The following is a 57,671-nucleotide window of genomic DNA, read 5'->3' as shown; positions in this document are numbered from 1 at the left end:
GACCGCTTTGATCTGCATCGCTATTTCACAGACAAGGTTTATGAGGACAAGCGTTATGTCGTCTATAAGAATCCAAATTCCTTCCCACTTGCATACGGGACTAACAGCCTGGTAAGAAATATTCAATTTGGTGCCAATAATGCCTTTGCTAACCAGAATATCATTTTGAACTCCATGGAGGGGCATCAAAAGGCCAATAATGATACCGTTGAGTACTTTAAACCCTTGGCGTTCAGCTCGATCGAGACAGAAAATGTGATCGAAGAAAAGGTTAATAAGGAAACGGGAGAAGCCATCTATAAGAGAGCGGATTCGTCAAAAGATGCCATTATTCGTTATAAGGTCACTCCACGTACCAATTACACCTATTATTTCTTTACTCCTGTATCTTTGATCCAAAACCAAGATTACTCGGTTTTACTCAATAATAAATGGTTGCTCAATGCTAAAATTTTCACGCAAAGACAAATTTGGCAGTTGACAGATCAAACTGAAAACCAAGAAACCGTTATTGAATTTAGATTTAGAACAGATCACATCGATATGAGCAATGCAGGTGTTTATCGCGCCGACGTTGATCAGATTCAACAGGTATTAGAAAACCGGAAGAAACAAGGTTTACAAGTAACCAAGTTTTCAAATACCCATATTGTTGGCGATGTGTCTATCACAGATGATAGTAACTATATGATGACTTCCATTCCATACAGCGATGGCTGGAAAGTGAAAGTGGATGGGAAGTTTGTCAAAACCGAAAAAGCATGGAATGCATTCTTATCCTTCCCAATCTCAAAGGGAAATCATAAGGTTGAATTCGTCTTTAGACAAAAAGGCGTGATCCTGGGTGCCTTGCTATCTATTGTTTCTGTTGCTTACCTCGTCATTCAAATGAGACGAAGCAGAAGTAATGAAGGACAATAAGGTGTGAGAGTATCAAAAACTGTGATCAACACAAAAAAGGATCGCATCCAATGGGATGCGATCCTTTTTTATATGATCCGCAATGCAAACGATTAGTTATTAGAAATCTTGCGTTTCAAGATGACGGCTCCTGATAGGATAGCAACACCGATCAAGATGACACCAGTAGCGACTGCTTCACCTGTTTTTGGCAGGAATGTCTTGCGACCTCCGTTTGAAGTTGTGGTGCCAGAATCATCTGGGTTACCAGGTTTGGTCGTATTCGTTGTTGGCCCTTCTGGAGTTGTTGTCGTAGTGGTCGTTGGAGTCGGCACTGGTTTTTCAGACGTGGTTGTAGTCGTCGTTGTAGTTGTTGTCGTAGTCGGCGTAGGTTTTGGACCTTCTGTCGTCGTTGTTGTAGTTGTTGGCTCTTGAGTCGTCGTAGTCGTTGTTGTAGGTTCTTCAGTTGTTGTTGAAGTTGTTGTTGACTCTGGAGTTGTTGTAGTGGTAGTAGGTGTAGGTTCCTCAGTTGTTGTCGTAGTCGTTGTTGGCTCTTGAGTCGTCGTAGTAGTTGTTGTCGGCTCTTGAGTCGTTGTAGAGGTTGTTGTCGTAGTAGTAGTTGTAGTGGTTGTCGTAGTCGTTGTCTGTTCTTTTGGATTGACGATCGTCTTCGTAACCTTATGATCCTTACCAAAATCTTCAGCATTTACGACGGTGTCAGCCTCCTTGATCGTATAACCCGCAGGGGCCTCGGTTTCTGTTAAGATGTATTTATCTTTTAAGAGCGCATTAACCGTAATATCTCCGTTCTCATCTGTAACGTATTCCCCAATCACTTGGTTGTTGGCTTGACGAACGATTTTAAACTTAGCTCCAGCAAGTGGCTGACTTTCATCGTTTACCTTGTGGACATGAATTGTAAAGACATAACCGACACCAGATCCTCCTGCGACTTGGACAGCGGCTGTGTTTGTCACATCTTTTGTTTCAAACTGCTTTCCTTTAAGGGTAGCATCGTTTTTAAGAAGTTCCCCGTCTACAGGCTCGTAATTTAAGCGAACATCATAATCAATCCGATATTGATCGTTTTCGCTAATGTCCCCCAGATTGACAACAAAAGATTGACCATCTTCACTGATGGTAACAGGGTGTTGATCCGTTACATCAACACGATTTGAAAAGACCCATTCACCTGCTTCAAATGAGAACTTCCCTTTGATGACTTTGATGCTGTCTTTTACATAGGAAGCATTTGTAAATCTCAAATGATCTTCAATAGTGACTTCTTTGATATTTTGTTTACTTTTATTAACAGAAATAGTATAGGTGACTGTTTTATGGTCGTTGTCATTCACCCAACTAGTTTTTGATAATGGAGTTGGGTTACCGTCTCCGACTCCTTTAAAGGTAACCTTCCCGCCGATCTTGGTTTCTCCATTGACGGTAATTTCAACAGGGACTTCCCCTTGTTGAGGGTGTTTCTTAAAGTCGATCCGCGCATAGAAGAAGAAGGATCCCTGGGTATCTGAGTGTTTTTCGACATAGTCAGTGTAAGTCAATGACAATTTCTTATTGTCTTTGTCAACCGTTGCGTGGGCAATGACCTCATTCGTATTGACATCACGAATTTCAAAACTTTGCGACGTAATGATCAAAGCATCTGGAACGGTGAGATCAGTCGTATCACCTTTTTTGACATTCTTACCAGCTAAGTCGAAATCAGCATTGATACGAAATGTTGCCCATTGTCCTAATTCCCAATCAAGGTTGCCACCTTCATTATTGGTAACTTTGATATTTTTGATTGTATCGACCAATTTTCCGCTTACTGTCACTCCAGGAGTTTCTGCTGAAGTGCGATTCAGACCTAAAGCGAAAAGCATGGCCACTAAACAAAGGACAAATGAGAAAATTTTGATATTCCTATTCTTCATCTTATCTTCCCTTTTCATAAAAAAATTAGTGCCTAATCATCAATACCTGATTACTTTTAACGATATGGACCTTTCAAATCCTATCTGTTGGTAATTAGAATTGAGTGCTGAGACACGACCTCCATTAAATAATTTTATAGGGTAAAATATTTTACTTTTAAAATTATTCCCTACACAGGGAATTATAGCAAAAATAATAATTGGCTTCAAGCTAAAATCGGTGAAATTAGGTGTTTTTAAGCTGTTTCATTAACTTTCACTTTCTTTTAGAAAACAACCATGAAAGTATCATATAATTTACAAATAATGAAGGTGAAAAAGGAGGTTTTTACTCAAAAAATACGAATAGTAGTATAGGGGAGACGCTAGGGCAAAGTGATGGTATAATAGAAGAGATGGAAACTATTTAGATAAAAGAGGAATTATGATGACAAAAATTCGCGGATTTGAGCTTGTATCAAGCTATACCAATCAGGACTTACTGCCAAAACGGGAAACGGCCCACGCGGCTGGTTACGACTTAAAGGTGGCAGAGCGCACGGTGATTGCTCCAGGGGAAATCGTCCTCGTGCCAACTGGGGTCAAGGCCTATATGCAAGCGGGTGAAGTGCTTTATCTTTACGATCGCTCGTCCAACCCTCGCAAAAAAGGCCTGGTCTTGATCAACTCTGTGGGGGTCATTGATGGAGACTACTATGGCAATCCAGGAAATGAAGGCCATATCTTTGCTCAGATGAAAAATATTACCGACCAGGAAGTTGTTCTTGAAGTTGGAGAACGTGTGGTTCAGGCTGTCTTTGCACCATTCTTGATTGCCGATGGAGATGAAGCAGCCGGCGTGCGTACTGGTGGATTTGGGTCAACAGGGCACTAAGATGAAGATTATCTTTGTCCGTCACGGGGAGCCAGATTATAGTATGCTTGATAAACTTGAAAATCCGCAACTCTATAGTGGTTTTGGTCGTGATTTAGCACCATTGACAGGAAAAGGTCGCAGTCTGGCAAAAGAAGTTGCTAAAACTGCATGTTTTGGAAAGGCAGAGATTATTATTTCATCGTCTGTGACGAGGGCTTTAGAAACAGCACATTATATAGCAGTTGAAACAGGATTGGACTTGTTTGTGGAGCCGTTTTTTCATGAGTGGCGTCCAGACATAGATGGCACTAACTCTGATTTAACTAGTGTATTAGTAGCTCATGAATATTATCTAAAACATCAAGGAGCTTTATCTGAAGATTCTCCTTATCGCTATGAAACTGATCTAGAGATGCGTCATCGTTTTTTAACAGCTTTGGAAAAATATAAAAATTATAAAACTATTATCATTGTAACTCACGGAATGCTCATGCGCCAGTTTGTGCCAAATGAGAAGATTGATTTTTGCCAAGTGATTGAATGTGAGATAGAGATATAGAAAGAGGTTTATTATCGCAAAGAAAAAGGCGACATTTGTGTGTCAAAATTGTGCCTATAATTCCCCCAAGTATTTAGGACGCTGTCCAAACTGTGGGTCTTGGTCTTCTTTTGTTGAGGAGGTTGAGGTTGTAGAGGTCAAGAATGCGCGTGTGTCCTTGACGGGGGAGAAAAGACAGAAAGAAGAAATTTGCGACCGGCTTGCTGCTTGTATCTTCTCGTATCTTTGAGAAGCGTCGGGCTTCTTGTTTTACTAATCCAGATTTAAAAGATTTTTTAGAGGAAAACGGTGCTAAAAGTATAGAGTTTATAGGGGTAGATGGCAATGGCTGTGTTAAGGCTTCCGTTTTGGCAGCTACCAAGGAGAATTATCAGGTTTCTGTCGATTTGTCTGCTGTCGGAGTTGCCAACCAGAAGAAATTCTCTAAAACACTGAAGCAGTGGCAAGATTGCGGAATCAAGATTGGATAGTTTTATGGGGATCTTAATATGAAAATTATTTTTATCCGTCACGGGGAGCCAAATTACCGTGAGTTAGAGGAGCGTTCCTATACTGGATTCGGGATAGATTTGGCACCCTTATCTGAGAAAGGAAGACAACAAGCTCAGGAACTTTGCAAAAATCCTTTATTTGGCTCAGCTGATATCCTGGTGTCTTCTGCAGTGACGCGAGCTTTAGAAACGGCTTTTTATGTATCCTGTGCTACTGGCCTTCCTTTGAGGGTAGAGCCATTATTGCATGAATGGCAGGTTTATGAAACAGGTATAGAGAACTTTGAAACAGCTAGATGTCTGTTTTTAGAAAACAAGGGGGAGTTGCTCCCAAATTCTCCTGTTCAATATGAGACAGCTGTAGAGATGAAGTCTCGTTTTCTAGAATGCATGGCTAAGTATCGGGGACATCAAACTGTGGTAGTTGTAGCCCATCGCATGCTTATGCGCCAGTTTGTGCCAAATGAGAAGATTGATTTTTGCCAAGTGATTGAGTGTGAGATAGAGATTTAGAAAGAGGTTTATCATCGCTAAGAAAAAAACGACTTTTATTTGTCAAAATTGTGCCTATAATTCACCCAAATACCTAGGGCGCTGTCCTAACTGTGGTTCTTGGTCTTCTTTTGTCGAGGAAGTTGAGGTCACCGAGGTTAAGAATGCGCGTGTGTCCTTGACGGGTGAAAAGACCAAACCTATGAAATTAGCGGACGTGACCTCTATCAATGTTCACCGGACCAAGACGGAGATGGAGGAGTTTAACCGCGTCCTTGGAGGCGGAGTGGTACCAGGAAGTCTCGTCCTCATCGGTGGGGATCCTGGGATTGGGAAATCGACCCTTCTCCTTCAAGTGTCGACCCAGCTATCTCAAGTGGGAACGGTTCTCTATGTTAGTGGAGAGGAATCAGCCCAGCAGATCAAACTTCGAGCAGAGCGCTTGGGGGATATCGACAGTGAGTTTTATCTCTATGCCGAGACCAATATGCAGAGTGTGCGAGCAGAAGTAGAGCGCATCCAACCTGACTTTCTGATCATTGACTCCATTCAGACGATTATGTCTCCTGAAATTTCAGGGGTGCAGGGATCAGTTTCTCAGGTACGAGAGGTGACAGCTGAGCTTATGCAGCTGGCCAAGACCAATAACATCGCCATCTTTATCGTCGGCCATGTAACTAAGGAAGGAACCTTGGCAGGACCTCGGATGCTGGAACACATGGTGGATACGGTGCTCTACTTTGAGGGGGAACGCCATCATACCTTCCGGATCCTGAGAGCGGTCAAAAACCGTTTTGGCTCGACCAATGAGATCGGGATCTTCGAGATGCAATCAGGTGGACTGGTTGAGGTCCTCAATCCGAGTCAGGTCTTTCTGGAAGAACGCTTGGATGGGGCAACTGGATCGTCCATCGTGGTCACCATGGAAGGGACGCGTCCGATTTTGGCGGAGGTGCAGGCCTTGGTGACACCGACCATGTTTGGTAACGCCAAGCGGACGACAACGGGACTTGATTTCAATCGGGCTAGTCTTATCATGGCGGTGTTAGAAAAACGAGCGGGTTTGCTCCTTCAAAATCAGGATGCCTACCTCAAGTCAGCTGGTGGCGTCAAATTGGATGAGCCAGCTATCGACCTAGCCGTAGCCGTAGCCATTGCCTCCAGCTACAAGGACAAGCCAACCAACCCGCAAGAGTGTTTCGTTGGAGAGTTGGGCTTGACCGGAGAAGTCCGCCGAGTCAATCGGATCGAACAACGGATCAATGAAGCTGCTAAGCTCGGTTTTACCAAGATTTATGTACCTAAAAATTCTCTGATAGGGATCACGACACCATCAGGTATCCAAGTGGTCGGTGTGAGTACACTAGCTGAAGTCTTGAAGAAAGTATTTTAATAGAAGAAAAGAGGCTGGGACGAAAGTCCTAGCCTCTCAATTGTTTTTGGATTGTCGAACAAGACGCAGTGGTTGAGTGGGCTCTACTACGCTGATTTCATCAGCTTTTACAGCCCTGCTCAACTGTGCGGAGGTGGGACGACGAAATCGAATTCTAACGAATTACCGATTTCTGTCCCACTCTCTTTTTTCAGATGTGACAGATGACGGGAGATCCTCTCTGACAGAAATAGTGAGATGTGGTAAAATAATAGATGATTTGAATTTCAAAGGAACAAAGGAGAGACCATGTCTTATTTTGATAATTTTTTAACAGCTAACCAAGCTTATGTGGCGCTACATGGAGACCTCCGTCTTCCGATTAAGCCCAAAACACAAGTAGCCATTGTGACCTGTATGGATTCCCGCCTTCACGTGGCACCAGCACTGGGTCTGGCTCTTGGAGATGCCCATATTTTGCGGAATGCTGGAGGGCGCGTGACTGATGATATGATTCGCTCCTTGGTCATCTCCCAGCAGCAGATGGGTACCCGTGAAATTGTGGTTTTGCACCATACAGACTGTGGTGCTCAGACCTTTGAAAACGAGGGCTTCCGTCAGCATCTCAAGAAAGAACTGGGTGTGGATGTAGGAGATCGCGATTTCCTTCCTTTTCAAGATATTGAGGAGAGTGTCCGTGAAGATATGGAGCTTTTAAAGGCTTCTCCTTTGATTCCAGAGGATGTCGTTATTTCGGGGGCTGTGTATGATGTGGACACCGGATTGATCTCAGAAGTGAAATAATTACATAGAAGAGTATAGGAAGACAGAACGATCTTTGTTTTCCTGTATTCTTTTTTGGTGTAAAAAAAGTGAACCGAATAGGAAAAAATGTGACAATTTAGCACAAATTATTAAAAAATATGTGGTATAATATGACATTTTAACAAGAATATTACAATTAAATTTCAACAGATTGACTGCAGATGTCAATGATGTTACAATTTTATTTGTATCATGGAATCATGAAATATGAAAAAGGAGATCCTATAAATGAAGGATGTATTTAATAAGCGTCAACGCTTTTCATTGCGAAAATATAGCGTTGGGGTTTGTTCAGTTCTTTTAGGAACGGCACTCTTTGCTGCAGGAGCTCAATCTGCGTCAGCGGATGAAGCAACAGCACCTTCTGAATCTGCGGGAACAGCAACTTCAGAAGCAGCACAACCTGCTCCAACAGAGTCAAGTCAAGCAGAAGCACCAACTGCTTCCCCAGTCTATGCTGAGGGAGCACAAGCACCGAAAGTAGACCTTTCTAATTCTGCTGTAACTTCGGAAGCATCAGCTTCAGCAACTGAAAAATCTGAAGTAGCTGATAAAGCAGCTGCTACAGAAAGCAAGGAAGCAAAAGCTGAGACTAAAAAAGAAGAAAAAGCTGAAACTAAAAAATCTGAAGAAGCTTCAAAACCACTAAACGTTGGTTCATTGCCAGAAATCGCTCTACCAACAGCGAAAAAGGCAGAAACCAGCTCTAAACCAGCTTCTACAACAGCGGCTACCACTGCTCAACCTACTGCAACTCGTGCTGCAGCAGGTGAAAGCTCAGAGAGAGCAGCTGCAAGAGAAGAAGCAACTACACCAGCAGAAACAACTACTTTTTCAGCTACTGTAAGTTCAGCAGCTCCAATCACTGGTACAGAAGCAACTGCGCAAGCAGAAAGTGCAACAAGTACAAATGCTGCTGCGGCTGTAGCAACTGCTAATGAAGAACGTACAAATGCAGGAGCTTTAGCAGTAAGTAGCCGTCGTCGCGGTAAACGTGCTTTGATAGACCACAATGTGACACCGGTTGATGTTACAACGAAAATAGCTGATAATGTTGAAGCTAACCCTGACATGACAGACCCTAACGGTGCCTCTGTACATTCTCAAACAATTCCAGCTGGTTACCAAGCTAAAGAAGGTGACGTCTATACTTATGGTATCTGGAATCTTACAAAATACAATGAGCGTTACAACACAAACTACTATGCACGTGCGTATAAAAGCTTTGATGCTTCAACAGATACCACAGTTGAATTGATTGATAAGAATACTGGTAATATTGTTGAAACACACACAATTACTGCAACTAGTGGTATTCAAAAATTCACTACAACAGGTCAGAAATCTAATAAAGAGTTGACATTACAAGTGGATTACCAAGCAGGTGCTGGTCAAGGACCTGGTAAGACAGACCAACCATTCATTCAAATGGGATTTGAAGTTGGATCAGAGATTCAAGCTTTAGTAGCTGCTGGTCATAACCTGACTCCAGCTGAACAAGCTCGTTTTGATGCTGTTTATGCAGCACGTAACTCAAACGATATTATCAATGTGGTTGAACCTGCCTACAATGGTCGTCAAGTTACGGATACAAACTTTAAGATTCCTACCAATGTTGAAAAGACTACTTACTATAAACTTGTTGACAAGGCAAACTCTACCTATAAAGCAACTGGTAAATCTGTTACAACTCAGGACTATAAAGAAAATGGAAGTGAAACTGAGTTAGCCAAATATACTCTGAAAGCGATGGAAGGTCAAAACTTCACAGCTTCTGGAGAACGTCAATTTACAAAGACTGAAAAAATCACGGATAAAATTACTAGAGAAACAGCTTATACCCTATATCAAACAGCTGATCCAGATACAACTTCTGGTTATGTAAGCCGTCCTTACACCGTTGGTACCAAATTCATGGATGCTGAGCGTGCAGGAATTAAGCGTATCAAAGAAATTGTAGGTGAAGATGGATCTGTAGTGGTTCGTGTTTATCTTCTAGATCCAAAACAACAAAGCAAACGTTCAGATGGCACCTTGAGTACAGACGGCTATATGTTGCTAGCAGAAACAGCACCAATTAAGCCGGGCGAAGCAAATACTAAAGAACTAGTTGTTAAAAAATCTCCCCTCACAACGATTGCTCATACAGTAACTGATCCAAAAACAGGAGCACAAACGAACTATCCAAATGGTAAAGAAGTTCCATTCGACTTCCAAAAAGCTGCTGGATATACACCGTATAAGACAGTCTTTGTTCCTTTCTTGGGAGACAATATCGGTCACCTTTCACCAAATTCACAATTGGAACGTGGAGTAGGAGGTATCGGTACCAACGTTGACTTGCTCAACTCCTTGACACCATACAGTCAACCAATCTACTACTATGACAAGACAGAAACTATCAAGGTAAAACCTGAGGTTGAAAAACAACTGGAAGGTCGTGTGCTAGTTGATGGTGAATTTAACTTCAAGATTAAAGAAGTGAGCAAAAATAAATCACTTCCTTCATATGAACAAGAAGTCACAAATAAAGATGGTAAAGCATCCTTCCCAGAATTATCATTCAAAGAAGAAGGTACTTATACCTACACTATCACTGAATTAAAAGGTTCTGACAAGGATGTCGACTACGATGCCATGGAAGTAACCATGACTGTAAAGGTTACGAAAAATGCTGCGGGTGATTTAGAAGCTTCAGTTAAATACAGTGGTACTGGTGGATTTGCTTCAAGCGCTGATGATAAAGTCTTCAACAACTATGTTGTAGCTCCAGTTAAAACTAAATTTGACTTCAGCAAGGCTCTTGCAGGTCGTGAGTTGAAAGCTGGTGAATTCAACTTTGTATTGAAAGATTCAACTGGTAAGACTCTTCAAACAAAGACAAACACTAAAGAAGGTGTTGTAGCCTTTGATGACTTGACCTTTGACAATACTCAAGTTGGTACGCACAAATACACTGTAGAAGAAGTTATTCCAGAAAATAAAGAAGCTGGTATGACTTACGATACAATGAAGGCTGAAGTGACCATCACTGTTACTAAGGAAGGTCACGTTCTTAAAGCAACGAACACTCTTCCATCAGATACAGAGTTCAACAATACCTTCACTCCAGGTGCGGTGAAAGTTAACCTTGACTTTGATAAATCACTTTCAAATGGTACTTTGAATGCTGGTGATTTCAGCTTTACCTTGACTGGTGATAACAATGTTAATGAAACTGTAACCAACAAAGCTAACGGTAAGATTAACTTTAGCGAATTGTCATTTGATAAAGAAGGTGTCTACAACTACACTGTTAAAGAAGTGAAAGGCAACAATGCCGATGTAGACTACGATGAAATGACAATCGGCGTGAAAGTAACTGTTACAAAAGATGCTGCAACAGGTCTTTTGAGTGCCAAGACTGAAATGACTTCAACAGGTGGTGAAGCAACTGGTAAGGATGACAAGATATTCAACAACCACGTTGTGGCTCCTGTGACTGCTCAATTCGACTTCAGCAAAGCTCTTGCAGGTCGTGACTTGAAAGCTGGTGAATTTAGCTTTGTATTGAAAGACAAAGATGGTAAAGTCATTCAAACAAAACAAAATGATGTCAACGGTAAAGTTAAATTTGACGCATTGACATTCACAAATGCTCAAGTGGGTGACCACAAGTACACTGTAGAAGAAGTTCAAGGTTCTGAAGCAGGTATGACTTATGACCCAATGAAAGCAAACGTAACAGTAACGGTTACGAAGTCTGGTCATGCGCTTACTGCTGTTGCAACTCTTCCAACAGATACAGAGTTCAACAATACCTTCACACCTGCTGCTACACAAGCTCAATTCAAGTTCACTAAACGTCTTGAAGGTAAAGCACTTGAAGCAGGTGCCTTCGAGTTTGAATTGCTTGAAAACAACAACGTTATTCAAACTAAGAAAAATGCAGCAGATGGTTCAATCACATTTGATGCTATTGAATACAGCGCTGAAGGTGAACACACTTACACTGTGCGTGAAAAAGCTGGTAACGATACAAATATCGATTACGATACAATGAACGCAGAAGTGAAAGTTAAAGTTACTAAAGATGCTGCTACAGGTCTCTTGAGCACTGCTGTTACAATGCCTGAAGACACAGAGTTCAACAACTATGTGGTTTCTCCAGTTGTAACGAAATTTGACTTCACTAAGAAGTTGGCTGGCCGTGAGCTTAAAGATGGAGAATTCAAATTCATCCTTAAAGATGCTAACGGACGAGAAGTTGAAACAGTAACCAATAAAGCTGATGGTACGGTAACCTTCTCAGAATTGTCATTCGACAATACAAAAGTTGGTACCCACACATATACTGTAGAAGAAGTGATTCCGGCAAACAAAGAATTTGGAATGACTTACGACCAAATGAAGGCTACAGTGACTGTTGAAGTTGCCAAGAACGGTCATTCATTGACAACTGTTACAAACGTGACATCAACTGGTGGTAAAGATGCCAATGGTAAGGCTACTGATGGTACTGCAGATAAAGAATTCAACAACAAAGTTACTCCTCCAGAAACTCCAGAATTCCAACCAGAAAAATTTGTCGTTTCTAAAGAGAAATATGACATCACTGGTAACAAGTTGATGGATGACGACGATGAGTTGACAAATGAATACACTGAAACAAATGCAGATCCATATGTAGACAAGACAAACAACAATGAACCAGAAAACTTGAATACGAAGACAGTTAAACGTGGTTCTAAATTGGTTTACCAAGTATGGCTTGATACGACTAAATTCACTGAAGCAAACAACATCCAATACGTTGGTGTATCTGATACATACGACGCTGATAAATTGGACGTCAATGCAGCGGACATCAAAGCATATGATTCAGTAACTGGTGCAGAAGTAACCAATAAATTCGACATCAAAGTTGAAAATGGTACAATCACTGCAACTTCTAAAGATGAATTTATCAAAGATAAAGTCAATGCTCCTGTTATCGACACAACTAAGTTCGAATTTGGACGTTACTATAAATTTGATATTCCAGCAACTGTGAAAGAATCTGTTAAAGCTGGTGCTGATATTGAAAATACAGCCAACCAAACAGTTCACGTTTACAACCCAGTAAGCAAGACAGTTGAAAAACCTGAAAAACCAACACAAAAACGTGTCAACAGCGTTCCAGTTCCAGTGGAAATGAACTTCACGAAACGTTTGGAAGGTCGTGAACTTCAAGCCAAGGAATTCGAATTCGTATTGAAGAAAGACGGCGTTGAAGTTGAACGCGTGAAGAATGACGCTGCTGGTAAGATTGTCTTCAAGACTCTTGAATTTGGTCGTGATGATCTTGGTAAGACTTACAACTACACAGTAGAAGAAACTCCTGGTACAGATGCAACTGTCAAATACGACACAATGGTTGCTACTGTTAAAGTGGTTGTTTCACACGACGGTACAGCTAAGGCAATCGTTGCCAACGTAACAGATGCAGCTGATAAAGAATTTAACAACCGTGTAACACCTCCAGAAGAGCCTAAGTTCCAACCAGAGAAATACGTTGTTTCTAAAGAGAAATACGATATCACTGGTGACAAGCTTGTTGACGATGATAGAGAGTTGGCAGACAAGTACGCAGATACAAATGCGAACCCATATGCGGACGATGCATCAAACAACGAAGCAGAAAACTTGAATACTAAGACTGTTGAACGTGGTTCTAAATTGGTTTACCAAGTATGGTTGGATACAACTAAATTTGATGCAGCTAACAAGGACAACATCCAAACAGTTGGTATCTCAGATAACTATGATGAAGCTAAATTAAATCTTAATGCGGCTGACATCAAAGCTTATGACTCTGTAACAGGTGCAGAAGTAACAGATAAATTCGATATCGCTGTCAACAACGGTGTGATCACTGCTAACTTGAAGGCTGGCTTCACGAAGTCACTTGGCGATGCAGAAAACACACAAGTCATCGACACAACTAAATTCGAATTCGGACGTTACTACAAGTTTGATATCCCAACAACAGTGAAAGACGATGTAGTAGCTGGTGCAGATATCGAAAATACTGCGGCTCAAGTAGTTAACTATTACAACCCAACTACTAAGAAAGTTGAAAAACCTGAAAAACCAACTGAAAAACGTGTAAACAATGTTCCAATCTCAGTAGAATTTAACTTCACTAAGAAATTGGAAGGTCGTGCTCTTAAAGCTAACGAATTCACATTCGAGTTGAAAGACAGCGACAATGTTGTGATTGCGACTGCAACCAACGACGCAGACGGTAACTTCAAGTTCACTCCAGTTGATTACACAAACAAAGCTGGTAAAACTGTCACTGCCCTTAAATACCAGAAGGGTCAAGAAGGTACTTACAAGTACACTGTAACAGAGGTTAAGGGTACAGACGCAACTGTTGAGTACGACACAATGGCTGCAGTGGTAACTGTTACTGTTTCTCATGATGGTACAGCGAAGGCCTTGATCACAAACGTGACAGAACCTGCTGATAAAGAGTTCAACAACCGTGTCACTCCACCAACAGAACCTAAGTTCCAACCAGAGAAATACGTTGTTTCTAAAGCGAAATTCGATATTACAGGTACGAAGCTCGTTGATGACGATTCTGAATTGACAGATAAATATGGTGAAACAAATACAAACCCATATGTCGATACAACTGCCAACAACGAAGATGAAAACTTGAATACGAAACCAGTTGAACGTGGTCAAAAACTTTACTACCAAGTATGGTTGGATACAACTAAATTTGACGCAAACAACAAAGACAATATCCAAACAGTAGGAATCACAGATAACTACGACAAGGATAAATTGACTGTTAATGCTTCAGATATCAAGGTTTACGATTCAGTTACTGGTGCGGATGTTACGACTAAATTTGATATCTCTGATAACAATGGTGTTCTGACAGCTAACCTTAAGGATGGCTTCACTAAGTCACTTGGCGACGCTGAAAATACTCAAATCATTGATACGACTAAGTTCGAATTTGGACGCTACTATAAATTTGATATCCCAGCAACAGTGAAAGACGATGTCGTAGCTGGTGCAGATATCGAAAACAAGGCAGCACAAGTTGTTAACTACTACAACCCAGTAAGCAAGACTGTTGAAAAACCAAACAAACCAACTGAAAAACGTGTCAACAGTGTTCCAATCTCAGTAGAATTCAACTTCACTAAGAAATTGGAAGGCCGTGATCTGAAAGCTGGCGAATTCACATTCGAGTTGAAAGACAGCGACAATGTTGTGATTGCAACTGCAACCAACGATGCAGCTGGTAAGATCAAGTTTGCTCCAGTAGATTACACCAATAAAGCTGGTGAAACTGTTACTGCCCTTAAATACAAGAAGGGTCAAGAGGGTACTTACAAGTACACAGTAGAAGAGGTTAAAGGAACAGACGCAACCGTAACTTATGACACAATGAAAGCTGTTGTAACAGTTGAAGTTCGTCATGATGGTACAGCGAAAGCCTTGATCACAAACGTGACAGAACCAGCTGATAAAGAATTCAATAACACAGTTCGTCCTCCAGAAGAACCTAAGTTCCAACCAGAGAAATATGTTGTTTCTAAAGAGAAATTCGATATCACAGGTGACAAACTCGTTGATGATGACAAAGAGTTGGCAGACAAGTACGCAGATACCAATGCGAACCCATATGCGGACGATGCATCAAACAACGAAAAAGAAAACTTGAACACCAAGACTGTGAACCGTGGCGACAAGTTGGTTTACCAAGTATGGTTGGATACAACTAAATTTGATACAAACAACAAGGACAACATCCAATCAGTAGGAATCTCAGATGACTACGATGAAGCTAAATTGGAACTTGATTCTACTAAGATCAAAGCTTACGATTCAGTAACAGGCGCAGAAGTAACAGATAAATTCGATATTACTGTGAACAACGGTGTGATCACTGCAACCCTTAAAGATGGCTTCACTAAGTCACTTGGCGACGCAGAAAACACACAAGTCATCGACACAACTAAATTCGCATTTGGACGTTACTACAAGTTCGACATCCCAACAACAGTGAAAGCTGATGTACCTGGTGGTGTGGATATTGAAAACACTGCGGCTCAAGTAGTCAACTACTACAACCCAACAACTAAGAAAGTTGAAAAACCAAGCAAACCAACTGAAAAACGTGTAAACAACGTACCAGTTGAAGTGGAATTCAACTTCACTAAACGCTTGGAAGGCCGTGAGCTTAAAGCTAACGAATTCAGCTTCGTTCTTAAAGATTCAACAGGTAAGACTCTTGAAACTGTAAGCAATGATGCGACTGGTAATGTTAAGTTCTCTAAACTTGAGTTCAAGAAAGGTCAAGAAGGCGTACACAACTACACAGTAGAAGAAGTTAAAGGATCTGACGCAACCGTTACATACGACACCATGAAAGCGAATGTAACAGTTACAGTGAAACACGATGGAACAGCTAAAGTTCTGATCGCGACTGTAGGCGACATTGCGGATAAAGAATTTAACAACCGTGTCACTCCTCCAGAAGAACCTAAGTTCCAACCAGAGAAATACGTATTGAATACAGCGAAATTCTCTATCACTGATAACAAGCTTCTTGATGATGATGCCGAGTTGACTGATAAATATGGTGAAACAAATACTGATCCATATGTTGATAAAACAAACAACAACGAAGCAGAAAACATCAATACGAAGTCTGTTAAACGCGGCGAAAAGATCTACTACCAAGTATGGTTGGATACAACTAAATTCGACGCAGCTAACAAAGACAACGTTCAAACTGTAGGAATTACAGATGACTTTGACGAAACTAAGGTTGATGTAGATGGTTCAGCAATCAAAGCTTACGATTCAGTAACTGGAGCTGATGTTACAAATAAATTCGATATCACTGTGAACAACGGTGTGATGACTGCAACTCTTAAAGATGGCTTCACTAAGTCACTTGGCGATGCGGAAAACACTCAAATCATTGACACAACTAAATTCGAATTCGGACGTTACTACAAGTTTGATATTCCAGCAACAGTGAAAGCTGATGTACCTGGTGGTGCAGACATCGAAAATACTGCGGCTCAAGTAGTTAACTACTACAACCCAGTAAGCAAGACTGTTGAAAAACCAAACAAACCAACTGAAAAACGTGTTAACAGTGTTCCAGTTGAAGTAGAATTCAACTTCACGAAACGTTTGGAAGGCCGTGAACTGAAAGCTAACGAATTCAGCTTCGTCCTTAAAGATTCAACAGGTAAGACTCTTGAAACTGTAAGCAATGATGCTTCTGGTAACGTTAAGTTCTCTAAACTTGAGTTCAAGAAAGATCAAGAAGGTGTTCACAACTACACAGTAGAAGAAGTTAAAGGAACAGACGCAACCGTTACATACGATACCATGAAAGCGAATGTAACAGTCACAGTGAAACACGATGGTACAGCTAAAGTACTTATCGCTACTGTAGGCGACATTGCGGATAAAGAATTTAACAACCGTGTCACTCCTCCAGAAGAACCTAAGTTCAATCCTGAAAAATATGTTGTTTCTGAAGCGAAATTTGATGTAACAGGTACGAAACTCGTTGATGATGACAAAGAATTGGCTAACAAGGTTGCGGATACAAACGCAAACCCATATGCGGACGATGCATCAAACAACGAAGAAGAAAACTTGAACACCAAGACTGTGAAACGTGGCCAAAAACTTTATTACCAAGTATGGCTTGACACGACTCAATTTGATTCAGCTAACAAGGATAACATCCAAACAGTTGGTATCACAGATGACTTCGATGAAACTAAGTTGACTGTGAATGCTTCAGACATCAAGGCATACGATTCAGTATCAGGTGCGGATGTTACATCTAAGTTTGACATCTCAATCGCTAACGGTGTCATCACAGCTAACCTCAAAGATGGCTTCACTAAGTCACTTGGCGACGCTGAAAACACTCAAATCATTGACACTACTAAGTTCGAGTTTGGACGCTACTATAAATTTGATATTCCAGCAACTGTGAACGCAGACGTTCCTGGCGGTGCGGATATTGAAAATACTGCTGCTCAAGTAGTCAACTACTACAACCCAACAACTAAGAAAGTTGAAAAACCAAGCAAACCAACTGAAAAACGTGTCAACAACGTACCAGTTGAAGTGGAATTCAACTTCACGAAACGTTTGGAAGGCCGTGAGCTGAAAGCTAACGAATTCAGCTTCGTTCTTAAAGATTCAGAAGGTAAGACTCTTGAAACTGTAAGCAATGATGCGACTGGTAATGTTAAGTTCTCTAAACTTGAGTTCAAGAAAGGCCAAGAAGGCGTTCACAACTACACAGTAGAAGAAGTTAAAGGAAGCGACGCAACCGTTACATACGATACCATGAAAGCGAATGTAACAGTTACAGTGAAACACGATGGTACAGCTAAAGTACTTATCGCGACTGTTGGCGACATTGCGGATAAAGAATTTAACAACCGTGTCACTCCACCAACAGAACCTAAGTTCCAACCAGAGAAATATGTTGTTTCAGAAGAGAAATTCGATATCACAGGCGACAAGCTCGTTGATGATGATAAAGAGTTGGCAGACAAGTACGCAGATACCAATGCGAACCCATATGCGGACGATGCATCTAACAACGAAGCTCAAAACTTGAATACGAAGACTGTTAAACGTGGCGATAAGTTGGTTTACCAAGTATGGTTGGATACAACTAAATTTGACGCAGCTAACAAGGACAACATCCAATCAGTAGGAATCTCAGATGACTACGATGAAGCTAAATTGGAACTTGATTCTACTAAGATCAAAGCTTACGACTCAGTAACAGGCGCAGAAGTAACAGATAAATTCGATATCACTGTGAACAATGGTGTGATCACTGCAACCCTTAAAGATGGCTTCACTAAGTCACTTGGCGATGCGGAAAACACACAAGTCATCGACACAACTAAATTCGCATTTGGACGTTACTACAAGTTCGACATCCCAACAACAGTGAAAGCTGATGTACCTGGTGGTGTGGATATTGAAAACACTGCGGCTCAAGTAGTTAACTACTACAACCCAACTACTAAGAAAGTTGAAAAACCAAGCAAACCAACTGAAAAACGTGTAAACAACGTTCCAGTTGAAGTAGAATTCAACTTCACTAAACGCTTGGAAGGCCGTGAGCTTAAAGCCAATGAATTCAGCTTCGTTCTTAAAGATTCAGAAGGTAATACTCTTGAAACTGTGAAGAACGATGCATCTGGTAACGTTAAGTTCTCAGCTCTTGAATTCAAGAAAGGTCAAGAAGGCGTACACAACTACACAGTAGAAGAAGTTAAAGGATCTGACGCAACCGTTACATACGACACTATGAAAGCGAATGTAACAGTTACAGTGAAACACGACGGAACAGCTAAGATTCTCGTAGCGACTGTAGGCAAAATTGCGGATAAAGAATTTAACAACCGTGTAACACCTCCTGAAACTCCAGAATTCAATCCAGAAAAATATGTTCTAAACGAAAAAGAATTTGATTTGACTGGAACTTCATTATTAGATGATGACAAAGAGTTGGCAGACAAGTACGCAGATACCAATGCAAACCCATATGCGGACGATGCATCTAATAACGAAAAAGCGAATATCAATACTAAATCAGTTAAACCAGGTCAAAAACTTGTTTACCAAGTATGGTTGGATACAACTAAATTTGATGCAAACAACAAAGACCATATCCAATCAGTAGGAATCTCAGATGACTACGATGAAGCTAAAGTTGATGTTGATGGTTCAGCAATCAAAGCTTATGATGGTAAGACTGGTGCGGATGTAACAGCTAAATTCGATATCACTGTGAACAATGGTGTGATTACTGCAACCCTTAAAGATGGCTTCACTAAGTCACTTGGCGATGCAGAAAACACACAAGTGATCGACACAACGAAATTCGAATTTGGACGTTACTACAAGTTTGATATCCCAGCTACAGTGAAAGCTGACGTTGCAGGTGGAGTTGACATCGAAAACACTGCTGCTCAAGTTGTTAACTACTATAACCCAACTACTAAGAAAGTTGAAAAACCTGAAAAACCAACTGAAAAACGTGTAAACAGCGTGCCAGTTGAAGTAGAATTCAACTTTACTAAACGTATGGAAGGCCGTGAGCTTAAAGCTAACGAATTCAGCTTCGTTCTTAAAGATTCAAAAGGTAATACTCTTGAAACTGTGAAGAACGATAAAGATGGTAACGTTAAGTTCTCTAAACTTGAGTTCAAGAAAGGTCAAGAAGGCGTTCACAACTACACAGTAGAAGAAGTTAAAGGATCAGACGCAACCGTTACATACGACACTATGAAAGCGAATGTAACAGTCACAGTTTCACACGACGGAAAAGCTAAAGTTCTGATCGCGAAAGTTGGCGACATTGCGGACAAAGAATTTAACAACAAGGTGACTCCTCCAGAAACTCCAGAGTTCAACCCAGAGAAATACATCTTGAACGCTGAGAAATTCGACCTTACTGGTAAATCACTTCTTGATGATGATAAAGAATTGGCAGACAAGGTTGCGGAAACAAACGCAAATCCTTACGCTGATAAGGCTGACAATAATGAAGCAGCAAACATCAATACTAAGACTGTGAAACGTGGCGATAAGGTTGTTTACCAAGTATGGTTGGATACAACTAAGTTCACTGAAGCGCACAACATCCAATCTGTTGGTGTTACTGATGACTACGAAGAAGACAAGCTTGACATCAATGTTGCAAACATCAAAGCTTACGACTCTGTAACAGGCGAAGATGTGACTGCTAAATTTGATATCAAGGTTGAAAACGGTGTGATCTCTGCAACTTCTAAAGCGGACTTGACTAAGTCACTTGGAGACGCAGAAAATACTCCAGTGATCGACACAACTAAGTTTGCGTTTGGACGTTACTACAAGTTCGACATCCCAGCAACAGTGAAAGATACTGTTAAGGGTGGTGCGGATATTGAAAACACTGCAGCTCAAATCGTTCACCAATACGATCCAACAAGCAAGACAGTGAAGAAACCAAACAAACCAACTGAAAAACGTGTTGTGAACATCCCTGTTTCAGTAAAATTCAACTTCACGAAACGTTTGGAAGGCCGTGATCTTAAAGCTAACGAATTCAGCTTCGTTCTTAAGGATAAAGATGGTAAGACTCTTGAAACTGTGAAGAACGATGCATCTGGTAACGTTAAGTTCTCAGCTCTTGAATTCAAGAAAGGTCAAGAAGGAACTTACAACTACACTGTAGAAGAAGTCAAAGGAACTGATACAACCGTTACTTATGACACTATGAAAGCAGTTGTAACAGTTGAAGTTTCTCATGATGGAACAGCGAAAGCTCTCCTTACTAAGGTAACGGATCCAGCGGATAAAGAATTCAACAACACTGTTCGTCCACCTGAAACTCCAGAATTCAACCCAGAGAAATACATCTTGAACGAATCTAAATTCGATCTTACAGGTGTGAAACTTCTCGACGATGATAAAGAGTTGAAGGATAAGGTTGCGGAAACAAATGCGAACCCTTACGTTGATAAGACTGATAACAACGAAGCTCAAAATATCAATACCAAGACACTCAAGAAAGGTGATAAAGTATACTACCAAGTATGGTTGGATACAACTAAATTCACTGAAGCACACAATATTCAATCTGTTGGTGTGACAGATAAATATGACAGTGCAAACTTGACTGTCAACGGAGCTGATATTAAGGCATACGACTCTGTAACAGGAGAAGATGTAACAGCTAAGTTTAATATCAAGGTTGAAAACGGTGTGATTACTGCAACATCTAAAGCAGACTTGACTAAGTCACTTGGAGACGCAGAAAATACACAAGTTATCGACACAACTAAGTTGGCCTTTGGACGTTACTACAAGTTTGAAATTCCTGCAGAAATTAAACAATCTGCTCAAGATGGTGTGGACATTGAAAATACAGCTTCACAAATCGTACACCAATACGATCCAACTAAGAAGACTGTAGAAAAACCAGAAAAACCAACTGAAAAACGTGTAGTCAACATTCCAGTTAAGGTTCAATTCCAATTCACTAAGAAATTGGAAGGTCGTGCATTGAAGGCTGGTGAATTCAGCTTCGTTCTTAAGGACGAAAAAGGAAATGTGATCGAAACCGTAACCAATGATGCGGCTGGTAAGATCACCTTCTCAAATCTTGAATTCAAACGTGGTGAAGAAGGAACTCATCTCTACCATGTAGAAGAAATCCGTGGCACAGATTCTAGCGTTGAATACGATAAGATGGTTGCCACTGTGGGTATTATGATTAACAAAGACGGTAAAGTATTGACGGCTATTACTCAGTTGCCAGAAGATACAGAGTTTAACAACACTGTTATTCCGCCAACAACACCGCCAACAACACCGCCAAATACACCACCAACAACACCACCGAATACACCACCAACAACACCGCCGACAACACCACCAACACCACCAACACCACCAACAACACCGCCAACACCACCAACGCCACCAACACCTACAACTCCTCCAGCTCCAGCACTTCCTGAAACTGGTGAAGAACAATCAGCATCTGCTGCATTGTTAGGTGCTGCACTTGGTATGGTTGGCCTTGCGGGACTTGCAAAACGCAAAAAACGCGAAGACTAAAATTGAGGTGACATCGACAAACTTGTTGATGAGGTGACAATTTTAGATCCAACAGGAAGAGGCTTTGCTCGAAAGAGCAAGGCCTCTTTGTTTGGTATTGGAAACTTAGAAAAACATGCATAAATGTGATGAAAAAGTTTCAGTAAAATTCTATATATTCATTTCATTCGGTTACTAGTTTCAGTAAAATTCCATTGACTTGAAGTAGAGAAAACAGTATACTAGTAAAGCAATTTGATCTTTCAAACTGCCGGCAACAAGGGGAATGAATCCACTTTGAATTGGGATACAGTAGGGTTTGGAGTGGTAGTACTTCACACCCTTATTGTCGTCAGTTACCCTAGTAAGACCAGACTTGTGAAACAAACACAGGTTTCTTTTTTGCATAATTATAAAAGCTTATAGAACCCTCCTGCTCCATATAATCAGGAGGGTTCCGTTTTATTTTTAAAAAGCTGGTGATCCAAGAAATATTGTGAATTTCCTATAGGTTCTCTTCCATATTTATGATACAATTAAACTACTATTATCGAAGGGAGAAACTATGATTAATTCAATTGTTTCACAAGGTTTGATTTGGGCCATTTTAGGGTTAGGAATCTTTATGACGTTCCGAATTCTAGATTTTCCAGATATGACGACAGAAGGGTCCTTCCCGCTTGGAGGAGCGGTGGCGGTAACCTTGATTACCAAAGGGGTCAATCCACTCCTTGCGACGCTGGCTGCTATTGGAGCAGGGTGCTTGGCGGGACTTGTGACGGGTCTTCTCTACACAAAAGGAAGAATCCCCACACTCTTGTCAGGGATCCTCGTGATGACATCTTGTAACTCGGTCATTCTCTTTGTCATGCAGCGGGCTAATTTGGGACTTCTGGGCTATAAAAAAATTCAGGAATTTCTTCCTTTTGCCAGTGGGTTCAATGAGATCCTGATTGGTTTAATTTTCGTAACGCTTGTGATCCTTGGTTTGATCTTCTTCTTAGATACACGCTTGGGTCAAGCCTATATTGCGACAGGAGACAATCCAGATATGGCCAAGAGCTTTGGGATCAACACCGACAGGATGGAATTGATGGGCTTGGTCATTTCAAATGGGATTATTGCTCTTTCTGGTGCACTGATGGCCCAGCAAGAAGGCTATGCGGATGCTTCACGTGGGATTGGTGTCATTGTTATCGGGCTTGCCAGCCTCATTATTGGAGAGGTTCTCTTTTCAAATGTCACCTTGACAGAGCGCTTGCTCAGTATTGCAATCGGTTCAATCGCCTACCAATTTTTGATTTGGGCCGTGATTGCACTTGGCATCAATACCAGCTATATCCGAATCTTCAGTGCCTTGATCTTGGCTATCTGCCTGATGATTCCAACCTTTAAGGGAAAAATCATGAAAGGAGCGAAACTCAGTAAATGACAGCAATTGTAGAATTAAAAAATGTAACCAAAGCTGTAAGCAATGGGATGAATGAAGAAAAAGTCATTCTGGATGATGTCTCCTTGGAAATTCGAGAGCATGATTTTATCACGATTTTAGGGGGCAATGGAGCTGGAAAATCAACCCTCTTTAATACCATTGCTGGGACACTTCCAGTTAGTAGCGGGAAGATCTATATTCTAGGGGAAGATGTGACCAACTACTCTCCTGAGAAGAGAGCCAAGTACCTATCTCGTGTCTTTCAAGATCCTAAAATGGGAACAGCGCCTCGCATGACAGTGGCAGAAAATCTCTTGGTAGCGAAGTTTCGTGGAGAAAAACGTGGTTTGATTCCGCGTCACTTGGCAAGCTATAAAGAAGAGTTTCAAACAGTTCTTGCTAAGATCGGCAATGGCTTGGAAAATCATATCGATACAGCAGTTGAGTTTCTATCAGGGGGGCAACGTCAGGCTTTGAGCTTGTTGATGGCGACACTAAAACGTCCAGAACTTTTGCTATTAGATGAACACACTGCAGCCTTGGATCCGAAAACCAGCCAGGCTCTGATGACCTTGACCGATGAGTTTGTGAAACAAGATGCTCTCACTGCCCTTATGATTACCCACCATATGGAAGATGCTTTGAAATATGGCAATCGCTTGATTGTGATGAAAGATGGACATATCGTCCAAGATCTCAATCAAGAAGAAAAAGCCCAAATGGCCATCGCAGACTACTATCAATTATTTGAGAAAGAATAAGATACAAAGCCCGTAAAATGCAAAGTGAAAATAGGGAGTAGGACAGAAGCGATATCGTTTATGGCGCTTACCCCCACAAGTCTGATTAGGATTCTTCCGAACTGATCAAGCGAGAGAAGAGTTCAATCAGCTACTGTGCCTTGTCTACATGCTAAGCTAGAGAGCTTGTTCTCTAGCTTTTTCTCTTTCTAAAACACAAGTTACTGTTTATAAATATACGTCGTCCCTTCAATGACTGCCTTATACAACAAAAAAGCTTAGAAAGAGATCAGAAGAAAACCACATAAAAATAGGAACTAGTTTCAGCTGAAATCGCTTGCAATTACTCAGGTAGGTGAGTATAATATAGTTAGAAAGATGAAGAAGGGATTGATACCAATGCCTTATCGAGTTGAAATTTAGGTTACTTCGTTTTAGGCCTGTTTTGCTGATAGCTGTTCATGCTCTTATCGTAAAAGAGCAGTTATGTCGTGTGTGTCGGATCGGTTGGACGGTCGGGCAAGCCTGCTTAGTTTGTCCGGAGACATAAGAAAACGTGGAAATAGTAGGTAGAAGCTTTTTATAAAGGTTTTCAAACTTCAATGCGTCCAGTCGAAAACTAATCATTTGGATTTGGGATAGCAAAGAAAACCTCTGGTATTTTACACAAATACTATTAAATGAAATCAACATCATAAACATTGTTTTGTTAGCCAAAAGGTTAATTGCACCAAGTCAGTGAAGCAGACCAGGCCTCTAGTCCCGTAAGACTGGAGGCCATTTTTATAAAATACTCAGGAGGAGGTGAGAGTATGGGATTGTCGTATGCGCAAGAATATAGTTGTCGTGACCATTTTCGGCAAAGAGCTTTTGAGCGCTTTGGCGTAGATGATCAGCACTTGAATAAGTGGATCAACCAACACCTCTCCTCCCTCTCTCCTTATGATAGTAATGTGGTTCAACCCGCCAACACAGAAGCCTATGTAGCCAGTGATGGCGTCATCTTTGTCTGCAATATCAAAAGTCGGGAGTTTATCACCTGTTTTAAGGCGGTTAATTACCAAGAATCTAAGGATGAAGAGGAAGCTTATACGAACATTCACGAAAACAATGTCGCTTCCTTCAAAAAAGATGTGAACCACCTAGTCAATCGCTACCGACTCAAGGAAGCCAAAGAGCTGTTTGAAAACATTGGGGAGGACTTGGATGACTTTTATCGCCTGTCCCAAGCGGTCAAGAACGGCCAATTGAGCGAGCGAAATAGTAAGCGCCTAGAGGAATTGTTAGGCAAGTTTCATGTGATCAAGGCAGCTATGCGGATCATTGAAAATAAACGGGGAGATTACCATCTTTAGGGTCTTTTCCCCCTAAAAATAGGCGCCTAGAAGCCCTCTCATCTACTTCAGATGAGAGGACTTTTTTGCTGTGGAAAGCTTTTTGAAAAAAAGAGAAAAAAATTGTATAATAGAGTGGATATGCAAGTATTTGCAAAGCTGTAATTCGACTTGGGCAACCAAGGACCGTAAGTATTAAAATAATCACACTAAAGGAGACAACAGTGAGTAGTATTAAATTAGTCACTCTTGGCGGTGTTCGAGAAAATGGGAAAAATCTCTACGTTGCCGAAGTGAACGATTCGATTTTTGTCTTGGATGCAGGTTTGAAGTATCCAGAAAATGAGCAACTTGGGGTGGATGTCGTTATCCCCAACATGGATTATCTATTTGAAAACAAGGACCGCATTGCGGGTGTTTTCTTGACCCACGGTCATGCGGATGCCATTGGGGCCTTGCCTTATCTTTTGGCGGAAGCGAAAGTCCCTGTATTCGGGACAGAATTGACCATTGAGTTGGCTAAACTCTTTGTGAAAAGCAATGACAGTGTGAAGAAATTCAACGACTTCCATGTTATTGATCAAAATTCTGAGATTGATTTTGGCGATGCCGTCGTGTCTTTCTTTCAAACAACCCACTCCATCCCTGAAAGTATCGGGATTGTGATTGGCACTCCTGAGGGCAATATCGTCTACACAGGAGACTTTAAATTTGACCAAACTGCCAGCGAGTCATACGCGACAGACTTTGCTCGTCTAGCTGAGATTGGACGCGAAGGCGTGCTTGCCCTCTTGAGTGATTCGGCCAATGCGGATAGTAATATTCAAGTTGCCAGTGAGCAAGAAGTAGGCGATGCCATCTTAGATACGATTGCAGACTGGGATGGTCGTGTCATCGTAGCTGCGGTAGCCAGCAACCTTTCTCGGATCCAGCAGGTCTTTGATGCTGCGGCTGAGACTGGCCGTCGAGTGGTCTTGACAGGGTTTGATGTGGAAAACATCGTCCGCACAGCTATTCGCTTGAACAAATTGTCTCTTGCCAACGAAAAACTCTTGATCAAGCCAAAAGAAATGAGCCGTTTTGAAGATCATGAATTGATCATTTTGGAAACAGGCCGGATGGGTGAGCCGATCAACGGTTTGCGCAAGATGTCTATTGGCCGTCACCGTTATGTGGAAATCAAAGATGGGGACTTGGTCTACGTTGTCACAACACCATCTATTGCTAAAGAAGCTGTGGTGGCTCGTGTGGAAAACATGATCTACCAAGCAGGTGGCATTGTCAAATTGATCACGTCAAGCTTGCGCGTGTCTGGTCACGGAAACGCACGGGACTTGCAGTTGATGATCAACCTTCTTCGTCCTAAATACCTCTTCCCGATCCAAGGGGAATACCGCGAATTGGATGCCCATGCACGAGTAGCGATGGAAGTCGGTATCTTGCCTGAAAATATCTTTATTCCAAAACGCGGCACTGTGATGGAGTACGAAAAGGGGGACTTCGTCCCTGCCGGTAGCGTCTCAGCTGGAGATGTCATGATCGATGGGAATGCCATTGGTGATGTGGGCAATATCGTCCTTCGTGACCGCAAGGTCTTGTCAGAAGACGGGATCTTTATCGTGGCGCTCACCGTGAATCGCAAAGAGAAGAAGATTATTTCCAAAGCGCGCGTGCACACCCGTGGTTTTGTCTATGTCAAGAAGAGTCGGGATATTCTTCGTGAAAGTTGCGAATTGGTCAACCAAAGCGTTGAAGACTATTTGGCGCAAGACAGCTTTGACTGGGGTGAGTTAAAAGGTTTGGTACGCGACAACTTGTCTAAGTTCTTATTTGAACAAACCAAACGCCGTCCAGCCATCCTACCAGTCGTGATGGAAGTAAAATAATAGAAGAAATGGAAACGCTTGGCGGCCGAAGGCTTGCCGAGTGTTTTTAACAGTAGAAAGAGGAAATCAAATGGCAGTTATGCAGATTGAGTATTATTCAGAAGCCTTGAAGATGGAGTGGGGCGTGTCCGTCCTTTATCCCGATGCATCGCGCGTGGAAGATCCAGCGGATACGGATATTCCGGTCCTTTATCTCTTGCACGGGATGAATGGCAACCACCACTCTTGGTTGAAGCGGACTAATGTGGAGCGCATTTTGCGAAATACCAATCTGATCGTGGTCCTGCCTAATACCAATAATGGCTTTTACACAGATACCCAGTATGGCTACAACTACTACACGGCCATTGCGGAGGAATTGCCAGCGACTCTTTCTCGCTTCTTCCCTAATATGACCAAGAAACGGGAGAAGACCTTTATTGCTGGCCTATCCATGGGCGGCTATGGATCAATGCTCTTGGCTCTCAAGACAAATCGTTTCTCCCATGCGGCTAGTTTTTCCGGTGCTCTGAGTTTCCACGATCGGGACTTTGAAAACAATGACTTGGAACAACCAGCTTTTTGGAAGGGGATCTTTGGAGAGATTGAGGATTGGACGACCAGTCCCTACTCGCTAGAGACTGCTGCCAAGAAGTTTTCAGATAAGAAGACCAAACTCTGGATCTGGTGTGGGGAGCAGGATTTCCTTTATGAGGCCAATAATTTTGAAGTCAAGGAACTAGAAAAGTTAGGTTTGGATGTCACCTATACCCACAGCCCAGGTAAGCACGAATGGTTCTACTGGGAACGTGAGTTGGAGCACTTTTTACAAACCCTACCAATCGACTTTGAATTGGAAGAACGGTTAAAATAAGATACAAAGGGCGTAGCGGATACAGTCAAAATAGGGAGTAGGACAGAAGCGATATCATTTATAAACGCTTCGTCGTCCTACCCCCACAAGGCTGATTAGGTATTCTTCTGAGCTTAGAAAGCGACAGAAGAATCCAATCAGCTACTGTGTCTTGAATTAATTGCTATTCAGCTTGCGTTTTTTGACACAATCCGCAGCCCGTGTTCGTTTAATAAGATACCAATAGATTGGATATCAGTCAGAGCATTTGTTCTGGCTTTTTTCATATATATAGCAAGAAAGGCTAGAAAGGTCACTTATTCATTTCAGTCCTGCTTTCTTTGTGGTATAATAGGAACGATTGAAAAATGAGCTAGAAATAGCGAACAAGATAAGAGGAGAGAAATATGGCAAAAGATATTCGTGTGCGTTATGCACCAAGTCCAACAGGGCTACTACACATCGGAAATGCTCGTACAGCATTGTTTAACTACTTGTATGCGCGTCACCATGGTGGAACCTTTATCATCCGTATCGAGGATACAGACCGCAAACGTCACGTCGAAGACGGCGAACGTTCACAGCTTGAAAACCTTCGTTGGTTGGGCATGGACTGGGATGAAAGCCCAGAGACGCATGAAAACTACCGCCAGTCTGAACGTTTGGAACTCTATCAAAAATACATTGACCAACTCTTGGCCGAAGGAAAAGCCTACAAATCTTACGTCACTGAAGAAGAGTTAGCGGCTGAACGTGAACGCCAAGAAACTGCAGGTGAAACACCTCGCTACATCAACGAATACCTTGGCATGAGCGAAGAAGAAAAAGCAGCTTATATCGCAGAACGTGAAGCAGCGGGTGTGATTCCAACAGTTCGTTTGGCAGTGAATGAGTCTGGTATCTACAAGTGGCATGATATGGTCAAAGGCGATATCGAGTTTGAAGGTGGCAATATCGGTGGTGACTGGGTCATCCAGAAGAAAGATGGCTACCCAACTTACAACTTTGCTGTTGTCATCGATGACCACGACATGCAAATCTCTCACGTTATCCGTGGAGACGACCACATTGCTAACACCCCAAAACAGCTCATGGTCTATGAAGCCCTTGGTTGGGAAGCACCAGAATTCGGTCACATGACACTTATCATCAATTCTGAAACTGGTAAGAAATTGTCTAAACGTGATACGAATACCCTTCAATTTATCGAAGATTACCGTAAGAAGGGCTACCTTCCAGAAGCAGTCTTTAACTTCATCGCTCTTCTTGGTTGGAACCCTGGTGGGGAAGACGAAATCTTCTCTCGCGAAGAACTTATCCAGCTCTTTGATGAAAACCGCCTCAGCAAGTCTCCAGCGGCCTTCGACCAAAAGAAAATGGACTGGATGAGCAATGAATATATCAAGAATGCAGATCTTGCGACTATCTTTGAAATGGCCAAACCATTCCTCGAAGAGGCAGGACGTTTGACAGACAAGGCTGAGAAATTGGTGGAACTTTACAAACCACAAATGAAGTCAGTGGACGAAATTGTTCCATTGACAGACCTCTTCTTCTCAGACTTCCCAGAATTGACAGAAGCTGAGAAAGAAGTCATGGCTGGTGAAACCGTGCCGACTGTACTTGAAGCCTTCAAAGCGAAATTGGAAGCCATGTCAGACGATGAGTTTGTGGCAGAAAATATTTTCCCACAAATCAAAGCGGTTCAAAAAGAAACTGGGATCAAAGGGAAGAATCTCTTTATGCCAATCCGTATCGCCGTTTCAGGTGAAATGCATGGTCCTGAATTGCCAGATACCATCTACTTGCTTGGACGCAAAAAATCCATCCAACACATTGAAAACATGTTGGAAAAAATCAGATAATTATCAGAAAAGTCCCTATTAAATGGGGCTTTTTGTTTTACCTCTAAAGTAAAAGTATTATAGGATTTTTCAAAAAATTGCCCCGGTTTGACAAATTGATCCTACTGAAAACGATTTTATTACTATCTAAAACAAAAATTATAAAAAAATAGCAATAATTAAGGATAATTGCTTCCAAAAATCGACAGATTAGTCTATAATGTTAGGGAAATAAAAAAAGTAATAAGGAGACAGAAATGTTTTTTAAACGTTCGAACGGTGAATTCCGTGAAACAGATCGTGTGACTCGTTTCAAATTGATCAAATCAGGTAAAAACTGGTTGCGTGCTGCGACTTCTAACTTTGGTCTTTTGAAAGTCATTCGTGGTCAAGTCGAAGAGACTGTTGTAGCTGAAGTGCGTGAAGACGCAGTATCAGTGAAAGAAATGACAAGCCGTGGCTTGCTCAAAGGGATCGTAGCAGCTGGGGCTGTTTTTGGTGCAGCTACAGTAGCGAATACTGCTAAAGCTGATGAAACTGGATCAGATGTTGCGACTGCATCTGAGCTTTCAAGTGAAGCTCTTGTAGAGCAAGGAAGTACTGTACTTGGTACAACTTCAACAACTGAATCTCAATCTGAATCAACTACAGAATCAACAACTGAGTCAACAACAGAATCAGCTAGCGCTTCTGCATCTGCAAGTGCTTCAACCTCTACAAGCGTATCTGTATCTCACTCAGCTTCATTGAGCGAACAAGGTTCAGCAGAACTTTCAGCAGCTTCAAGCGAATCAACTGTAGCAGCTGGCTCTGAAGCAAGTGTAGAAAGCACTACAACAGTAGCGAAAGCTGAAGATAAAGTTGTTTTGGAACAAAACACTTCAGAAGCAGCATTGTTGAACAAGATTGCAGGAGACTACTCAGCAACTGTTTCAGCTCCAGAAAAGAAAGCAGCACTTGATGCTGCCATCGCTAAAGTTCAAACAGAATTGACAGCAAGCAACAGCTTGATCAACGCTAATGCTTCAGCTCAATCATACGCAGACCAACGCGAACGTTTGAGCAAGTCAGTAGATGACATGATGGCAACCTTGACTGCAGCAGGATTTACTGGAAACACAACAGTAAACGGTGCTCCAGCAATTTCAGCTCAGTTGGCTCCAATCTCAACAAGCACTACTGGTAGTGTAGATACTACACCAGTTATTACAAATGCAAATGGTGCAACGATTGAAGATGCAGCCTTCAATAAATCTGGTTATGCTTTGGATCCAAACGCTGATCGCTTCACTTTTGGTGTATGGCAATTCCTTAAAACAAACCATACTACTGGTGCTAAAACCAACTTTGATTACTATGCTACTCTTTCAGTAGACCGTTCTGCCATCACTGGTAGCCTTTCAGCTAACCCAGATGTTTACTTACGTATTGTGAAGAAATCGGATGGTTCAGAAGCTTATACACGTACTATTCATGCTGGTGAAAGCAATATCTCTCTTCCAAACTACATCACAAACAATAACTCTGATGTAACAAATACTTTGACTTATACAGGTGCTAACGGAACTGATCCAGGTAACGTAACCTTCTCATTGGTAAACGATAACCTTGAGTATGAAACACTTCAAATTCGTGATACCAACTACCCAGGTAACGAAAATGAAGATAAACCAAACGTTCAAACTTCTGTTCCTTATGCGAAAGCTGATCAAACTACTTACTATAAAGTTGTTGATAGCAGCAAGTACACAAAAGGACAAACTTATACACCAACTGGAAATGAAACAGTCCTTGCAAGCTATACGCAAACAGGTCTTGCAGGTCAACAATTCACAGCTTCAGGAAACCGTAATATTGAGGGGTATGAACAAGTTCCAGCAACAACAGACACAACTCAAAAAACATCAGGTATCCTTGGTAAGGGAGTTGTTGGTCAAAAATTGGTTGAACTTCAAGGTGGAGCAAACCACTACTACGTGAAACGTATTTCAGAAGTTGTAGATACCAATGGTTCAACAGTAACGAAATTATATGCTCTTGATCCATCACAAGTAAGCAACTTCAGTGCAAGTGATGTTGGTACAGAAGATGTATCTAAATACACACTTATTTACACATCATCTGTAAATAAAGCTGGTGATACATGGAACTCAACGGGATCAAAAACTACTCGTGTAAACAGCAAAAATGGTGACTATTATATTGATGTTGTCGAAACTGCAGGTAGCAACTCCCTAGTAATTACTGGTTGGCAGTCTACTACAGAAAAAGTTTACCTCACACACGATGAAACTAAGGTTACTGAAGGATTTGATAAACCGTTTACTGGTGCACCAGATGTATCATTAACACCAGCTGGTAAAGGAAATAATAAATGGAACTTGATTGCTGGACGGAATGCTGATATTGTTGCGAAGGACAAAGTAACAGATTCCACAGGTAAAGTTTCTTACAAAGAATTGAAAGGTTTCACTTCATTCTCAAATAACTACTCGGTCCCATCTGCAGTTAAACCTTCAACTGATGTGAACTATTACTTTGTTAAGTCAGACGAAAAAGGAAGTGTTTACGTTCACTATAGAGATACTGAAGGTAACGAAATCAAACCTTCAGTAACAGATGAAGATAAACAACCTATCAACAAAGCATATGACACAGTAGTAGATAATCGCCCAGACACAATTGAGTACAATGGTAAGACCTATGAACGTGTTCAAGCAGGAGATTATACTGTTGGTAAGGTTGGTGATGAAAGTAATCTAGTTAAATCTGATCTTTCTACAGTTAAAGGTACAGATGATGTTATTGGAACAGTAGCTAAAGAAGATAAAAATGTTACCTATATCTATAAAGTGAAAGAAACACCAAAAGAAGGTGAAGTTGTTATCACTTATGTAGATACGAAAGGTAACGAAATCCAAAAATCTCGTCAAGATACACCTAAATCACCATATGACACACCATATGATACAACTGAAAAAGGTGAAAAACCAAATATCATCAAGACAACTGATGGTAAGACATATAAAATTGTTCCTAAAGGTGATTACCCAGTAGGAGATGTTGATGAAAATGGTCATTTGAAATCTTCAGATCCTATTACTGGTAAAGTTGACAAACCAAAATCAACCATTACTTACGTTTATGAAGAAGTTGGAAGTGTCTTTGTTCATTATAAAGATGTTAATGGTAATACGATCATGGGATCTGTTATCGATGAACAAGATCAACCACTTGAGAAGGATTATGATACTGTAGTAGATAATCGTCCTAAAGAAATTAAATTTGAAGGTAAAACTTACGAACTTGTAGAAGCTGGTAATTACCCAGTAGGTCAAGTTGACAGCCAAGGTCACTGGACAGGTGATGATGATACGACTGGTAAAGTGGCTTCAGGTGAGAAGAATGTTACTTATATCTATAAGTTGAAAGTGGAATCACAATCAGATTCAGGTTCAAATTCAGCATCTGATACAACATCAGCTTCACAATCAGAATCAGAAGTTGTATCTAACTCACGGTCTGTATCAGAACAAGCTTCTACATCATTGTCTGAATCAGCTTCTACATCATTGAGCCAATCAGCTGTTGAATCAGCAAGTGTGTCTGCGAGTCAATCATCGTCATTGAGTACGTCAGCGCAAGAATCAGCTTCTGTATCAGCTAGTCAATCAGCGTCATTGAGCACATCGGCTTCAGCATCAGCAAGCGTATCAGCAAGTCAATCAGCATCATTGAGCGCATCGGCTTCAGCATCAGCAAGCGTATCAGCAAGTCAATCAGCATCATTGAGCACATCGGCTTCAGCATCAGCATCTACCTCAGCAAGCCAATCAGCATCATTGAGCACATCGGCATCTGAGTCAGCATCAGTATCTGCGAGCCAATCAGCATCATTGAGCACATCGGCTTCAGCATCAGCATCTACCTCAGCAAGCCAATCAGCGTCATTGAGCGCATCGGCATCTGAGTCAGCATCAGTATCTGCGAGCCAATCAGCATCATTGAGCACATCGGCGTCTGAATCAGCATCAGTATCTGCGAGCCAATCAGCATCATTGAGCGAATCAGCTTCTGCATCTGAATCTGCATCGCAATCTATTTCAGAATCACAATCAGCTTCAACAAGCCAATCAGTTTCTGAATCAACATCAGCGTCTGAGTCAGCATCAGAATCAGCTTCAACATCAACGTCTGAATCTGTTTCAGCATCTGAGTCAGCGTCAGCATCATTGAGCGCATCAGCATCTGAGTCAGCAAGCGTATCAGCAAGCCAATCAGCGTCATTGAGCACATCAGCGTCTGAATCAGCAAGTGTATCAGCAAGCCAATCAGCATCATTGAGCACATCAGCGTCTGAATCAGCAAGCGTATCAGCAAGCCAATCAGCGTCATTGAGCACATCGGCTTCAGCATCAGCATCAACTTCAGCGAGCCAATCAGCGTCATTGAGCACATCAGCGTCTGAATCAGCATCAGTATCTGCGAGCCAATCAGCGTCATTGAGCACATCGGCTTCAGTATCAGCATCTGAATCAGCATCTGCATCTGAATCAGTATCAGCATCATTGAGCACATCAGCGTCTGAGTCAGCATCAGTATCAGCAAGCCAATCAGCATCATTGAGCACATCGGCTTCAACATCACTTTCTACATCTGTATCACAATCAGCATCTAACTCTTCATCAAATTCTGAAAGTGAAACACCTAAACAAGGTGAAGTAATCATCACTTATGTAGATACAAAAGGTAAAGTGATTAAAGATCCTCGTCAAGATACACCAAACTCACCATATGACACACCATATAACACAACTGAGGAAGGTGAAAAACCTAATACTATCAAGACTCCAGACGGTAAGACTTATAAGATCGTACCGAAAGGTGACTACCCAGTAGGTAAAGTTGACGAAGATGGACACTTAGAATCATCTGATCCAATTAAAGGTAAAGTTGATAAACCTAAGTCAACCATTACGTATGTTTACCAAGAAGTAAGTAACGTATACGTTCACTATGTAGATACTGAAGGTAACACGATCAAGGCATCTGTCACTGACGAAAAAGAACAACCAATTGGTAAAGACTACGATACAGTAGTGGACAACCGTCCACAAACAATCGAGTTCCAAGGTAAGACATACGAATTAGTACCAGCCGGTAACTACCCAGTAGGTCAAGTCGACGAACAAGGTCACTGGACAGGTGATGATGCTACAACTGGTAAAGTTGCTGAAAAAGATAAGAACGTAACATATGTCTACCAATTGAAACAACCTAAGGGTAATGTTTACGTACACTATGTTGACGTTAATGGTAACAAGATTAAAGACGATGTCACTGACGAAAAAGATCAACCAGTTGATAAAGACTACGATACAGTAGTAGACAACCGTCCAAAAGAAATCGAATTCCAAGGTAAGACATACGAATTGGTACCAGCTGGTAACTACCCAGTAGGTCAAGTCGACGAACAAGGTCACTGGACAGGTGATGATGCTACAACTGGTAAAGTGATCGAAGGTGATAAGAATGTCACTTACGTTTACAAACTTAAGGAAGATCCAACGAAACCTAAAGAAGGTGACGTAATCATCACTTACGTAGACGAAAATGGTAAAGAAATTCAAAAACCTCGTCAAGACACACCAAACTCACCATATGACACACCATATAACACAACTGAGGAAGGTGAAAAACCTAATACTATCAAGACTCCAGACGGTAAGACATACAAGATCGTACCGAAAGGTGACTACCCAGTAGGTAAAGTTGATGGCGATGGACACTTGGAATCATCTGATCCAATTAAAGGTAAAGTTGATAAACCACGTTCAATCATCACTTACGTTTACAAAGAAGTGAAGGAAGAACCAACTCAACCTAAGGGTAGCGTATACGTACACTACAAAGATACTGAAGGTAACACTATTAAACAATCAGTAACAGATGAGTTAGACCAACCAGTAGGTAAAGACTACAACACTGTTGAAGATAACCGTCCACAGTACATTAAATTCGAAGGTAAAACTTACGAAATCGTACCAGTCGGAAACTACACAGTTGGTAAAGTAGATACTCAAGGTCACCTTGAATCAACAGACTCAACAACTGGTAAAGTGGTTGAAGGACGTAAAGACGTTACTTACATCTACAAACTTGTCGAAGAACCTGTACAACCTAAGGGTAATGTATACGTTCACTATGTAGATGAAAATGGTAACACTATCAAGACTTCAGTAGTGGATGAAAAAGACCAACCAGTAGGTAAAGACTACGATACAGTTGTGGATAACCGTCCTAAGACAATCACAACTGCAGATGGTAAAGTCTATGAATTGGTACCACAAGGTAACTACCCAGTAGGTAAAGTTGACGGTGAAGGTCACTTGACAACAACTGACCCAACAACTGGTAAAGTCATCGAAGGTGATAAGAACGTTACTTATGTTTACAAACTTGTGAAGACTCCAAACGTTCCAACACCAAACACTCCAGTGCCACCAACTCCAACACCAAACACTCCAGTGCCACCAACTCCAACACCAAATACACCGGTAGATCCAACACCTAATAAACCAATGGATCCAACACCAAACACACCGGTAGATCCAACACCTAATACACCAGTGAACCCAGTTTCTGAGCAACCAGCTCAACCAGCTCCAGCTCTTGAACAACTTCCAAATACTGGTGAAACAGGATCTGTAGCTTCAGCTCTTCTTGGAGCAGTTGCAGGGGTTGCAGGGGTTGCAGCACTTGGACGTCGCAAAAAGGAAGATGAAAAATAATCTTCTATCCTAATTTGATTCGGTCATTTCAGGTATGTGGGAAATGAAAAAGGATCCAAAAAGAGAACCTCCAGGTTCTCTTTTTGTATGCTGTTATTTGTGTTAAAAACTAGTCTTAATTAGTTACTTTTGGGGAAAATTAGTGTATAATAACTCGATATCTAAAATTTAAGGAGCGAACATGTTTTTTAAACGTTCGAAGGGTGATTTTCGCGAAACGGAGCGAATCACGCGTTATAAATTAATCAAATCAGGAAAGAACTGGGTACGGACATCTGTTTCTCGGTTAGGCTTATTTCGTATCATGCGAGGTGGTGTGGATGAAAACATCGTGGTTCAATACGAAGCATCATCACACTCTATGCCTGCGGATCTGGTCAAAGGGATGGTTGTGCTAGGGGCTCTGGCTGGGGCGACAACGGTTGCCAATCCAGTATTTGCCGAGGAAAATGAAATGAATGCGACTGTTGGGTCTGAAATCAGCCCATCGACCGGTGTGGTTGGACAAGATAGCTTTGTCTTGGAAACGACGTCTACCACAGACTCTGTGTCAGCCAGTCAATCTATAAGTGAATCTGTCTCATTTTCAGAGTCGGCTAGTGACAGCCTTTCTTTGTCTCAGTCGGTTTCTTTGAGCGAATCACATGTTGTTAGTGGTTCAACGAGTCCGTCCACTTCAGAAATTGCTAGTAGCAGTGCCTCTGAGGACGATTCAATTCACAGGGCTACTCCTGAAACGAGTGAGAAAGAAGCAGCGGCTCAGACCACTCGCTCGGAAGACCATGTGAAGCGTCTGCAGGTCTTGGCCTTGGATTTATACACCTATCGGGCACAGGCTCTGGAAATTCCTGGGACAGAATCTGCTATTGAAAGTGGAGATCTGGCTTTAGAAGCTATTCGTACTGGCTTGTCCAATCCGGCAATCCAAATTGATGCAGTGGAAAGCCAAGCTAAGAGTGCTCGCAATCGCTTGGTCAATGCTGTGCTTCGTGCGACATCTGGCCAACGGGATCCGCGTAACGGGAATCGTATAGATACTGATAATAGTCTCCGTGCACCTCAATATAGTTTAGGTCCTGCCAACAATGCCTTGATTTCTGTGTATAACTCTGATTACATCAATCAGGTTTATAAGGTTGTTGAAACCAATCCTACACGAAATAATATTAAGAGCATTGGCTACGCTTCTGGTAGCGATCGTGTGAATGGCATTTATGTTCCGCAAACATCGGCCTTGAAAAATAGTGCAGCTGTCTTTAATATCGTGGGGACTGTTGGGCAGACAGAGGTCGTAACACCTGGAAAAATTTATAATGTTTCTTTTGTAGTGACGAATACGGCTAAGCAGTCAGTGACACGTACGCTTCGTATTCAGGTTTTGCCACAAAATGATGGCATTCGTAATCCGATTACGGCTGTGACGACAGCGACTTTTGTCAATGATACTACTAACTTGGCCCAGGCTGAAAAAGAGAAGATTTGGGAAGCGTTTAAGACTGCTAACCCCAATATTGCCACTTCAAAGGACTTTAAATCTTATTCCGTTTCATCATCTGGTGTGGTGACCATTACCTATAAAGATAACACTACAAATGATGTGACGGCTCCAGTGAAGCGACTTGCAGCACCAACTGTTGAAACGAGATTATTGGATAAGGCTTACACACAGACGCCTGTAACGGTGACGGGAGCTGAGCCAGGTTCTACAGTCGTTCTATACAATAATGACGACGAAGTGGGAACAGCTGTGGCAGATGCTTCGGGTCAAGCGATTGTGACGCCGACTGTTAAGTTACAAACGGGTGGTGTAACAGCCAAAGCTCGCATCATGTATGGTGATTATGCGGTGTATTCAGATGCCAGTAATTCCGTGGCTGTAACTGACGGAACGCGTCCTGAAGTGACGGCCAAGTTGACTGTCGATGGTGTGGAACCGAAATCAACCCCTCTTGAAGGTGGTGGGAAGAATTATACTATTTACGCTGGTGATGATGCGGTTGTGACCTTTACAGCTACTGATGACAGTGGCAAGTTGAAAGAAATGAAAGTCGTTGCACGAGCGGATCTGAACGACAATGCTTTGAACGGGAATTTCTTTGGTGGCAGCCAGTATGGAACAGGTGATATTGCTCCTATCACGGGAGATATTACGGCTACCAGTGCGAACCCTGCAACCATCACAACGACCATTCATCTGAAGGATGACCTTTACCATACCTCCCGGAATACATGGCAACGCAACGTCGCGGCTATTGACAATGCGTCCAATATGAACCGTCCAAATGGTTTGGGTGAAATTCGAATTACTCAGGGGCGTCTCGCTGATCGTACGCCAGGTGTGGCGCCGACAAGCACTATTCAGGTGACGAGTCTAACTGCATTGACAGATACAGATAAGAGCAAGGTGATTGCTGCTGTATCGGCAGTCAACCCAGAGGTAGCTAACCGGATTAAGTCCTATACGGTTAATAGTGATGGTACAGTCACCATTACTTATAAAGATAGTACGACCAATGTCGTAGCGGTGAAACTGTCAGATAGTGATCACAGTCAGTCGGTTTCAACTAGTCAGAGTGCGTCTACGAAGACTTCGCAATCGATCAGTCAGTCTTTAAGTGCGAAGCAATCGCAGAGCGTATCGGCTCAGCAGAGCATTTCATTGAGCCAGTCACTGAGCTCGGTTCGCTCACAAAGTTTGTCAGCTTCACTAAGCCAATCAGCGTCGGTAAAAAAATCTGAATCTGTGAAGGTTTCGGAGTCAGCTTCTGCAAGTGTCAGTGCCTTGCTATCTGCTTCGGTATCAGCAAGTGTATCCAAAGTGGTTAGCCAGTCTGTCTCAAGTTCGACATCCGCTTTAACGAGCGCCTCTGTTTCAGTGAGTCAGTCAGCATCAGCATCGCTTTCACAGTCGGTATCAGAGTCACTAAGTCAATCTATTCGCGAGTCGGCTTCAAAATCCGTAAGCCAATCGCAATCTGAGTCAGCATCAGTATCTTTGAGTGAGTCCGCTAGAAAATCAGCATCGTTGAGCACTTCCGTATTAGAGAGTCAATCAGCCTCTACTTCGGTGTCGGTTTCAACGTCTGAATCGGTGTCGACTTCCGAATCAGTATCTGCATCTGAGTCAGCGTCAACATCTGAGTCGGCATCTACCTCAGAATCAGTTTCTACTTCAGAATCAGTGTCAACGTCTGAATCAGTGTCAACGTCTGAATCAGTATCAACGTCCGAATCAGTGTCAGCGTCTGAGTCGGTATCAGCGTCTGAATCAGTGTCAACGTCCGAGTCAGTTTCAACATCAGAATCAGTGTCTACTTCTGAATCAGTGTCTACTTCTGAATCAGTCTCAACCTCTGAATCAGCGTCAGCGTCTGAGTCAGTCTCAACGTCTGAGTCAGTCTCAACCTCTGAATCAGCATCGACCTCTGAGTCAGTCTCAACGTCTGAGTCGGCATCTACTTCAGAATCTGTATCAACGTCTGAGTCAGTGTCAGCCTCTGAGTCGGTTTCAACATCCGAGTCAGTTTCAGCGTCTGAGTCGGTATCAGCGTCTGAATCAGTGTCAGCGTCCGAGTCAGTATCAGCGTCAGAATCAGTATCTACATCAGAATCGGTTTCAACCTCTGAGTCAGTTTCAACCTCAGAATCAGTATCGACTTCAGAGTCTGAATCAACATCTGAGTCGGTATCGACATCAGAGTCGGTTTCAACGTCAGAATCAGTATCGGCGTCAGAGTCAGTTTCAACGTCAGAATCAGTGTCGACATCAGAATCGGTTTCTGTATCTGAATCAGTGTCTACTTCTGAATCAGCCTCTGCATCAGAGTCAGTTTCAGCGTCGGAATCTGTATCAACGTCTGAATCAGTATCCGAATCAGTCTCTACGTCTGAATCAATCTCGACATCTGAATCATTGTCAGCGTCTGAATCAGTGTCAACGTCTGAGTCAGTCTCAACGTCTGAATCAGTCTCAGCATCTGAGTCAGTTTCAGCGTCAACGTCAACTTCAGAATCAGTCTCAACGTCTGAGTCAGCATCTATGTCTGAATCAGTGTCAACGTCTGAGTCAGCATCTATGTCTGAATCAGTCTCAACGTCTGAGTCAGCATCTGTGTCTGAATCAGTGTCGACATCAGAATCAGTTTCAGTGTCGGAATCTGTATCAACATCCGAATCTGTATCTACATCAGAATCAGTTTCAGCCTCTGAGTCAGCGTCAACATCCGAATCAGTCTCAACCTCTGAATCTGTATCTACGTCTGAGTCAGTCTCATCGTCTGAATCGGTTTCTACATCAGAATCAATCTCAACCTCAGAGTCGGTTTCAACGTCAGAATTAGTCTCATCGTCCGAGTCAGTATCTGCTTCTGAATCAGTGTCAACATCCGAATCAGTCTCGACCTCTGAGTCAGTTTCAGTCTCTGAATCGGTATCTACGTCTGAGTCAATTTCAACCTCAGAGTCGGCATCTACCTCTGAGTCAGTTTCAGCCTCTGAATCAGTCTCAACCTCAGAATCTGTATCAGTATCAACGTCAGAGTCGGCGTCAGCGTCCGAATCAGTGTCAGCGTCCGAATCAGTGTCAGCGTCTGAATCAGTGTCAGCGTCCGAATCAGTGTCAGCGTCTGAGTCAGTTTCAGCGTCTGAATCAGTGTCAGCGTCCGAATCAGTTTCAGCGTCTGAGTCAGTTTCAGCGTCTGAATCGGTATCGACGTCTGAATCGGTATTGACGTCCGAGTCATTGTCAGCGTCTGAATCGGTATCTACGTCTGAGTCGGTATCAACGTCCGAATCGGTTTCTGTATCTGAATCAGTGTCAACGTCCAAGTCAGCGTCAACTTCTGAATCAGTCTCAACCTCAGAATCGGCATCAACATCAGAATCGGCATCAACATCTGAGTCAGTCTCAACCTCAGAATCCGTCTCGACGTCTGAGTCAGTTTCAACCTCTGAATCAGTCTCAACATCCGAGTCAGTATCGACATCTGAGTCATTGTCAGCGTCTGAATCATCGTCAGCGTCTGAGTCAGAATCTGCATCTGAGTCAGCGTCAACGTCCGAATCAGTGTCAACGTCCGAATCAGTATCGACATCCGAGTCATTGTCCGCGTCAGAGTCAGTCTCAACTTCTGAATCAGTGTCGACATCCGAGTCGGTTTCTGTATCTGAATCAGTTTCAACGTCTGAATCAGTGTCGACATCCGAGTCAGTATCAACATCAGAATCGGCATCAACATCCGAGTCAGTCTCAACTTCTGAGTCAGTATCAGCGTTCGAGTCATTGTCAGCCTCAGAATCAGTCTCTACTTCAGAATCAGTTTCAGAGTCTGAGTCAGTTTCAGAGTCTGAGTCGGTGTCAACATCCGAATCGGTTTCAGCCTCAGAATCAGTCTCTACTTCAGAATCAGTATCAACGTCTGAATCGGTGTCAACATCCGAATCGGTTTCAGCCTCAGAATCAGTATCTACTTCAGAATCAGTATCAACGTCTGAATCGGTTTCTGTATCAGAATCAGTTTCTACTTCTGAATCAGTTTCGACTTCCGAATCATTGTCAACATCTGAATCAGTTTCGACATCAGAATCTGAATCAACATCAGAATCAGTTTCGACATCAGAATCAGTTTCTACCTCTGAGTCAGTTTCAGCCTCAGAATCAGTATCTACTTCAGAATCAGTATCAACGTCTGAATCAGTATCGGCTTCAGAGTCAGTTTCAACCTCAGAGTCAGCGTCGACCTCAGAATCAGAGTCAGCGTCGACATCCGAATCAGTATCGACATCCGAGTCGGTTTCTGTATCTGAATCAGTGTCTACTTCAGAATCAGCATCAACCTCTGAATCAGTATCGACATTCGAGTCATTGTCCGCGTCAGAGTCAGTATCAACGTCTGAATCAGTGTCGACATCCGAGTCGGCTTCTGTATCTGAATCAGTATCAACGTCTGAATCAGTATCAGCCTCAGAATCTGTATCTACATCTGAATCAGTGTCTGCATCTGAATCAGCATCGACATCCGAATCAGTATCATCATCTGAATCGGCATCAACATCCGAGTTAGTATCTACGTCTGAGTCAGCGTCGACATCCGAATCAGTATCATCATCTGAGTCAGTCTCAACCTCTGAATCAGTGTCTGCATCAGAGTCGGTTTCAACATCCGAGTCAGTATCTACATCTGAGTCGGTTTCAACGTCCGAATCGGTTTCTGTATCTGAATCAGTATCATCATCAGAGTCAGTGTCTACGTCCGAATCGGTTTCGACATCAGAGTCAGTGTCTACGTCCGAATCGGTTTCGACATCAGAGTCAGTATCAACGTCTGAATCGGTTTCTGTATCTGAATCAGTGTCAACGTCCGAGTCAGTGTCTACTTCTGAATCAGTTTCGACATCTGAATCATTGTCAACGTCCGAATCAGTTTCGACATCTGAGTCAGCCTCTGCGTCCGAATCAGTTTCGACATCTGAGTCAGCCTCTGCGTCCGAATCAGTTTCAGCATCAGAATCAGTGTCTACATCAGAATCGATCTCAGCATCCGAATCAGTGTCAACGTCTGAATCAGAATCTGCGTCTGAGTCGGTTTCAACGTCCGAATCAGTCTCGGTATCAGAGTCAGTGTCTACATCTGAATCAACATCTGTTTCTGAATCAGGCTCAGTGTCCGAATCAGTCTCGACATCTGAGTCAGCATCAACATCTGAATCATTGTCAACGTCCGAATCGGTTTCTGTATCTGAATCTGTGTCGACATCCGAGTCGGTCTCAGCATCTGCTTCAGAATCAGTCTCAACATCCGAATCAGTCTCAGCGTCTGAATCAGTATCAGCCTCAGAGTCAGTTTCAACATCAGAATCAGTCTCAGTCTCAACGTCTGAATCAGTCTCTACGTCCGAATCCGCATCTACGTCAACATCTGAGTCAGTGTCTGCATCAGAATCGGCTTCGACATCAGCAAGTCAATCAACATCAGATAATAGTTCGCAATCGGCATCGCTGAGTCAATCAACATCTGGTTTAAGTGCAATCTCAATCTCAGTCTCAGCATCAACAAGTGGTTCACAAAAACAAAGTCAATCTGAAACACTACCGAATACGGGGCAAACAGCATCTGTAACAACTGCTCTTCTTGGAACAGTTTTAGGACTTGCTGGAGCATCAGTACTTGGTCGTCGTAAAAGAGAAGATGAAGAATAATCTTCCAGACTCATTTGAATCAATCCTTTCTCGTTGATAGGTAATAAGAAAAAATTTAAAAAGAGAACTTTCGGGTTCTCTTTTGTGTTTTCTTCTGTATAAGTGAGATAAAATAGTATAAAAAGGGCTCATTTTAGTTACTTTAAGAGGAAAATTAGTGTATAATAACTCGATATCTTATTTTTGAGGAGAGGAAATGTTTTTTAAGCGTTCGAAGGGTGAGTTTCGTGAAACGGAGCGAATCACACGTTATAAATTAATCAAATCAGGAAAAACTTGGGTGCGGGCATCTATCTCGCAACTAGGGTTTTTTCGTATCTCTCGTGGTGATGCGACTGATAAAATCGTGGGACCTTTCGAAACTTCTGCTTATCCAGTTCCTGCTCCGATTTCTAAAGGGATCCTTGTGTTGGGGGCTCTTGCTGGAGCAACTACAATTGCTACACCTGTGTTGGCAGAGGAAAATGAGGTGAGTTCGTTTCTTGAATCTGAAATCATTCCAACAACAGGTGTGGTTGGTCAGGACAGTTTTGTTTTGGGGACGACATCTGCTACAGATTCTGGATCAATGAACCGGTCTGTCAGTGAATCCCTATCACATACGGAGTCAGGTAGTCAGTCTATTTCAAAAAGTAGTTCTTTATCACAGTCGGTTTCTTTGAGCGAATCCTATGTTGCAAGTAATTCAGCTAGTCATGTAGACAGTCCGTTAGCTTCTGAACAGGATCCTGAAATCAGTGAGAAAGTAAACGAGAATCAAACCACTCGCTCAGAGGAAGACGTAAAACGTCTACAAGCCTTGGCTTTGGATTTATACGCCTATCGTGCTCAGGCTTTGGAGATCCCTGGGACAGAATCTGCTATTGAAAGTGGAGATCTGGCTTTAGAAGCGATTCGAAGCGGTTTGTCCAATCCAGCGATCCAAATTGAAGCTGTTGAAAGCCAAGCAAAGAGTGCTCGGAATCGCTTAGCCAATGCGGTGCTTCGTGCGACATCAGGCCAACGAGATCCGCGCACAGGCGGTTCGTTAGATGCAGAGAATCGTTTTCGTGCGCCGTTTTTCATGAGTGGACCTGCAAATAATTATTTGATTACAGCTTACAATTCAGACCCTGTTAAGCTACAGTACATTGTAAGAGAGCGAAGTGGTGGGGTCATCTTGACCTATATGGGATATGCTCCAAACAGTGAGCGCATTGAAGGCGTTTTAGTTCCCAATGCGACTCTGAAATCTCCGTTCGCACCTATGTTGATCGAAGGGAAAATTGGAGGAAATGAGGTCGTAGAACCCGGAAAGACTTATACGATTACAGTTCGTTTTACCAATTCGAACAATCAGTTTATTGATCGCTCTTTCCGAATTAAAGTTTTACCTCAAAATGACGGCATTCGTAACCCGATTAGAGATGTAGCGACCGAGCTCTATGTCAACGATACTAGCAATCTAGCAGAGGTTGAGAAAGATAGGATCTGGGAAGCGTTCAAGGCATCTAATCCCCAAATTGTGAGCTCAAAGGACTTCAAGGAGTATTCTGTCTCAGCGTCAGGTGTAGTGACTATTACTTATAAAGATAACACTTCAAATGATGTGACTGTCCCTGTCAAGCACCTTCCAGTACCTACAGTTACGACGCGACTATTGGAGAAAGCGAATACCCAGACACCTGTAACAGTGACAGGTGCCAATCCTGGGTCGACAGTCGTTTTGTATAACAATGACGAAGAAGTTGGAAGAGCAGTAGCCGATGCTTCTGGTCAGGTGATAGTAGTGCCTACAGTGCCCTTGCAGTCAGGTGGAGTGAATGCAAAAGCTCTCATCTTCTACGGTGATCATCCGGTTTATTCGGATGCAAGTAATTTGGTTGCGGTAACGATGGACTCAACAGAATATAGTCAATCTGTATCGAATTCAGAGTCTATTTCGACAAGTCGATTCGAATCTGTTCGTGCATCAGAGCTTGCTTCAAAGAATGCTCTTGTATCAGCTTCGGTATCAGCCAGCACTAGTGAGTCCGTAACAGTCTCCACCTCAGTTTCGGAGAGTGAACGAGTGTCAGAATCGGTATTCATTTCTGAATCAGCATCGACGTCTGAATCATTGTCAACCTCTGAGTCAGTTTCAGAGTCGGAATCAGTGTCAATGTCCGAATCAGTTTCGACATCAGAGTCAGTTTCAGTCTCTGAATCGGTATCGACGTCTGAGTCGGTTTCTACATCTGAATCAGTGTCTGCATCCGAATCGGTCTCGACGTCTGAGTCGGTCTCAACGTCTGGGTCAGTGTCAACATCCGAATCGGTATCCGAGTCAGTCTCAGCCTCTGAATCAGTCTCTGCTTCTGAATCAGTGTCAACGTCCGAATCGTTTTCTGTATCTGAATCAGTATCTACTTCTGAATCAGCATCGACATCCGAGTCATTGTCCGCGTCTGAGTCAGCGTCAACCTCAGAATCAGTGTCTACATCCGAATCGGTTTCTGTATCTGAATCAGTGTCTACTTCTGAATCAGCATCAACATCTGAGTCGGTTTCAACGTCAGAATCAGTATCGGCGTCTGAGTCAGTATCTACGTCAGAATCAGTCTCAACCTTTGAATCGGCATCGACATCAGAATCGGCATCAACATCTGAATCCGTTTCGACGTCCGAATCAATCTCGACATCAGAGTCAGTTTCAGCCTCTGAGTCGGTATCTACGTCTGAGTCAGCATCTACATCAGAATCTGTATCAACCTCTGAATCTGTATCGACATCAGAATCAGTTTCAACGTCGGAATCTGCGTCAACATCGGAATCAGTATCAGCATCCGAATCATTTTCAATGTCTGAGTCGGTATCGACATCAGAATCAGTCTTAGCCTCCGAGTCGGCATCTACATCAGAGTCAGCGTCAATTTCTGAATCAGCTTCTGTGTCTGAGTCAGTTTCAACTTCTGAATCGGTTTCAACCTCTGAATCAGTATCTGCGTTCGAATCGGTTTCTGTATCTGAATCAGTGTCAACATCCGAGTCAGCATCAACCTCTGAATCAGTTTCTGTTTCTGAGTCAGTTTCGACCTCCGAATCAGTCTCGACGTCTGAGTCAGTCTCAGTGTCGGAATCAGTCTCAATCTCTGAATCAGTGTCAACGTCCGAATCAGCATCTGCTTCTGAATCAGTCTCAACCTCTGAATCGGTATCGGCGTCTGAGTCAGTTTCAACATCTGAATCAGTCTCGGCGTCTGAGTCTGTATCAACGTCTGAATCAGTATCTACATCTGAATCAGTTTCAACGTCCGAATCGGTTTCTGTATCTGAATCGGTGTCTATTTCTGAATCAGCATCAACGTCTAAGTCAGTATCAACATCTGAATCAGTGTCTACGTCCGAGTCGGCATCTGCATCCGAATCAGTATCAACGTCTGAGTCGGTTTCAACGTCCGAATCGGTTTCAACGTTCGAATCGGTTTCTGTATCTGAATCAGTGTCTATTTCTGAATCGGCATCGACATCCGAGTCAGCATCTACCTCAGAATCTGTATCAACGTCTGATTCAGTTTCAACGTCCGAATCTGCGTCTACATCGGAATCAGTTTCAACGTCTGAGTCAGCGTCAACTTCTGAATCGGTCTCAACCTCTAAGTCAGCATCAGCCTCTGAGTCATTGTCAGCATCGTTGAGTAGCTCAGTCTCAGAAAGTCAGTCAGTCTCTACTTCAGAGTCAGTTTCGACATCCGAGTCAGTGTCTACGTCCGAATCAGCCTCTGCTTCTGAATCAGTGTCAACATCCGAGTCAGCGTCTGAGTCAGCATCAACGTCTGAGTCGGTATCGACATCCGAGTCTGTCTCAACGTCTGAATCAGTTTCTGTATCTGAGTCAGCATCAGCCTCTGAGTCGGCCTCTACATCAGAATCAGTCTCAACCTCTGAATCGGCATCAACATCCGAGTCAGCGTCTGCTTCTGAATCAGTGTCAACATCCGAGTCAGCGTCTGAGTCAGTTTCAACGTCCGAATCGGTTTCTGTATCTGAATCAGTCTCAGCATCAGCCTCTGCGTCCGAGTCGGCATCTACATCTGAATCAGTGTCTACGTCTGAATCGGTGTCAACATCCGAATCAGTTTCTGCATCCGAATCAGTATCAACATCCGAATCAGTGTCTACGTCTGAATCAGTTTCAACATCGGAATTAGTATCAACGTCTGAATCAATCTCGACCTCCGAATCATTGTCAGCATCATTGAGTACCTCTGCACCTGAATCAACTTCAACATCAGTAATTACTTCAGTTTCAGTGAGTCAATCACAATCAGGATCGACATCTGGTAGCGGTTCATACTCTAATTCAATGAGCCAATCAATTTCTCATTCAGAGTCATTGTCTGCATCAGAATCAGCAAGTGGATCACAAAAACACAGCCAGTCTGTGGTGCTTCCAAATACTGGCGAAACAGGATCTGTAACATCAGCTCTTCTCGGAGTAGTTACAGGGTTAGCTGGAATTGCTGGACTTACCCGACGTAAAAAGAAGGGGAACTGATCTAGTAGGAAATATCATTTTTTTCGAGTGAATCTCATAGGAGATTCACTTTTTTTCTAGTAGAATGAGGTGTTTTTAATGTGTTACAAAAAAATTTGAAAATTAAACAATAATATAGAAGTTTTTTGTAGCAAATTACTTGAATCTACGTAGTATTCCTGTATAATTAATAATGACTACAATGTAAGGGGAATATCATGCAATTTAAGCGTTCAAAAGGAAACTTTCGTGAAACAGATCGTGTCGTACGCTTCAAATTAATTAAATCAGGAAAAAATTGGCTTCGGGCATCAACGGCTGCTCTAGGCCTCTTTCGCGTGGTACGTGGGCAAGTGGAGGAGACCATCATTGCCAACGTACAGCAAGATCAAATAGAAAGTCAAAAGCATAACCAAGCCTTCTTAAAAGGTTTGATTACGGTAGGGACTGTTTTTGGTGGTGCTGTGCTTGCTACGACTGCTAAGGCGGAGGATGCAACATCACTTGCACCAATGGTTTCTGAGACAAAAGAGGAAACCTTGGCAGAAGTGGATAGTGTGGTCTTAGGAAATACCTCTACCCAGTCTTCAGAATCCAGCTCTGTTTCAGGATCAACCAGCCTTTCTACATCTGTGAGTGCGTCTGCTTCGATCAGTGAATCCACCTCTTTGTCCTTGAGCGAAGTTGGATCAACTGCATTATCAACGGCAATTAGCGAGTCTGCTCAAGCTCTAGAGTCAGAAGCAGGTATTGAAGAGCCGACTAGTTTAGAAGAAGCTACTGTTTTAGAACAAAATACCTCTGAAGCTGAATTGCTTCAAGAAATTGCAGGGAATTACGCATCTAAAATGACGGACACCGATCGCCGAGCAGTGGTCGAAGCGGTCATTAACAAAGTGCAGGCTGAAGTGACTGCAAGCAATAACTTGATCCACACCAATGCCAGTGCGCAAGCTTATGCTGACCAGCGCGATCGTTTGGAGAAAGCTGTCGATGAGATGATGACGACCTTGACAGCTGCAGGTTTTGTGGGAAATACAAATGTAGATGGGAAACCTGCGATCTCTGCTCAGTTGGCTCCTCTAGCTGAGGAAACATACTTGGCTGATGATGTATTGGATATGAGCCCGAACCCAGAAGATCCCAATGGTGCGAGTGTAGAAGATCCTACACTTGACACACCAGGATATGCTAAGGATCCTCATCTAGATAAAGATCTCTTAAGATTTTCGCCTGAAGAGTTGAAAAATTTTTTAGGTGAACCCTACACCAATCGTTATACATTTGGTATTTGGGACTTTGTGAATAAACAAGGAGAGTCACTTGGTTACTATGCGACCATGTCGATTGATATCAGTGAGATAGATCCGGAAAAGCATAAGGCAATGGATGTTTATTTCCGCATTGTCCGAAAATCAGATGGGGCTGAAATTTTTTCACAAACTGTATCTCCAGAAGGATATGGCCAAGATATTCAATTACCAAAAGAAGTACTAATTGGTCAGGCTCCCCTTGGGAACAAGGTTTTTAATTCGGAACCTTCTACAGGTAATGGGACCTTTGGAATGCTAACGAATTTTATTCCGGAACAGGCTTTCTTATTCCGGAGTATTTATGATGTCATGACGCCTGAGAATCAGGGGCAATTGATTAGGACGTATCCTAGTATCAAAATTCCATCTATGATGGGACAACAATCGACCTTCTATAGAGAAGTGGACCCGAATGGTAGATGGTTTAATGGGCAATATGAACCAACGGGGAAAGAAAGATCCTTACTAGAGTATAGAATCTACGGATTGGAAGGCCAGCATTATACAGCTTCCAATCCACGCGAATTTCCTGGTTATGTACAGGTCCCAGCGCATACCGTGTTCCCGAATCGTAAAAGTGGGGTGTTCGATAATAGTAAGAATGGGAAATCAAGAATTGAACTATTAGGGGATGCGCGTGAGCATTTCATTAAAAGTGAAGTTGTCACCCTTAATCAAAATGGTGATTATTCTCTTCGCTACTATGTTTTAGATCCTTCTAAAATCCATGATGTTAGTAGTGGTGATGTAGGAAACGCTAAGGTAACCGATGTATATACACTTGTTTATGAAAAAGAATTTAAACAAGATAGTACGGATAACCTTTCAGATTTAGGTGGAACTCGTAAAGTTGAAAGTAAAAACAAGGATTATTTCCTGAATGTTACACCAAAACGAATAGATTACCAACATTTTGAGTTGGATATTACAGGTTGGTTCTCTAGTAAGGAGACAGTTACATACACTGATGAGAAAACAGGAATAGAATATACTGTTCCAAAACCATTCACGGAACTTCCAAAATCAGCCTACCTCGATAAAAATACGACCATGGTCGTTGGAGAAGATGCAACACCTCAAGGAGCAGATGGTTTTTCCAACTTCAAACAAACGATCAAAAAAATAGTAGATTCATACCCCTTAACGAGTGTGAATTATTACTATCGGAAGATGACACCGTCAGAATCTGCTTCACAATCTCAAAACTTCTCGATTTCAACTTCAGAGTCACTAGTTTCAGAATCCATTTCATCTTCTCAATCTGTTTCGGTCAGTGAGTCCGTTTCCTTGTCACAAGCATCTAGCTCAGTCACTCAATCAGACTCACAGGTTTCAACCTCGATTTCCTTGTCACAATCTGTCTCGACAAGTGAATCCAACTCGTTGATCCAAGAATCGATTTCAGCAAGTCAGTCGGAATCCTTGGTTCAAGCCTCGGTCTCTGCTAGCCAGTCCGATTCGTTAGTACAAGCCTCCATTTCAGCGAGTCAGTCCGATTCGTTGGTACAAGCCTCCGTTTCAGCCAGTCAGTCTGAGTCGTTGATTCAAGCATCAGTTTCTGCCAGTCAGTCCGATTCGCTTGTTAAAGAATCTGTATCCGCCAGTCAGTCAGACTCCTTGGTACAAGCGTCCGTTTCTGCCAGTCAGTCCGATTCGCTTGTTAAAGAATCTGTATCCGCCAGTCAGTCAGACTCCTTGGTTCAAGAATCTGTATCGGCAAGTCAATCAGATTCGCTTGTTAAAGAATCAGTTTCTGCTAGTCAGTCAGAGTCACTAGTTAAAGAATCAGGTTCTGCAAGTCAATCGGATTCACAGGTACAGGCCTCAGTTTCTGCTAGTCAATCAGACTCGCTGGTTCAGGCATCTGTATCGTCTAGCCAATCCGATTCGTTGCTCAAAGAATCCGTATCAGCTAGTCAATCTGATTCCTTGGTTCAAGCGTCGGTTTCCGCAAGTCAGTCCGATTCTTTGCTTCAGGAATCAGTATCTGCCAGCCAATCAGATTCGTTAGTTCAAGCATCCGTTTCCGCAAGTCAGTCCGAGTCATTGGTTCAGGAATCAGTATCTGTCAGTCAGTCAGACTCGCTGATTCAAGAATCAGTTTCCGCGAGTCAATCCGATTCGCTAGTTCAAGAGTCGATTTCAGCTAGTCAATCTGAGTCCTTGATTCAAGCATCAGTTTCCGAAAGTCAATCGCAATCTACTTCTGATATCGAATCTAAGTCTCAAATTACAGAATCTATGTCCTTTTCTCGTTCTGATTCAATGAGTCAGTCGGAATCGCAAGTATCGACTGATTTGCAATCAACATCATTGAGTCAATCAGAATCGTTGGTGCGAGAGTCAGTTTCTGCGAGTGAATCGGAATCATTGGTTCGGGAGTCTGTATCGGCCAGTCAATCAGAGTCGCAGGTTCAAGTCTCAGTATCTGCTAGCCAATCAGATTCGTTGGTTCAAGCATCTGTATTGACCAGCCAATCAGAATCACTAGTTCAAGAGTCGATTTCAGCTAGTCAATCAGACTCGTTAGTACAAGAATCCGTTTCGACAATTCAATCCGACTCCTTGGCCCAAGCATCCGTTTCTACTAGTCAGTCCGAATCGTTGATTCAGGACTCCGTTTCAGCGAGTCAATCCGATTCGCTAGTTCAAGGGTCGATTTCAGCCAGTCAATCAGAGTCGCTGGTACAAGAATCAGTTTCTGCCAGCCAATCAGACTCGTTGGCTCAAGCATCTGTATCGGCCAGTCAATCCGATTCCCTGGTTCAGGAGTCTGTATCTGCCAGTCAGTCAGACTCGCTGATTCAAGCATCCGTTTCAGCAAGTCAATCTGAATCCTTGGTTCAAGAATCAGTTTCTTCAAGTCAATCTGACTCCTTGGCCCAAGCATCCGTTTCGGCAAGTGAATCAAATTCGTTGGCCCAAGCATCCGTTTCGGCCAGTCAATCCGACTCCTTAGTACAAGCGTCGGTTTCAGCTAGCCAATCAGACTCGCTGGTACAAGAATCAGTCTCAGCAAGTCAATTAGATTCATTAGTTCAAGCTTCTGCTTCGACAAGCGAATCAGCTTCAACTTCTCATGTCGTAGCTGCATCGCAGGTTTCAGAGTCTGGATCGTTCTCTCGATCCGTTTCTGAGAGTCTATCTGCTTCACAATGGACATCCTATTCAGAATCTCTAGCGTCAACATCTGTTTCAAAATCTGACTCCTATAGCCAATCAGCTTCACTCCTTTCTTCAAGCGAATCGGCTTCAACGTCCATGCCAGTATCTGAATTTCCTTTGACGAGTGTTTCAGATTCTATAAGCGCATCATCGACAGAGAGTCAATCCTTATCGCAGGAAATTTCTGAATGGATCAGTGTGTCTTATGCGTCAAGTTTCTCTGCTGTGACAAGTTCTTCGAAGTCTGTCGTGTCTTCGTTTGGCACCTCTTACTCAGAATCTCCATCAGATGCAAGCTCACTAACTGCGACGCACTCTTCCGGACCTGCTCTTCCAGAGACAGGTGCCCATCCTTCATCTAATATTCTTGCTACAGGAGCTTCCATTCTTCTGTCTGGATTAGCCCTTTTAGGAATTCGAAAAAAAGATGGCAAATAAAACCTTAAAAGACCGGAATGAACCGGTCTTTTATTGATCTAGAATGTCTAAGAAGTTGGGAAATATGTTATAATGAATGAGGAAGTTTTCGTTGAGGGATATGAAAAAGGTTACTTTGTGAAAAGCTCTGTTTGCCTTCATATCTTCAGAAAATATGGGATTAAAAAAGAAGAGTCAGAGGAAAGAGATGAAAATCCATTTTACAAATTTATTTGGGCAATCTTCAAAAAGTGTTGCTCTGATGGCACAAAACGATATTATGAATGTCGTTCGTGAACTTGGGGTTAATGAATTAGGGATCTACTTTTATGATCATAGCAATGAACCAGCTAGCGAATTGAACTCGCGAATGGATGGGATTTTAGCAGGCGTTGCTTTTGGGGATATTGTCTTCGTTCAATCTCCTTCTTGGAATGGAATTGAGTGGGACCGCCGTTTGGTTGATAAGTTAAAACTCCTTCAAACCAAGCTGGTCATGTTTATCCATGATGTTCCACCACTCATGTTTGAGAGCAATTATTACCTAATGCCTAACTATATCGACATGTACAATCAGAGTGATCTGGTCGTTGTTCCGTCAGAGCAAATGTACAATCGTCTAGTATCAGAAGGGCTCACAGTGAAAAAATATGTGGTCCAAAAGTTGTGGGATTTGACCCACAGTTTGGATCTCTATACTCCGCAATTTGAGAAAAAACTGATCTTCTCAGGAAATCCGTCGCGTTTCCCACATATCATCGATTGGAAATATGAGACACCCCTTCATGTCTATACCGAGCCAGTTGAAGGAGTCGATTATTCTAAGATCCATATGGAAGGCTGGCGGACCAAGCAAGAGTTGCTTCTCGAACTTTCCAAGGGTGGTTTTGGGCTTGTCTGGGGAAATTCTGAGAATCCTGAGGATGAGCGGGATTACTACAAAGAAAATATTTCCTACAAACTATCGACCTATCTATCTGCTGGTCTTCCAGTAGTAGTGCCAGACTATTTGTCAAATGCAGACTATATTCGAGAAAAAGGGCTGGGCTTTGTAGCTTCCAGTCTTAAAGAAGCCAATCGTTTGGTCCAAGACTGTACAGAAGAAGAGTATGCTCAAATGGTCCGAAAGGCTCAATATACTTCTTATTTGATCCGCAATGGCTATTTTACAAAGAAATTATTTGTCGATACCATCATGGCTTTAGAAGAATAATATCCAAGTAAACAAGATTCTTCAGATAAACATCTGAAGGATTTTTTGTTGAATACGGTACCAAATGGGGAATTTGAAATATTATCAAATATTAGTGACAAATGAGTTTGGAAAAGTCGCAAATTATGGTAAAATAAGTTGAGATAAAATGCTCTAAAGGCACATATTTAAAGGCTGTTTCCCTGGTGGAAGAGTCAAAATGAGTAAGAGAAAGTTTAAAAGAAATGTTAAAACGATCTGAAGTAGGAAAGAGATTTTGTTGGACGATATTTTTCGTCTTTATTTATGTTTTGGGAAGTAAAATTTCCCTGCCTTTTGTTGACTTATCAAAGGCCTTGAGACTCAATGAGGGAACGACAACGGGCTTGCAGCTCTCAAGCGCTGTGATGGGGGGAAACCTCCGTGGGATGTCGATCTTTTCGATCGGTCTATCCCCATGGATGTCTTCCATGATTTTGTGGCGGATGTTTACCGTTTCAAAACGCTTTAACCTCGAAAAAACCAGCACGGAGATTGTGGAGCGGCGAAAGATGTACGTGACCTTGGCGCTCGCCATCGTCCAGTCTTTGGCAGTGGCCATGTATCTCCCCTTGAAGACAGGGTTGAACCCCGGACTTGTCATTGCGGTCAATACCATGATTATGGTGGCTGGAGCCTTCTTTTTAGTTTGGCTCTCCGATCTAAATGCCGCTTTGGGGCTTGGAAGTTCTGTTGTGATCATGATGGCTGGGATGGTTATGTACCTGCCAGAAGACGTGATGCAGACCCTTTCAAATGTCAATAATATTCCAGAAATCGCTTATGTTCTGGGCGTGATTTTCATCTTGATTTTTGTCTATGTGGCAGTCTTGGTGGAATATTCCAAGTACCAGATTCCTGTCAATAAATTAGGGATCCACAACAACTTGAAAAGTTATACTTTTTTGGATATCAAGCTCAACCCGGCAGGAGGGATGCCCTTCATGTACGCCATGACCTTGGTGTCCATTCCTCAGTATGCTATGCTCTTGATCTTGTCAATGGATTCCAATGCCAAGTGGGCTGCTCGTTTAGCCAAACACTTGGTGATGGGAGATCCGATTTGGATCCTTCTTTACATTCTGATGATCGCCCTTCTCTCTTTTGCTTTTGCCTTTGTCAATGTGAACGGAGAAGAAATTGCAGATAAGATGATGAAGGCTTCCGAGTATATCGATCATGTCTATCCTGGAGCAGATACACGTCGCTATATCAATAAAATTGTGCTACGCTTGACGGTTTTTGGGACCTTGTATCTGATCCTCTTCACGGCGCTTCCTTTTTCTCTCTTGTTATGGGATAAAGATCTCTTGCGCTTGACCATGATTCCAGGAACCTTCCTCATGTTTGTCGGGATGATTTACAATATCCGAGAAGAAATTCGTGCCCTTCGTGTGAATCAACGTTATACAAGAATATTCTAGGAGTAACCATGTATTATTTTGTACCAGCCTGGTATGGAACGGACCGCATCTGGCAGCAAACAGCTACCCCTTGGTACTGGATGCGAGAGTCCATTGAATTTGACGATACCATTAATCAAGTTCGTATTTTTCAAGAAGCAGAAATGGATCGGATCTTATTGTTGCCTCAATATAGTCCACAACTGCGCTATTTTTTACACCGCCAAGATTTGTTAGAGACAGATGTCCTTTCGATTTTTGATAAGATCCAACAGGTTCCGTCTGATTTAGCTATGCGCCCAGTTCAACTTCAGGACATCGAATGGCCGAGTGAGACCACTTTTTCCTATACTCCCTTTTTGGTGATGGCATTTCGAAAGGGCCACCACCTAGCGAAAATTGATATGGGAGTGGATGGAAACCTTCTCTCTTTGACCCGTTATAAGAATGACGAGATCAGCTACATCGAGTACTTAGATGATCGTGGCTTTATTTCTAGTAGAATCTACTACAATGAGGGGAAACCTTATTTCCAAGAGTATCTGAGTTTTGATGGGCAATGGGTTTTGAGAGAGATGTTGATCGAAGAGAACCACTCCGTCATGGTTAATGAAGCTTTCTTTCCTGCCTTCAAAAAAGAAAGCTATGCCAATATGGGAGACGTTGTCGCTGAAAAAATGAAGGAGCAGCTAGCAACCTTGGTTCCAGGACGAGATCAGTTGGTTTTGGCAGCTCATCCAGCAAATTTGGCTTTTTTACAAGATACAGCAAGTAGTGTCAAGAAAGTCTTGTCTTTCTACGGGGATCGCCAGCCCTTGTCTGCCGAAAACTTTGCCCTCTATTTTGATATGATTGATGCCCAACTCTTGATTACAGATAGTGAAAAAACCAAAGAAGCGATTGGGGTCTTTTCTCCTAGCTTGGCTCAGAAGACACACCGGATTACCTCTTTTGACTCCCGCCTTCGTTTGGGATCTAGTCAGGAACGCAAGGAATCAAAGATTTACTTTTATGTCAATGAAGCTGAGCTTCCAAGTAAGAGCCAGCTCAAAAAGGTTCTGGAGGTCTTGGCGCAACATCCTTTATTTGAGGTTGTTTTTGCATTTTACAATGGATCACCGGAGCGTGTTAAGGAATTAGAAGGGCAACTCGAGGAATTGATCGCTAGCGAGCAGGACTTGCATCTGGTTCAATCACCAGCCCAAATGGAAGGGCTTGGGGAAAACCAGATTATTGATGAAGAGTCTGTACAAGACGCACCGGACTACCGCTTTGTAGTAAAGAATTTTTCAAATGAAAATGACATTATTCAAGAGTTGGAGAAAACACGCTTGATCGTAGATTTAAGCGAGGAACCCAACCTCTACACGCAGATTGCAGGGATCTCTGCTGGGATTCCTCAGGTCAACCGCGTCCAGACAGAATATGTCGATCATTTGAAAAACGGCTATGTCTTATCAAAGGGAGACAAGGAATTAGAGAAGGCGATTACTCACTTTTTATTGGAATTGAAGCCTTGGAACG

The 57,671-nt window shown here is 42.4% G+C and carries 21 protein-coding genes and 2 pseudogenes (2 of these 23 cut by a window edge); 22 read left to right on the top strand and 1 reads right to left on the bottom strand.

The features are described from left to right. Positions 1 to 921 carry the 3' end of a glycosyltransferase PgfM1 gene (gene pgfM1 / locus TZ97_RS07920; protein WP_045759968.1) on the top strand. The gene continues 2,007 nt to the left of window position 1, outside the view, so only the last 921 of its 2,928 coding nucleotides appear in the window; its start codon lies off the left edge, out of view; it ends in the stop codon at positions 919 to 921. A 92-nt stretch (positions 922 to 1,013) separates the two neighbouring features. Here pgfM1 and TZ97_RS07915 read toward each other — a convergent pair whose 3' ends face one another. Continuing rightward, complete coding sequence (locus TZ97_RS07915) at positions 1,014 to 2,834, bottom strand: LPXTG cell wall anchor domain-containing protein (protein WP_023919769.1); 1,821 nt, start codon at positions 2,832 to 2,834, stop codon at positions 1,014 to 1,016. Positions 2,835 to 3,261: 427 nt separating this feature from the next. Between TZ97_RS07915 and TZ97_RS07910 the strand changes: the two genes are divergently transcribed. From TZ97_RS07910 to asp1, 21 genes and pseudogenes are all read left to right on the top strand, one after another. Then, a complete protein-coding gene (locus tag TZ97_RS07910) occupies positions 3,262 to 3,708 on the top strand; it encodes a dUTP diphosphatase (RefSeq protein ID WP_045760229.1) in 447 nt (148 codons plus the stop codon). Between the two features lies 1 nt (position 3,709). After that, positions 3,710 to 4,249 carry a histidine phosphatase family protein gene (locus tag TZ97_RS07905; RefSeq protein ID WP_045759967.1) on the top strand — a complete coding sequence of 180 codons (540 nt, stop codon included), beginning with the start codon at positions 3,710 to 3,712 and terminating at the stop codon, positions 4,247 to 4,249. 10 nt (positions 4,250 to 4,259) lie between these two features. Continuing rightward, positions 4,260 to 4,421 (top strand): annotated as a pseudogene (locus TZ97_RS10320) (DNA repair protein RadA); the annotation flags it as partial. After that, a pseudogene (locus tag TZ97_RS07900) lies at positions 4,417 to 4,719 on the top strand (isochorismatase family protein); the annotation flags it as partial. The pseudogenes TZ97_RS10320 and TZ97_RS07900, both read left to right, overlap by 5 nt. 18 nt (positions 4,720 to 4,737) lie before the next feature. Beyond that, positions 4,738 to 5,253, top strand: coding sequence for a histidine phosphatase family protein (locus tag TZ97_RS07895; RefSeq protein ID WP_045759966.1), 516 nt, complete (start codon positions 4,738 to 4,740; stop codon positions 5,251 to 5,253). A 10-nt stretch (positions 5,254 to 5,263) separates the two neighbouring features. After that, positions 5,264 to 6,625, top strand: coding sequence for a DNA repair protein RadA (gene radA / locus TZ97_RS07890; protein WP_080934918.1), 1,362 nt, complete (start codon positions 5,264 to 5,266; stop codon positions 6,623 to 6,625). Between the two features lie 288 nt (positions 6,626 to 6,913). Next, positions 6,914 to 7,408, top strand: a complete 495-nt coding sequence (locus TZ97_RS07885; RefSeq protein WP_003008959.1) for a beta-class carbonic anhydrase — start codon at positions 6,914 to 6,916, stop codon at positions 7,406 to 7,408. Between the two features lie 249 nt (positions 7,409 to 7,657). Continuing rightward, positions 7,658 to 22,087: an SspB-related isopeptide-forming adhesin gene (locus TZ97_RS07880; RefSeq protein WP_045759964.1), complete on the top strand. Its 14,430-nt coding sequence runs from the start codon at positions 7,658 to 7,660 to the stop codon at positions 22,085 to 22,087. Positions 22,088 to 22,631: 544 nt separating this feature from the next. Beyond that, entirely contained in the window at positions 22,632 to 23,498 is an 867-nt protein-coding gene (locus TZ97_RS07875) for an ABC transporter permease (protein WP_045759963.1), read from the top strand. Continuing rightward, positions 23,495 to 24,259, top strand: coding sequence for an ABC transporter ATP-binding protein (locus TZ97_RS07870; RefSeq protein WP_045759962.1), 765 nt, complete (start codon positions 23,495 to 23,497; stop codon positions 24,257 to 24,259). Before TZ97_RS07875 ends, TZ97_RS07870 begins: the two co-directional genes overlap by 4 nt. A gap of 791 nt (positions 24,260 to 25,050) precedes the next feature. Beyond that, positions 25,051 to 25,593 (top strand): hypothetical protein, encoded by a 543-nt coding sequence (locus tag TZ97_RS07865; protein ID WP_045759961.1) that lies wholly within the window; start codon positions 25,051 to 25,053, stop codon positions 25,591 to 25,593. Between the two features lie 203 nt (positions 25,594 to 25,796). Beyond that, the gene (locus TZ97_RS07860) at positions 25,797 to 27,458 is read left to right on the top strand and encodes a ribonuclease J (RefSeq protein WP_003008950.1); all 1,662 of its coding nucleotides are present in this window, start codon (positions 25,797 to 25,799) and stop codon (positions 27,456 to 27,458) included. A gap of 70 nt (positions 27,459 to 27,528) precedes the next feature. Further along, positions 27,529 to 28,311, top strand: a complete 783-nt coding sequence (locus TZ97_RS07855) for an alpha/beta hydrolase (protein WP_045759960.1) — start codon at positions 27,529 to 27,531, stop codon at positions 28,309 to 28,311. Positions 28,312 to 28,697: 386 nt separating this feature from the next. Further along, entirely contained in the window at positions 28,698 to 30,155 is a 1,458-nt protein-coding gene (gene gltX / locus TZ97_RS07850; protein WP_045759959.1) for a glutamate--tRNA ligase, read from the top strand. Positions 30,156 to 30,391: 236 nt separating this feature from the next. Further along, on the top strand, positions 30,392 to 36,925 hold the full coding sequence (locus tag TZ97_RS11055) for an accessory Sec-dependent serine-rich glycoprotein adhesin (RefSeq protein ID WP_080934916.1): 6,534 nt from the start codon (positions 30,392 to 30,394) through the stop codon (positions 36,923 to 36,925). A gap of 181 nt (positions 36,926 to 37,106) precedes the next feature. Further along, a complete protein-coding gene (locus TZ97_RS11050) occupies positions 37,107 to 44,123 on the top strand; it encodes an accessory Sec-dependent serine-rich glycoprotein adhesin (RefSeq protein ID WP_080934910.1) in 7,017 nt (2,338 codons plus the stop codon). A gap of 196 nt (positions 44,124 to 44,319) precedes the next feature. Continuing rightward, entirely contained in the window at positions 44,320 to 48,639 is a 4,320-nt protein-coding gene (locus TZ97_RS11045) for a KxYKxGKxW signal peptide domain-containing protein (RefSeq protein WP_045759958.1), read from the top strand. Positions 48,640 to 48,836: 197 nt separating this feature from the next. Further along, positions 48,837 to 53,534 carry an accessory Sec-dependent serine-rich glycoprotein adhesin gene (locus TZ97_RS10060; RefSeq protein ID WP_052690158.1) on the top strand — a complete coding sequence of 1,566 codons (4,698 nt, stop codon included), beginning with the start codon at positions 48,837 to 48,839 and terminating at the stop codon, positions 53,532 to 53,534. 187 nt (positions 53,535 to 53,721) lie between these two features. Next, on the top strand, positions 53,722 to 54,726 hold the full coding sequence (locus TZ97_RS07820; protein ID WP_045759957.1) for a sugar transferase: 1,005 nt from the start codon (positions 53,722 to 53,724) through the stop codon (positions 54,724 to 54,726). Positions 54,727 to 54,950: 224 nt separating this feature from the next. After that, positions 54,951 to 56,168, top strand: a complete 1,218-nt coding sequence (gene secY2 / locus TZ97_RS07815; RefSeq protein WP_045759956.1) for an accessory Sec system protein translocase subunit SecY2 — start codon at positions 54,951 to 54,953, stop codon at positions 56,166 to 56,168. A gap of 8 nt (positions 56,169 to 56,176) precedes the next feature. After that, positions 56,177 to 57,671, top strand: partial view of an accessory Sec system protein Asp1 gene (gene asp1 / locus TZ97_RS07810; RefSeq protein WP_045759955.1) — the 5' portion only. The gene runs 95 nt beyond the window's last position; the window shows 1,495 of its 1,590 coding nt (coding positions 1-1,495); its start codon is at positions 56,177 to 56,179; its stop codon lies beyond the right edge, outside the window.

Source organism: Streptococcus parasanguinis, assembly GCF_000963275.1.
GTDB classification, from domain to species: domain Bacteria; phylum Bacillota; class Bacilli; order Lactobacillales; family Streptococcaceae; genus Streptococcus; species Streptococcus parasanguinis_B.
Note: the sequence above shows the minus strand (reverse complement) of the source record. Positions and strands in the feature narration are given on the sequence as shown.

Bases quoted from the DNA above. Each gene is read 5' to 3' on its own strand.
- TZ97_RS07915 (WP_023919769.1), bottom strand. From the start codon at position 2,834: ATGAAGAATAGGAATATCAAAATTTTCTCATTTGTCCTTTGTTTAGTG.
- gltX (WP_045759959.1), top strand. From the start codon at position 28,698: ATGGCAAAAGATATTCGTGTGCGTTATGCACCAAGTCCAACAGGGCTA.
- TZ97_RS07910 (WP_045760229.1), top strand. From the start codon at position 3,262: ATGACAAAAATTCGCGGATTTGAGCTTGTATCAAGCTATACCAATCAG.
- TZ97_RS11055 (WP_080934916.1), top strand. From the start codon at position 30,392: ATGTTTTTTAAACGTTCGAACGGTGAATTCCGTGAAACAGATCGTGTG.
- TZ97_RS07880 (WP_045759964.1), top strand. From the start codon at position 7,658: ATGAAGGATGTATTTAATAAGCGTCAACGCTTTTCATTGCGAAAATAT.
- TZ97_RS07820 (WP_045759957.1), top strand. From the start codon at position 53,722: ATGAAAATCCATTTTACAAATTTATTTGGGCAATCTTCAAAAAGTGTT.
- TZ97_RS10060 (WP_052690158.1), top strand. From the start codon at position 48,837: ATGCAATTTAAGCGTTCAAAAGGAAACTTTCGTGAAACAGATCGTGTC.
- TZ97_RS07870 (WP_045759962.1), top strand. From the start codon at position 23,495: ATGACAGCAATTGTAGAATTAAAAAATGTAACCAAAGCTGTAAGCAAT.
- TZ97_RS07885 (WP_003008959.1), top strand. From the start codon at position 6,914: ATGTCTTATTTTGATAATTTTTTAACAGCTAACCAAGCTTATGTGGCG.
- TZ97_RS07875 (WP_045759963.1), top strand. From the start codon at position 22,632: ATGATTAATTCAATTGTTTCACAAGGTTTGATTTGGGCCATTTTAGGG.
- TZ97_RS07895 (WP_045759966.1), top strand. From the start codon at position 4,738: ATGAAAATTATTTTTATCCGTCACGGGGAGCCAAATTACCGTGAGTTA.
- TZ97_RS07905 (WP_045759967.1), top strand. From the start codon at position 3,710: ATGAAGATTATCTTTGTCCGTCACGGGGAGCCAGATTATAGTATGCTT.
- TZ97_RS11050 (WP_080934910.1), top strand. From the start codon at position 37,107: ATGTTTTTTAAACGTTCGAAGGGTGATTTTCGCGAAACGGAGCGAATC.
- TZ97_RS07855 (WP_045759960.1), top strand. From the start codon at position 27,529: ATGGCAGTTATGCAGATTGAGTATTATTCAGAAGCCTTGAAGATGGAG.
- TZ97_RS07865 (WP_045759961.1), top strand. From the start codon at position 25,051: ATGGGATTGTCGTATGCGCAAGAATATAGTTGTCGTGACCATTTTCGG.
- TZ97_RS11045 (WP_045759958.1), top strand. From the start codon at position 44,320: ATGTTTTTTAAGCGTTCGAAGGGTGAGTTTCGTGAAACGGAGCGAATC.
- secY2 (WP_045759956.1), top strand. From the start codon at position 54,951: ATGTTAAAACGATCTGAAGTAGGAAAGAGATTTTGTTGGACGATATTT.